The 55,286-nt window shown below is 65.8% G+C and carries 57 protein-coding genes (2 of these 57 running past the window's edge); 42 read left to right on the top strand and 15 right to left on the bottom strand.

All coding sequences use genetic code 11. From position 1 onward, the window contains the following. Positions 1-901 carry the 5' portion of an L-serine ammonia-lyase gene (locus tag H587_RS0108330; RefSeq protein WP_027175884.1) on the bottom strand. It extends 464 nt beyond the left edge of the window, so the window shows 901 of its 1,365 coding nt (coding positions 1-901); it begins with the start codon at positions 899-901; the stop codon falls past the left edge of the window. 217 nt (positions 902-1,118) lie between these two features. Between H587_RS0108330 and H587_RS0108325 the strand changes: the two genes are divergently transcribed. From H587_RS0108325 to H587_RS0108280, 10 genes are all read left to right on the top strand, one after another. After that, complete coding sequence (locus tag H587_RS0108325; protein WP_027175883.1) at positions 1,119-1,847, top strand: amino acid ABC transporter ATP-binding protein; 729 nt, start codon at positions 1,119-1,121, stop codon at positions 1,845-1,847. A 39-nt stretch (positions 1,848-1,886) separates the two neighbouring features. Further along, positions 1,887-2,702: an ABC transporter substrate-binding protein gene (locus tag H587_RS0108320; protein WP_027175882.1), complete on the top strand. Its 816-nt coding sequence runs from the start codon at positions 1,887-1,889 to the stop codon at positions 2,700-2,702. 83 nt (positions 2,703-2,785) lie between these two features. Then, complete coding sequence (locus H587_RS0108315; protein WP_027175881.1) at positions 2,786-3,487, top strand: amino acid ABC transporter permease; 702 nt, start codon at positions 2,786-2,788, stop codon at positions 3,485-3,487. A gap of 12 nt (positions 3,488-3,499) precedes the next feature. Further along, positions 3,500-4,219 (top strand): amino acid ABC transporter permease, encoded by a 720-nt coding sequence (locus tag H587_RS0108310; protein ID WP_027175880.1) that lies wholly within the window; start codon positions 3,500-3,502, stop codon positions 4,217-4,219. A 1-nt stretch (position 4,220) separates the two neighbouring features. Then, positions 4,221-4,877 carry a deoxyribose-phosphate aldolase gene (deoC, locus tag H587_RS0108305; protein ID WP_027175879.1) on the top strand — a complete coding sequence of 219 codons (657 nt, stop codon included), beginning with the start codon at positions 4,221-4,223 and terminating at the stop codon, positions 4,875-4,877. 1 nt (position 4,878) lies between these two features. After that, entirely contained in the window at positions 4,879-5,520 is a 642-nt protein-coding gene (locus H587_RS0108300) for a precorrin-8X methylmutase (protein WP_027175878.1), read from the top strand. A 146-nt stretch (positions 5,521-5,666) separates the two neighbouring features. Beyond that, entirely contained in the window at positions 5,667-5,885 is a 219-nt protein-coding gene (locus tag H587_RS17825) for a 4Fe-4S dicluster domain-containing protein (RefSeq protein ID WP_245560846.1), read from the top strand. Between the two features lie 6 nt (positions 5,886-5,891). Further along, positions 5,892-7,046: a 2-oxoacid:acceptor oxidoreductase subunit alpha gene (locus tag H587_RS0108290; RefSeq protein WP_027175877.1), complete on the top strand. Its 1,155-nt coding sequence runs from the start codon at positions 5,892-5,894 to the stop codon at positions 7,044-7,046. Positions 7,047-7,049: 3 nt separating this feature from the next. Next, positions 7,050-7,889, top strand: coding sequence for a 2-oxoacid:ferredoxin oxidoreductase subunit beta (locus tag H587_RS0108285; protein WP_027175876.1), 840 nt, complete (start codon positions 7,050-7,052; stop codon positions 7,887-7,889). After that, positions 7,886-8,494, top strand: coding sequence for a 2-oxoacid:acceptor oxidoreductase family protein (locus H587_RS0108280; RefSeq protein WP_027175875.1), 609 nt, complete (start codon positions 7,886-7,888; stop codon positions 8,492-8,494). Before H587_RS0108285 ends, H587_RS0108280 begins: the two co-directional genes overlap by 4 nt. Positions 8,495-8,561: 67 nt before the next feature. Here the strand turns inward: H587_RS0108280 and H587_RS0108275 are convergent, their stop codons facing one another. Both H587_RS0108275 and H587_RS17820 read right to left on the bottom strand, forming a co-directional pair. Further along, complete coding sequence (locus tag H587_RS0108275; protein ID WP_027175874.1) at positions 8,562-9,182, bottom strand: FlgO family outer membrane protein; 621 nt, start codon at positions 9,180-9,182, stop codon at positions 8,562-8,564. Further along, positions 9,179-10,063: a purine-nucleoside phosphorylase gene (locus H587_RS17820; protein ID WP_051202551.1), complete on the bottom strand. Its 885-nt coding sequence runs from the start codon at positions 10,061-10,063 to the stop codon at positions 9,179-9,181. The genes H587_RS0108275 and H587_RS17820 overlap by 4 nt, the downstream gene beginning before the upstream one ends. 132 nt (positions 10,064-10,195) lie before the next feature. Between H587_RS17820 and H587_RS0108265 the strand changes: the two genes are divergently transcribed. The 10 genes from H587_RS0108265 to H587_RS0108220 all read left to right on the top strand — a co-directional run bounded on the left by H587_RS0108265 (position 10,196) and on the right by H587_RS0108220 (position 18,879). Beyond that, positions 10,196-10,942: a motility protein A gene (locus tag H587_RS0108265; protein WP_027175873.1), complete on the top strand. Its 747-nt coding sequence runs from the start codon at positions 10,196-10,198 to the stop codon at positions 10,940-10,942. Positions 10,943-10,944: 2 nt separating this feature from the next. Continuing rightward, a complete protein-coding gene (locus H587_RS0108260; RefSeq protein ID WP_027175872.1) occupies positions 10,945-11,691 on the top strand; it encodes an OmpA/MotB family protein in 747 nt (248 codons plus the stop codon). Between the two features lie 37 nt (positions 11,692-11,728). Further along, entirely contained in the window at positions 11,729-12,109 is a 381-nt protein-coding gene (locus H587_RS0108255) for a PilZ domain-containing protein (RefSeq protein WP_027175871.1), read from the top strand. A gap of 15 nt (positions 12,110-12,124) precedes the next feature. Then, positions 12,125-13,543, top strand: a complete 1,419-nt coding sequence (locus tag H587_RS0108250; RefSeq protein WP_027175870.1) for an ATP-binding protein — start codon at positions 12,125-12,127, stop codon at positions 13,541-13,543. A gap of 1 nt (position 13,544) precedes the next feature. Further along, positions 13,545-15,809, top strand: coding sequence for an acetyl-CoA carboxylase (locus H587_RS0108245; protein WP_027175869.1), 2,265 nt, complete (start codon positions 13,545-13,547; stop codon positions 15,807-15,809). 42 nt (positions 15,810-15,851) lie between these two features. Then, positions 15,852-16,502 carry a biotin/lipoyl-containing protein gene (locus H587_RS0108240; protein WP_027175868.1) on the top strand — a complete coding sequence of 217 codons (651 nt, stop codon included), beginning with the start codon at positions 15,852-15,854 and terminating at the stop codon, positions 16,500-16,502. Positions 16,503-16,504: 2 nt separating this feature from the next. After that, entirely contained in the window at positions 16,505-16,849 is a 345-nt protein-coding gene (locus H587_RS0108235; protein ID WP_027175867.1) for a hypothetical protein, read from the top strand. Positions 16,850-16,859: 10 nt separating this feature from the next. Continuing rightward, on the top strand, positions 16,860-17,363 hold the full coding sequence (locus tag H587_RS0108230) for a single-stranded DNA-binding protein (RefSeq protein WP_027175866.1): 504 nt from the start codon (positions 16,860-16,862) through the stop codon (positions 17,361-17,363). A 206-nt stretch (positions 17,364-17,569) separates the two neighbouring features. Next, positions 17,570-18,472 (top strand): hypothetical protein, encoded by a 903-nt coding sequence (locus H587_RS0108225; RefSeq protein ID WP_156904486.1) that lies wholly within the window; start codon positions 17,570-17,572, stop codon positions 18,470-18,472. Between the two features lie 38 nt (positions 18,473-18,510). Then, positions 18,511-18,879, top strand: a complete 369-nt coding sequence (locus tag H587_RS0108220) for a hypothetical protein (protein ID WP_027175864.1) — start codon at positions 18,511-18,513, stop codon at positions 18,877-18,879. A gap of 38 nt (positions 18,880-18,917) precedes the next feature. Here the strand turns inward: H587_RS0108220 and H587_RS0108215 are convergent, their stop codons facing one another. From H587_RS0108215 to H587_RS0108205, 3 genes are read right to left on the bottom strand one after another with little or no spacing between them, the layout of a single operon-like run. Next, the gene (locus tag H587_RS0108215) at positions 18,918-19,298 is read right to left on the bottom strand and encodes a DUF3783 domain-containing protein (protein ID WP_169432762.1); all 381 of its coding nucleotides are present in this window, start codon (positions 19,296-19,298) and stop codon (positions 18,918-18,920) included. A gap of 17 nt (positions 19,299-19,315) precedes the next feature. Continuing rightward, entirely contained in the window at positions 19,316-20,206 is an 891-nt protein-coding gene (locus H587_RS17815; RefSeq protein WP_051202549.1) for a hypothetical protein, read from the bottom strand. A gap of 55 nt (positions 20,207-20,261) precedes the next feature. Next, complete coding sequence (locus tag H587_RS0108205; protein ID WP_027175862.1) at positions 20,262-23,471, bottom strand: DEAD/DEAH box helicase; 3,210 nt, start codon at positions 23,469-23,471, stop codon at positions 20,262-20,264. Positions 23,472-23,620: 149 nt separating this feature from the next. On the opposite strand from H587_RS0108205, the gene H587_RS0108200 reads away from it, so the two are divergent. The 3 genes from H587_RS0108200 to H587_RS0108190 are packed head-to-tail and all read left to right on the top strand — an operon-like array spanning position 23,621 to position 27,790. Further along, a complete protein-coding gene (locus H587_RS0108200; protein WP_051202546.1) occupies positions 23,621-25,300 on the top strand; it encodes a peptide-binding protein in 1,680 nt (559 codons plus the stop codon). Positions 25,301-25,304: 4 nt separating this feature from the next. Beyond that, positions 25,305-27,482 (top strand): RelA/SpoT family protein, encoded by a 2,178-nt coding sequence (locus H587_RS0108195; RefSeq protein WP_027175860.1) that lies wholly within the window; start codon positions 25,305-25,307, stop codon positions 27,480-27,482. Between the two features lie 23 nt (positions 27,483-27,505). Next, entirely contained in the window at positions 27,506-27,790 is a 285-nt protein-coding gene (locus tag H587_RS0108190) for a hypothetical protein (protein ID WP_027175859.1), read from the top strand. A gap of 70 nt (positions 27,791-27,860) precedes the next feature. Here H587_RS0108190 and H587_RS21320 read toward each other — a convergent pair whose 3' ends face one another. Continuing rightward, a complete protein-coding gene (locus tag H587_RS21320) occupies positions 27,861-28,883 on the bottom strand; it encodes an energy-coupling factor ABC transporter ATP-binding protein (RefSeq protein WP_211219496.1) in 1,023 nt (340 codons plus the stop codon). Further along, positions 28,880-29,572, bottom strand: a complete 693-nt coding sequence (locus H587_RS0108180; RefSeq protein ID WP_027175858.1) for an ABC transporter permease — start codon at positions 29,570-29,572, stop codon at positions 28,880-28,882. The genes H587_RS21320 and H587_RS0108180 overlap by 4 nt, the downstream gene beginning before the upstream one ends. 142 nt (positions 29,573-29,714) lie before the next feature. Between H587_RS0108180 and H587_RS0108175 the strand changes: the two genes are divergently transcribed. After that, positions 29,715-30,548 (top strand): ABC transporter substrate-binding protein, encoded by an 834-nt coding sequence (locus H587_RS0108175; RefSeq protein WP_034608868.1) that lies wholly within the window; start codon positions 29,715-29,717, stop codon positions 30,546-30,548. A 96-nt stretch (positions 30,549-30,644) separates the two neighbouring features. Here the strand turns inward: H587_RS0108175 and H587_RS0108170 are convergent, their stop codons facing one another. From H587_RS0108170 to H587_RS0108160, 3 genes are read right to left on the bottom strand one after another with little or no spacing between them, the layout of a single operon-like run. Continuing rightward, positions 30,645-31,109 (bottom strand): TadE/TadG family type IV pilus assembly protein, encoded by a 465-nt coding sequence (locus H587_RS0108170; protein ID WP_027175856.1) that lies wholly within the window; start codon positions 31,107-31,109, stop codon positions 30,645-30,647. Between the two features lie 9 nt (positions 31,110-31,118). Continuing rightward, positions 31,119-32,387 (bottom strand): vWA domain-containing protein, encoded by a 1,269-nt coding sequence (locus H587_RS0108165; RefSeq protein ID WP_051202544.1) that lies wholly within the window; start codon positions 32,385-32,387, stop codon positions 31,119-31,121. Next, positions 32,350-32,754: a TadE/TadG family type IV pilus assembly protein gene (locus tag H587_RS0108160; RefSeq protein WP_027175854.1), complete on the bottom strand. Its 405-nt coding sequence runs from the start codon at positions 32,752-32,754 to the stop codon at positions 32,350-32,352. Before H587_RS0108160 ends, H587_RS0108165 begins: the two co-directional genes overlap by 38 nt. 258 nt (positions 32,755-33,012) lie before the next feature. Here H587_RS0108160 and H587_RS0108155 point away from each other — a divergent pair, with 258 nt between their 5' ends. The 12 genes from H587_RS0108155 (at position 33,013) to H587_RS17785 (ending at position 46,490) form a co-directional block, all read left to right on the top strand. Further along, the gene (locus tag H587_RS0108155; RefSeq protein ID WP_027175853.1) at positions 33,013-34,401 is read left to right on the top strand and encodes a sigma-54-dependent transcriptional regulator; all 1,389 of its coding nucleotides are present in this window, start codon (positions 33,013-33,015) and stop codon (positions 34,399-34,401) included. A gap of 305 nt (positions 34,402-34,706) precedes the next feature. Next, a complete protein-coding gene (locus H587_RS0108150; RefSeq protein WP_034608922.1) occupies positions 34,707-34,886 on the top strand; it encodes a Flp family type IVb pilin in 180 nt (59 codons plus the stop codon). Positions 34,887-35,037: 151 nt separating this feature from the next. Continuing rightward, positions 35,038-35,583, top strand: coding sequence for an A24 family peptidase (locus H587_RS0108145; protein WP_027175851.1), 546 nt, complete (start codon positions 35,038-35,040; stop codon positions 35,581-35,583). Positions 35,584-35,592: 9 nt separating this feature from the next. Then, entirely contained in the window at positions 35,593-36,426 is an 834-nt protein-coding gene (cpaB, locus tag H587_RS0108140) for a Flp pilus assembly protein CpaB (RefSeq protein ID WP_027175850.1), read from the top strand. A gap of 15 nt (positions 36,427-36,441) precedes the next feature. Continuing rightward, complete coding sequence (locus H587_RS0108135; RefSeq protein ID WP_027175849.1) at positions 36,442-37,860, top strand: type II and III secretion system protein family protein; 1,419 nt, start codon at positions 36,442-36,444, stop codon at positions 37,858-37,860. A 12-nt stretch (positions 37,861-37,872) separates the two neighbouring features. Further along, positions 37,873-38,148 (top strand): hypothetical protein, encoded by a 276-nt coding sequence (locus H587_RS17805; protein ID WP_034608866.1) that lies wholly within the window; start codon positions 37,873-37,875, stop codon positions 38,146-38,148. Positions 38,149-38,162: 14 nt separating this feature from the next. Further along, on the top strand, positions 38,163-39,344 hold the full coding sequence (locus H587_RS17800) for a CpaE/TadZ family protein (protein ID WP_051202543.1): 1,182 nt from the start codon (positions 38,163-38,165) through the stop codon (positions 39,342-39,344). Then, complete coding sequence (locus H587_RS17795) at positions 39,341-40,735, top strand: TadA family conjugal transfer-associated ATPase (protein WP_084630539.1); 1,395 nt, start codon at positions 39,341-39,343, stop codon at positions 40,733-40,735. The genes H587_RS17800 and H587_RS17795 overlap by 4 nt, the downstream gene beginning before the upstream one ends. Then, positions 40,732-41,694 carry a type II secretion system F family protein gene (locus H587_RS0108115; protein ID WP_027175848.1) on the top strand — a complete coding sequence of 321 codons (963 nt, stop codon included), beginning with the start codon at positions 40,732-40,734 and terminating at the stop codon, positions 41,692-41,694. Before H587_RS17795 ends, H587_RS0108115 begins: the two co-directional genes overlap by 4 nt. Before the next feature lie 9 nt (positions 41,695-41,703). Next, on the top strand, positions 41,704-42,645 hold the full coding sequence (locus H587_RS0108110) for a type II secretion system F family protein (RefSeq protein ID WP_027175847.1): 942 nt from the start codon (positions 41,704-41,706) through the stop codon (positions 42,643-42,645). Between the two features lie 20 nt (positions 42,646-42,665). After that, positions 42,666-44,117 (top strand): SPOR domain-containing protein, encoded by a 1,452-nt coding sequence (locus H587_RS19615; RefSeq protein WP_051202542.1) that lies wholly within the window; start codon positions 42,666-42,668, stop codon positions 44,115-44,117. A 171-nt stretch (positions 44,118-44,288) separates the two neighbouring features. Next, the gene (locus tag H587_RS17785) at positions 44,289-46,490 is read left to right on the top strand and encodes an ATP-binding response regulator (RefSeq protein ID WP_324350124.1); all 2,202 of its coding nucleotides are present in this window, start codon (positions 44,289-44,291) and stop codon (positions 46,488-46,490) included. Here H587_RS17785 and H587_RS0108095 read toward each other — a convergent pair. Next, complete coding sequence (locus H587_RS0108095) at positions 46,453-47,736, bottom strand: cyclic di-GMP phosphodiesterase (protein ID WP_051202541.1); 1,284 nt, start codon at positions 47,734-47,736, stop codon at positions 46,453-46,455. The two genes, H587_RS17785 and H587_RS0108095, sit on opposite strands and share 38 nt — an antisense overlap. Positions 47,737-47,910: 174 nt before the next feature. Between H587_RS0108095 and H587_RS20555 the strand changes: the two genes are divergently transcribed. The 4 genes from H587_RS20555 to H587_RS0108075 all read left to right on the top strand — a co-directional run bounded on the left by H587_RS20555 (position 47,911) and on the right by H587_RS0108075 (position 51,296). Then, a complete protein-coding gene (locus H587_RS20555) occupies positions 47,911-49,650 on the top strand; it encodes a PAS domain-containing sensor histidine kinase (RefSeq protein ID WP_169432761.1) in 1,740 nt (579 codons plus the stop codon). Next, positions 49,619-50,293 carry a response regulator gene (locus H587_RS0108085; RefSeq protein WP_027175845.1) on the top strand — a complete coding sequence of 225 codons (675 nt, stop codon included), beginning with the start codon at positions 49,619-49,621 and terminating at the stop codon, positions 50,291-50,293. Before H587_RS20555 ends, H587_RS0108085 begins: the two co-directional genes overlap by 32 nt. A 364-nt stretch (positions 50,294-50,657) precedes the next feature. Further along, the gene (locus H587_RS0108080; RefSeq protein WP_027175844.1) at positions 50,658-50,933 is read left to right on the top strand and encodes an HU family DNA-binding protein; all 276 of its coding nucleotides are present in this window, start codon (positions 50,658-50,660) and stop codon (positions 50,931-50,933) included. Positions 50,934-51,044: 111 nt separating this feature from the next. Further along, positions 51,045-51,296 carry a hypothetical protein gene (locus tag H587_RS0108075; protein ID WP_027175843.1) on the top strand — a complete coding sequence of 84 codons (252 nt, stop codon included), beginning with the start codon at positions 51,045-51,047 and terminating at the stop codon, positions 51,294-51,296. A gap of 55 nt (positions 51,297-51,351) precedes the next feature. Here the strand turns inward: H587_RS0108075 and modB are convergent, their stop codons facing one another. From modB to H587_RS0108060, 3 genes are read right to left on the bottom strand one after another with little or no spacing between them, the layout of a single operon-like run. After that, on the bottom strand, positions 51,352-52,050 hold the full coding sequence (modB, locus tag H587_RS0108070) for a molybdate ABC transporter permease subunit (RefSeq protein WP_051202539.1): 699 nt from the start codon (positions 52,048-52,050) through the stop codon (positions 51,352-51,354). Between the two features lie 9 nt (positions 52,051-52,059). Continuing rightward, positions 52,060-52,785 carry a molybdate ABC transporter substrate-binding protein gene (modA, locus tag H587_RS0108065; protein ID WP_027175841.1) on the bottom strand — a complete coding sequence of 242 codons (726 nt, stop codon included), beginning with the start codon at positions 52,783-52,785 and terminating at the stop codon, positions 52,060-52,062. Beyond that, a complete protein-coding gene (locus H587_RS0108060; protein WP_245560843.1) occupies positions 52,782-53,573 on the bottom strand; it encodes an ATP-binding cassette domain-containing protein in 792 nt (263 codons plus the stop codon). The genes modA and H587_RS0108060 overlap by 4 nt, the downstream gene beginning before the upstream one ends. A 508-nt stretch (positions 53,574-54,081) precedes the next feature. On the opposite strand from H587_RS0108060, the gene H587_RS0108055 reads away from it, so the two are divergent. Together H587_RS0108055 and H587_RS0108050 are read left to right on the top strand one after the other, a co-directional pair. Next, positions 54,082-55,065, top strand: coding sequence for a TRAP transporter substrate-binding protein (locus H587_RS0108055; RefSeq protein ID WP_027175839.1), 984 nt, complete (start codon positions 54,082-54,084; stop codon positions 55,063-55,065). A gap of 133 nt (positions 55,066-55,198) precedes the next feature. Next, positions 55,199-55,286, top strand: the start of a protein-coding gene (locus H587_RS0108050; RefSeq protein ID WP_027175838.1) for an isocitrate/isopropylmalate dehydrogenase family protein. The gene runs 989 nt beyond the window's last position; the window shows 88 of its 1,077 coding nt (coding positions 1-88); its start codon is at positions 55,199-55,201; its stop codon lies beyond the right edge, outside the window.

Genomic DNA, 55,286 nt, shown 5'->3' with positions numbered 1-55,286 from the left:
GCAGCAGCGCCAGCACGGCCGGGATGACCCCGGAGGAGCCGGAGGTCGGGGCGGTGGCCACGATGCCTCCGGCCGCGTTCTCCTCGGCGGCCGCGAAGGCGTAAGCGTCCAGGTGCAGGAGGAAGCGCCCGGCCCCGCTTTCGGCGGCCGAGGCCCGGGCCCGCAGGATGTGCGCCTTGCGGGCCAGCCCCAGTCCGGGCAGCTTGCCTGTGGCGGTCAGGCCCCGGCGTACGGCGGCGTCCATGACCTCCATGATCCGGTCCAGGTCGGCCAGGATTTCGGCCTGCCCGCGTCCGGTGAGGGCGGTCTCGTTCATGAGCACCAGTTCGTGCAGCGGCATCCCGGACTCGCTCAAGGCCAACTTCAGGGACCGCATGTCGAAGAACGGGAAGACCGGTTCGCCCCGGCGCTCCTCGGGCTGGCCTTCCCAGTGGATGAAGCCGCCGCCGATGGAGGCGTAGCGTCGCTCCATGAGCACGGCTCCGTGCGTGTCCAGCAGCCGGGGGACCAGGGTGTTGCTGTGGCTGAAGCCGTGTTCGGTGAAATCCGGAATCACGTCCGCCGGGTGGAGGACGAGGCCTCGTCCGCCCAGGTCGATGTGGTGGACGGCTTCGGGAGAGAGGTCCAGGGAGCCGAGAAACTCAGGGGAGCATGTCTCCGGCGCTTGGTCCAGGAGTCCGGCCAGAACGGCCCGATTGGTGCCGTGGCCCGGACCGGTGGCGGCCAGGGAGCCATAAAGGCGCACTTCCAGCCGGGTCGCGCGGGACGTCACCTCTTCGGGCAAGGCTCGGATCGCGGCCAGGAAGTCCCGGGCCGCGCGCATGGGTCCGATGGTGTGGGAGCTGGAAGGCCCCGGACCGATCCGGAAAAGCTCCAGAAGCGACGTGTTGATGGGCGGTATCATGGGGTTCCCCTTGATCGGTCTTCTGCGTGATGGGCGGAGGTCTGTCAACCGGAGAGTGGGGACGCTGGACGGCGTTGCTCCTTGACAAGACGAGTTCGCACAGGTACATGTTTTCCTTCGCGTTTTGCACGCTTTTTCGGTTCCAACAGGTCGAATCCCCTGGCAATTCGGCGAGAATCCCCGTCCTTTCGGGCGGTTTCGGAGTTCCCTGCCCATGTCGATGATCGAGATCCAGAAGCTTCAGAAGTGGTATGGCGGTTTTCATGTCCTGCGCGGCATCGACGAAACCGTGGAAAAAGGCGAGGTGCTCGTCATCTGCGGTCCCAGCGGCTCGGGCAAGAGCACGTTCATCCGCTGTGTGAACCGCCTGGAGGAGTACCAGCAGGGCACCATCCTCTTCGAGGGCAAGGACATCCACGACAAGAGCGTGGACGTGAACGCCCTGCGGGCCGAGATCGGCATCGTCTTCCAGCAGTTCAACCTCTACCCGCACCTGACCGTGCTCAAGAACGTGACCCTGGCCCCGATCAAGGTCCGGGGCATGGCCCGCGACGAGGCCGAAAACGTGGCTCTGGCGCTGCTGGAGCGTGTGGGCATCCACGACCAGGCTCACAAGTACCCGGCGGAACTGTCCGGTGGACAGCAGCAGCGGGTGGCCATCGCCCGGGCCCTGGCCATGAAGCCCAAGGTCATGCTCTTCGACGAGCCCACCAGCGCCCTGGACCCGGAGATGATCAACGAGGTGCTGACGGTCATGAAGGACTTGGCGCGCGAGGGCATGACCATGCTCTGCGTGACCCATGAGATGGGCTTCGCCCGCGAAGTGGCCGACCGGGTCATCTTCATGGACGGCGGCGTGGTGCTGGAGCAGGCCCCGCCGGACGTCTTCTTCTCCAATCCCCGGCATGAACGGGCCCGAGCCTTCCTGAAGGAGATCCTGTAACCCCGCCCAGGCGGGACGCATACCCCAGAGGAGGATTTCATGAAGAAGCTGTCTGTTGTCCTGGTCTTTGTCGCGCTCTTCTCGCTTCTGGCCGGCGCCGCCTTCGCCGGGAAACTGGAGGACATCAAGAGCAAGGGCGTCCTCGTGGCGGGCGTCAAGGACTCCCAGCCGCCCTTCGGCTACGTGGACGAGAACTCCAAGCAGATCGTCGGCTTCGAGATCGACATCTGCAAGTTCCTGGCCGACAAGCTGGGCGCGAAGCTGGAGCTCAAGCCCGTGACCTCGGCCACCCGCATCCCCATGCTCACCCAGGGCTCGGTGGACATCGTGGCCGGCACCATGACCCACAAGATCGAGCGCGAGGCCGAGATCGACTTCTCGATCACCTACTTCCCGGCCGAGCAGAAGCTCCTGGTGAAGAAGGGCGGCGGCGTGAATACCGTGGCTGATCTGGCCGGCAAGAAGGTCGGCTCGGCCAAGGGCTCCACCTCGGAGAAGAACATCCAGAAGGCCCAGCCCAAGTGCCAGGTCATCTCCTTCGACACCTACCCCATGGCCTTCCTGGCCCTCAAGCAGGGCAAGGTCGACGCCGTGACCACCGACGCGCCCATCCTTGCCGGACTCAAGGCCAACGACGACAAGCCCGAGATGTGGGAGATCACCGGCGACTTCATCGCCGACGAGCCTTACGGCCTCGGCCTGCCCGAGAACGATTCGGACTTCCGCGACTTCGTCAACGCCTCGCTCATGGAGATGTGGCGTTCCGGCGAGTACGCCAAGATCTACGACAAGTGGTTCGGCCCCAAGAGCAAGTGCCCCCTGGAGCTGAAGTGGAAGATGGAGATCTGGCCGTAGGCCGGACTCCTTCGAGCGGCTGAGAAACGACGGTGCGCGCCGCGTCGCGGCGCGCACCGTCCTCGCGAAACGGGAACAGCGATTTGAAGTACAATTTCGACTGGAGCGTCGTCCTCACCGGCGAGTACCACCAATGGCTGGTGGACGGCTTCTGGCTGACGCTCAAGATTTCGGCCATCTCCATCGTCCTGGCCATGGCCCTGGGCACCCTGGTCGCCGTGCTGCGCATGACCAAGGTCAAGGCCTGCGTCTGGTTCAGCCTGGCCTTCACCGAGTTCTTCCGCAACACGCCGCTGTTGGTGCAGATCTACTTCTGGTATTTCGGTTCGTTCGTTCTCCTGCCCGAGGCCGTGAACAAGTGGCTCTACAAGCAGGACTTCGAGTTCGCCTCCGGCGTCATCGCGCTCACGGTGTACACGGCGGCCTTCATCGCCGAGGAGATCCGCGCGGGGATCTTCGCCATTCCCAAGAATCAGTTGGAGGCCTCGCGGGCCACCGGCCTGTCCTTCATCCAGGCCTACCGCTACGTGATCCTGCCTCAGGCCTTCCGGATCATCATTCCGCCGCTCATCTCCCAGTTCCTCAACCTGATCAAGAACTCCTCCCTGGTCATGACCATCGGGGTCATGGACCTGACCTACATGGCCCGGCAGATCGAGTCGCACACCTTCCGGGGCTTCGAGGCCTTCACGGCCGCCACGGCGATCTACATCTGCATCTCCCTGGTGGTTTCCCTGACCATCAACGTCTACAACAAGCATTTCCTGCGTCAGATCAAGTACTAGGGGGGAGCCGGGGTGCGCTGGGACGTCGTCTGGAACAATTTCGACTATTTTCTTCGGGGGTCGCTGACCTTCAACTCCCAGACCATGAGCTTCGAGGGCCAGCTCGGCGGCTTGGCCCTGGCCGTGGTCCTGGCGGCCCTGGGCATCCTGGGGGCCTTCTGGCTGGGCCTTGCCGCAGGTCTCATGCGCCTTTCCCGCCGCTTCTGGGTCAAGGCCATCGCCGTGATCTACATCGAGATCGTGCGCGGCACGCCGTTGTTGATGCTCATCTTCTGGTTCTATTTCCTGGCGCCCATCCTTCTGGGCACGGCCGTGCCGGAATTTCAGAGCACGCTCATCGCCTTCATCATCTTCACCGGGGCCTACGTGGGCGAGATCGTGCGCGCCGGCGTCGCGGCCCTGCCCAGGGGACAGATGGAGGCCGCCCGGGGCACGGGGCTGAGCCATTTCCAGGCCATGCGCCTGGTCGTCCTGCCCCAGGCCCTGCGCAACATGATCCCGTCCTTCGTGAACCAGTTTGTGAGCCTGACCAAGGATACCTCGCTGGCCTCCATCATCGGGGTCAACGAACTGACCAACACGGCCACGCAGGTGAACAACCGGACCATGAACGCGCCCTTCGAGATATTCATCACCATCGCGGTGCTTTACTTCCTGGTCTGCTGGGTGCTCACGGCCATCAGCCGCCGCCTGGAGAAGCACCTCGCCCGCTACCAGGCCCGGGGGCGCTAGCGTGACAGCCTTGCGCGCGGAACTGGCCCGCCGCCTGGACCATACCCTGCTCAAACCCCAAGCCACTGCGGCGGAGGTGGAACGGCTCTGCGCCGAGGCTTTGGAGCACGGCTTCTTTTCCGTCTGCGTCGCTCCCTGCCGTCTGCCCCTGGCCACGCGGTCGCTGGTTGGGAGCGCGGTTCTGCCGATCACCGTGGTCGGGTTCCCGCTGGGCTTCCAGTCCACGCCGGTCAAGGTCTTCGAGGCTGCCCGTTCCGTGGAGGAGGGGGCTCGGGAGATCGACATGGTCCTGAACGTCGGGGCCCTCAAGGATGGCGACGAGGTGGCCGTCGCGCGGGACATTGAGGCCGTGGTGCGCTCAGCGGGCGTCCCGGTGAAGGTCATCCTGGAGACCGCGTTGTTGAGTGACGCGGAGAAGATTCAGGCCTGTCGCTTGGCGGCCGGGGCAGGAGCCGCCTTCGTCAAGACCTGCACGGGTTTTTCCGGCGGCGGAGCCACGGAGGCCGACGTGCGTCTGTTGCGCGCGAACGTCCCGGCCCACATGGGGGTCAAGGCCAGCGGCGGCATCCGCACGCGGGCCCAGGCCTTGGCTTTGCTGGCCGCCGGAGCCGATCGCCTGGGGGCTTCGGCCTCGGTGACCATCGTCATGGAGGGCTGAGATGAGCGGCGTCGAGGACATCCGCGCCCCCGGGGACATCGAGCGGCGCTCCTTCGAGATCATCGATTCCGAGGTGTCCGAGCCGCGCCCGTTCCAGGGCGTGGAGTGGCAGGTGGCCCGCCGCATGATCCACACCACGGCGGACTTCGAAATCCTGTCCCTGTTGCGTTTTCACCCCCAGGCCTGTGAAGCTGGCCTGGCCGCCCTGGCCTCCGGCTGCCTCCTGATCACGGACACGGACATGGCCCGCTGCGGCATTCCCAAGCGGCGCATGGAGCCCCTGGGGTGTACCGTGCGTTGCCTCATGGCCGACGCCGAGACGGCCGTCCTAGCCCGGGACCGGGGTACGACCAAGGCCCGCGCGGCGGTGGATCTGGCCGTGGAGCGTTTGGCCCCGGCCGTCTGGGTCATCGGCAACGCGCCCACGGCCTTGCTGCGCCTGCTGGAGCATATCGATTCCGGGCGGGCCCGTCCGGCCCTGGTGGTGGGCATGCCCGTCGGCTTCGTCAACGCGGCAGAATCCAAGGAACTGCTCCTGGCCCAGGAGCGCGTTCCCTACGTGACCCTGCGCGGTCGCAAGGGGGGCTCGGCCCTGGCCGCCAGCGTGATCAACGCCCTGGCTGAAGCCGTTTTGCGGGGCTGAGCAGGCCGGAGCACCGCCTTTTCCTCCCTGTTTCCCTTGCCTTGCCTCTGAAAAGAAGGCAAAGTGCCGCGCAAACCTCTTCGTCGCGCCGGTCTTTGGCGCGGCGGTCAGTCGCGGTCGGAGCCATGGCGAAAAAAACGAAAGGCGTGAGCAAGGTGACCATCTATCCGGACTGGTGCAAGGGTTGCGGCATCTGCGCGGCCTTCTGTCCCGCCGGGGTCATCGAAATGGACGGTCAGGGCAAGGCCCGGGTGGCGCGTGAGCAGGACTGCATCCATTGCGGCTTCTGCGAACTGCACTGTCCGGATTTCGCCGTGGTGGTCACGGACAAGAAGCCGGGCGCCCGCCGCCGGGACAAGGAGTAGAACGCCATGTCCGCAAACGGCAAGAAGAAGGGGCGCAAGGCCCTGTTCGCCCAGGGCAACGAGGCCGTTGTCGAGGGTGCGCTCATCGCCGGGTGCTCGTTCTACGCGGGCTATCCCATCACTCCCTCCTCGGAGATCATGGAGCTCATGGCCCAGAAGCTGCCGGCGCGGCCCGAAGGCGTGTTCATCCAGATGGAGGACGAGATCGGCGGCCTGGGCGCGGTCATCGGCGCGTCCCTGGCCGGGCGCAAGGCCATGACCGCCACCTCGGGGCCGGGCTTCTCGCTCATGCAGGAGCATATCGGCTACGCCTGCATGGTGGAGGCTCCGCTGGTCCTGGTCAACGTCATGCGCGGCGGCCCCTCCACCGGCCTGCCCACCAGCCCGGCCCAGGGCGACGTGCAGCAGGCCCGCTGGGGCACCCACGGCGACCATCCGATCATCGTGCTTTCGGCCTCGGACGTGCAGGAGTGCCTGGAGATGACGGTCACGGCCTTCAACATGGCCGAGAAGTACCGCACCCCGGTGATCCTGCTCCTGGACGAGATCACCGCCCACACCCGGGAGAAGATCTTCGTGCCCCCGGCCGAGGAGTTCGAGATCGTCAACCGGACCACCCCGACCATGCCGCCGGAGTGGTACAAGCCCTATGAGGAGACCGTGCGCGGAGTGCCGCCCATGCCGCCCCTGGGCTCGGGGTACCGTTTCCACGTCACCGGTCTGAGCCATGACAGCAATGGTTTCCCCACCTCGCGGCCGGATGAGGTCGTGGCGCTCATGGAGCGGATGCACCGCAAGATCGACCAGTTCCTCTACCAGGTTCAGATCGTGCGCGAGTTCGAGTGCGCGGACTGCGAGGTCTGCGTGGTGGCCTACGGCAGCGTGGCCCGTTCGGCCGAACTGGCCGTGACCCAGGCGAGAGGGCAGGGCCTCAAGGCCGGTCTGCTCAAGCTCGGGACGCTTTTCCCCTTCCCGCGCCGGGCCCTGGAGAAGATTCTCGGCCACAGCCGGGCCGTCATCGTGCCCGAGATGAACATGGGCCAGATCTCGCGCGAGGTGAAACGGGTCAACAACGGGCGGGCACTGGTGCGCACCGTGAACCGGGTGGACGGCCAGATCATCACTCCCGACGAGATCCTCAAGGCCATCAAGAAGGTGTGAGCCATGTCCGAGTTCACCGGCAACGAGATCATCCATCAATATTTGCGGCACAACAAGAAATTCCCGCATGTGCTCTGTCCGGGCTGCGGGCACGGCATCGTGCTCGGTTCGCTCATCCGCTCGGTGCATTCCCTGGCTCTGGCCAAGGACGACGTGGTCCTGGTCGCGGGCATCGGCTGCTCCGGGCGGTTGGCCGTGTACGTGGACTTCAACACCGTGCACACCACCCATGGCCGGGCCTTGACCTTCGCCACGGGCATCAAGATGGCCAACCCGAAGCTCAAGGTCATCTGCATCATGGGCGACGGCGACGCCCTGTCCATCGGCGGCAATCATCTCATCCACGCCGCGCGCCGCAACATCGGGATCACCGCGCTCATCCTGAACAACAACATCTACGGCATGACCGGCGGCCAGTGTTCGCCGACCACGCCCGAGGGCTCCTGGTCCATGACCTCGCCCTTCGGCCAGATGGAGAAGAGCTTCGACATCGTGGAGCTGGGCGCGGCGGCCGGGGCCAACTTCGTGGCCCGGGGCACGGTCTTCCACATCCACAACCTGGACCGGATGGTGAGCAAGGCCATCGAGCGGCCGGGCTTCAACCTGGTGGAGATCGTTTCGCCCTGCCACACCCAGTTCGGCCGCAAGAACAAATACAAGTCGCCCGTGGACATGTACCGTTGGATCAAGAAGAACGCCACGCCGCTGGAGCGCTACAACGAGCTGCCCGAGGAGCAGCGCGCGGGCCGGCTGCCCCTGGGCGTGTTCGTGGAGCGCGACGCCCCCGGCCTGGAGGAGCGCTACCAGGCGCTCAAGGAGAAGCTCATGGAGGGCGCGTCATGAAGCCTCTTCCCGTTTTGGACCGTTTCGAGATCCGCCTGTCCGGCCTGGGCGGCCAGGGTGTCATCACGCTGGGCCGCGTGCTCGGCGCGGGCCTGGCCCTGGGACACGGCTACTACGTGACTCAGACTCAGAGCTACGGCCCCGAGGCCCGGGGCGGCTCCAGCCGCTGCGACCTCGTGGTCAGCTCCAAGCCCATCAGCTACCCCAAGGCCCAGGAGCTGGACGTGCTCGTGGCCCTCTCGCAGGACGCCTGCAACTCCTACTACCGCAACCTCAAGCCCGGCGGCCTGCTGATCCTGGAGCCGGAGCTGGTCAAGCAGCCGCCCACGAACATGTTCCTCGGGCTGCCGTTCACGCGCCTGGCGCGGGACAAGGTCGGCGTGGCCCAGGCCATGAACACCGTGGTCCTCGGGGCCCTGACCTTCCTCCTGCCCTTCGCCCAGCAGCGGGTCATGAAGAAGAGCCTGGAGGAGTCCCTGCCGGAGAAGATCCGGGCCGTGAACGCCAAGGCGTTCTCCCTGGGATTCAAGGAGGCCCGGCGGGTCTTTGGCGAGGACGCCGCCGAATGGAAGGCCAAACCGTCGCAGGATGAAGAGGCCGAATAGTCCCTGGAAAAGGCAAAACCGGCCGCCGGAGCATGCTCCGGCGGCCGGTTTTTTGTTTCGCGGCGGGTCAGAAGGCGTTCTTGACCGAGGGGGTGAAGCCGCCCTGTTTGAGCTGCGGCAGCAGCTCACGGGTGCTCTTGTTCACCGGCAGGGTCCAGTCGTAGGCCGCCAACTCGGTGTCGTCGTCCACGGTCACCACCCGGGCATGCACGAGGATCACGTCTCCGGCCAGCACGTAGCTTCCCGCCAGGACGCTCGGGCGGGGCGGGTTTTTTTCCTCCTCGACCGCGGTGGCGTTTTGAGAGACGACCTGGCGGCCTGCGGGAGCCGGGGCCTTGGCGCTGATCCTGTGGCCGGTCTGGGCTAGGCGCGCGGCCACCTGTCCGGCCACCACGCGGCCGAAGGGGGCCTTGTCCGAGGGGTCGGCGTCGTTGGCGAAGCGCTCCATGGAGATGGGCGAACCGGCCGGTAGGGAGCCCCGCAGGGTGGCGTGGAGCTTGTCGGCGGCCTTGTAGTTCAGCTCGATGATCGAGGAATCGTCCTCCTCATAGAGCCGCCGCGTGGTGGGGTCGGTGCCGAGCAGGCTGTTCTTGGTGTCCCGGAAATCCTGCTTCGTCTCCCGCCAGGTGCATCCGGCGGCCGGCGTGGCCAGGACCAGCGCCAGGGTCCATGCGGCCCAACGTTTCATGCCTTTCCCCTCCCCGTGCTCCGTTTCTCCGCCACTGGCGGTGTCTTCGATCCATCGGCCGTTTCGCGAATTTCTTTAATGATCCCGGCGAGCAGTCGCCCAAGATCGGCGGATGCCGCCCGGGCCTGGGCCAGAACCTGTTCGTGGCTCGTGGGCGCCATGCAGTCCGGCAGATTCTTGTTCGTCAGGCAGGCGATGCCCAGGACGCGCATGCCCATTTGTCGGGCGGCGATCGCCTCCACGACCGTGGACATGCCCACGGCGTCCGCGCCCAGGGCCCGGAAGGCCCGGGTCTCGGCCGGGGTTTCCAGGCTCGGCCCGAGCACCTGGAGGTACACGCCCTGTTCCAGGCGCAGCCCCAGGCGTCGGGCCTGGGCCAGGGCCAGGGCCCGCAACTCCGGAGCGTAGGCCGCGCTCATGTCCGGGAAGCGCTCCCCGAAGCGCGGCTCGTGCGGCCCGCACAAGGGGTTGCGGCCCGTGAAATTGATGTGGTCCGAGAGGCACATGAGCGAGCCGGTTTCGAACAGAGGGTTGAGGGCTCCGGCGGCGTTGGTCAGGATGAGCGTGCGTACGCCCAGTTCCCGGAGCAGACGCACGCCCAGACAGACCTGGGCGGCATCGTAGCCTTCGTAGAGATGGACTCGGCCCGAAAGCACGACCAGGGGGCGGCCCTCAAGCTCTCCCCAGAGCAGACGACCCGAGTGGCCGGGCACCGTGGAGCAGGGAAAGCCGGGGATTTCGGAGTAGGGCAGGCCGGCGTCTTCGCGGAAGTCCTTCAGGACATGGCCCAGACCGCTGCCCAGCAGGAGGCCGATACTGCCCGCTTGAATTTCTCCCATCTTTTCGTGTAGGTATTGAGAAGCATGCAGTACAGTGTCCATAATGCGCACGCGGGACTCCTTGTCGGGGGGGTGGGTTGGCGGCGTCCGGCCGAGGCTGGACCGGGGCCGCGAAAGTGCGTATACGGCTCACAAGCGGCCAGGAAACACCTTCAATAAAGGGTAGGCTCCGTTATGGATTTCGCAACCCTCCTCGGCCTCCTTTTCGGTCTCTCCCTGGTCATCGGCGCCATCTACATGGGTGGCGACATGATGATCTTCTTCGATCTTCCCAGCGCCATGATCGTGCTCGGCGGCTCGTTGGCCTCCATCTGCATCGCCTTTCCCTTCGAGGAGGTCATACAGGCCTTCTACGCGGGCTTCAAGATTTTCGCCACCAAACGCGTCCAGGCGCGCGACGTGGTCAACATCATGGTCAAGGTCGCCGAGATCAGCCGCCGCGAGGGACTGCTGGCCCTGGAGAACGTGCAGACCGAGAACATGGTGCTCAAGAAGTCCTGCCAGCTCATCGCGGACAACGCCGACCCCGACCTCATCCGCACCACTCTGGCCATCGAGATCGGCTCCATGAAACGCCGCCACAAGGTGGCCCAGGACGTGTTCACCCGCCTGGGGGGCTTGGCCCCGGCCTTCGGCATGATCGGAACCCTCATCGGTCTGATCCAGATGCTCACGCGTCTGGACGACCCCAAGTCCATCGGTCCGGCCATGGCCGTGGCCATCATCACGACATTCTACGGTTCGTTGCTCTCCACGATCCTTTTCCTGCCCATCTCCATCAAGCTCAAGGCCCGCACCCTGCAGGAACAGCTGCACCTGGAGATCATCTTCGAGGGGGCCAAGTCCATTCTGGAGAACAACAACCCTAGGCTGGTCTACGAGAAACTCTCCTCGTTCCTCGCTCCCAAGGAGCGTGAGTAGCCATGGCCGACGACGAACGGGCACTGCTCGCGGGCACGGACATCGAGCCCGAAGAGGAAAGCAGGGAATGGCTCACGACCTTCGCGGACGTGACCATGCTTCTGCTGACCTTCTTCGTGCTTCTGTTCTCCATGTCCACTCCGGACAAGGCCAAGATTTCCGATACGTTCTCCTCCGTGACCAAGGCCCTCAAGGGCAAGATGGAGAAGGTCTCCACCAGCCGGGTGACCCGCGACGAGGCCGGGGTGCTCATCGACCAGGCCCTCATGCGTCGCCAGATCATCGAGTCCCAGCGCAAGGTCTTCGCCGAGGTCAAGACGCTCCAAACCACCAAGGGCGTGGAGGGCCTCGTCAGCGCCAACTTCGAGAACGGGATCGTCACGTTGCGCCTGTCCGGCGACGTGCTGTTCGCTCCGGGCCAGGTTCAGCTGACGCCCCAGGGGCTGCGGGCGCTCACCGAACTCAAGGATTTCCTTTTCCGCCACCCGGACCAGACGGTGAACATCAAGGGCTACACCGACGACGTGAAGCCATCCGGGGTGCGCTATGCCGACAACTGGGAGGTTTCCTCCCTGCGCGCGGTGAACGTTCTGCGCGCGCTCATGCAGATGGGGGTGGAGCCCAAGCGCCTGACGGCCACGGGTTTGGCGGATCTTGATCCGCTCTATCCCAACAACACGGAAGAAAACCGGGCCCGCAACCGCCGGGTGGAGATCGTGCTTGAAAAACGCATGATCGGGGCACAATAGGCGAGTGTGACGGCGAGTTTCGGATCAGGGGGGATCGATGGATTTCGACGTGCGTTTGCCCAATGACGATGACCAGCTCCGCAAGGCGTTTCGGACCCGCGTGCCGGGGTTGTTGGTCCGCATCGCGGGGAGCGGCAAGGAATACCAGGTCAAGGATCTTTCGGCCAGCGGCTTCGCCATCCTGGAGGAAGCCAAGGTCTTCAAGGAGGGACAGCCCTTCGAGTTCGATCTTTTGCTGGCCCGCAAGCTCTTCCTCTCCCAGGTCAAGGGGCGGGTCATGCGCATCCTGGACAACGGCATCGTGGGCTGCAACTTCCAGGATCTGGACCGTCGCCAGGAGATGAAGCTGGACAAGCTCGTGCTCGAGGTCCAGAAGCGCCTCATCGAGCTGCGCAAGGCCAAGAAAGAGGAACTGTGAGGGCCGACGCCGTCCGTGGCTGAATCCAAGAGCCGCATCCTCATCGCCAACCGCGGTGAGATCGCCGTGCGCATCCTGCGGGCCTGCCGCTGGCTGGGGCACGAGTTCGTTTGCGTGGTCACGGAGGCCGACCGCGATTCCGGCCATGCCGCTTTGGCTCTGGCCGAGGGAGGGGAGCGGTCCCTCTACCGCATCAGCTCCTACCACGACGCCAACGAAATCCTGGCCGTTGCCGACGCCGCGGAGTGCGCGGCCGTTCACCCCGGCTACGGTTTCTTCGCCGAGGACTTTCGTTTCGCCCGCCGGGTGACCCTGCGCGACCGGCCCATGCGCTTCATCGGGCCATCCTGGTGGCTCATCCGCGACCTGGGCGACAAGATCAACACCAAGCGTCTGGCGCGCAGGCTCGGCGTGCCCACCATCCCGGGTTCCGACCGACCGGTCTACGACGAGATGGAGGCCGAGGAGATCGCGGCCGGGTTGTTCGCCTTCCAAGCCAAGCAGGGCGTGGCCAACGGCCAGATCCTGGTCAAGGCCTCGGCCGGCGGCGGAGGCATGGGCATCGAGGAAGTGGGCGATCCGGCGCAGTTCCGCCGGGCTTTTCGCCGCGTGAGGAGCTACGCCCTGCGGCATTTCCAGGACGAGGGCGTGCTCATCGAACAGCGCATCCAGGATTTCAACCACATCGAGGTCCAGATTCTGGGCGAACGGCAGGGCGGGGACATCGTTCACTTCGGCACCCGCAACTGCTCCATCCAGAGTCCGGGCCGCCAGAAGCGGGTGGAGGTGGCCCCGGGCTTCGCCCCTGGCGAGATCGACTACGCCTTCGACGCGGCCAGAGTGCTGGAAGAGGTGGTCGCGCATTCGCTGGCCATGGCCCGCGAGGTGGCTTACGACTCCGTGGGCACCTGGGAATGGATCGTCACGCCCCGGGGGGAGCCGTTTCTCATGGAGGTGAACACACGCATCCAGGTGGAGAACGGCGTGTCCACCGCCATCTCCCGGTTGCGGGGCGAGCCCGCGCCGGACCTCGTCGGGGAGCAGATCCGCTTGGCTCTGGGCGAGTCCCTGGGCTACGGCCAGGAGGACATCTCCTTCGAGGGCGTGGGCATCGAGTACCGCATCGTGGCCGAGAAGCCCGAGAACCGCTTCGCGCCGCAGTCCGGGCGCATCGAGCGCTTCGTCGTGCCCGAGCACCCCTGGCTGACCGTGCATACGCATCTTCCCCGTGATCGGGCCTACGAGGTGCCCACGGATTTCGACCCGAACTTGGCCCTGGGCATCGTCTGGGGCAGGAATCTGGCCGAGGCCCGGCAACGCGGCGAGCGTTTCCTGTCCGAGGTGACGCTCGAGGGCCTGACCACTGCCGGGGAGTCCTGGTGCGGCAATTTGAACTACCTGCGCCGCAAGACGGCGGACATCCTTAGGTTCTGACATGGATACGGAAAAGCGTGTCGCGGCGTTGCGGGACCGCCTGACGTATGTGCGGGACATCTTCGGGGACCGCGAGAACGATACCATCCGGATGCTCCGTTCCAAGCTGGCCGAGTTTCTGGAGGCCGAGCCGAATCTGCCGCGCGAGGAGCAGTGGGCCCGGCTGTCGCAACTGGAGGAGTTGTTCGACCTCTTGGAGCATCGCCTGGACGCCGAGTTGAGCCCCATGGACCGGGTGCGCATCGTGCGCCACCCCCAGCGCTTCTGTCTCAAGGACGTGCTGGAGAACGTCTACGACAACTATTCCGAGATCGGCGGCCAGGGAGAACACAGCATCGACCCGGCCATGCTCATCGCCCGAGCCACGTTTCTGCGCCGGGTGGGCCGCAAGGTCATCGACCAGCCGGTCATGGTCATCGGTCACGAGAAGGGCCACGGCGAGGAGTTCCGCAACGGCGGCTCAGCCAAACCCTGGGGCAACGCCAAGGCCCTGCAGGCCATGAGGGTCGCCGAGACCGAGAACATCCCGATCCACGCCTGGGTCTTCACGCCCGGTGCCTATCCGCTGGAGGACTACCCCGGCGCGGCCCAGCAGATCGCGCGCAACCTCTATGAGATGGCCGGGCTGCGCGTGCCGGTCGTGGCCGTGATCTCCGAGGGCGGCTCCGGCGGAGCCGAGGCCATCGCCCTGGCCGACAAACGGCTCATGCTCTCGCACGGCTACTATTCGGTCATCTCCCCCGAGGGCGCGGCGGCCATCGAAGGCGGCCTGCGACCGGGACAGCGGGCCGGCGCGGAACTCGTGGCCCAATGCGCCAGCCAGCTCAAGATCACGGCCCGCGACAACGCGTCGATGGGGTTCGTGGACCGGGTGATTCAGGAGCCGCCCCTGGGCGCGCGGCCCGACCATGCCGAGTTTTTTCGCCGTCTGCGGCGTGAGCTGATCCATGCCACAAACGAGGTGGTCTCCCAGGTCTCGGGCATGAAGTTCGTGCGCGCCCTGGCCCTTCGTCGCCGGGCCGACGAGGCCTCCGACGGACGGGAGGAAAGCGTCTACATGCGCTGGGATATGGGAAGCCGGGCCAAGGATCGTCTCGTATGGAGACGCGCGGTTCGCTTCCGCCAGATGAGCCGCTGGGCCTACCGCGATCCGCGCTCTTCGGTCCGCCGGGCCTACGCCGCTCTGCAGGATATAGTCTGGGCGGGTCTGACCCTGTTTCGCCACGACTTCTTGGGACGGCGCAAGCGCCGGGTCATGGAGGTCATGGAGGACATCGCCGCCGAAGCCCATGTGCTCAAGCGCCGTCTGCTCCGGCCCTTCCGGGGCTCCGGCGGGGACGGCGAGGAACTGACCGAGGCCGCGCCCGAAGTGCGGGAGATGCTCACCTGCCTGTCTCGGCCCGGGGAGGACGCCTGTCGCTCCGAAACGCTCTGGGACTGGGTCAGCCCACGCAGCCGGGAGGACCGGACCGTGACCTGTCCCAACGCGCGCACCCACGGCTGTCCGGACCTCTGGGCCCCGGACCTGTTCGACGAGTTCGCCGGGGTCTGCTCCACCTGCGGGCACCATTTCCCCATGGAGCACCAGTGGGTTCTGCACAACATCCTGGATTTCAAGAGCGCCTATGAGTTCAACGCCGAGCTGGAGGCCGCCAACCCCCTGGGCTACGAAGGGCTGGACCTCAAGCTGGCCCAGGCCCGCAAGGCCACGCGGTTGAAAAGTTCCTGCATCACCTTCGAGACGACTCTGGAGGGGCTGAACCTTGTGGTGGCGGCCCTGGTGGGTTCTTTCCGTGGCGGCAGCGTGGGCGCCGCCGAGGGCGAGAAGTTCATCCGCGCCGCCGAGCGCGCCCGACGGATGCACCTGCCGTTTCTGGCCTACGTCCACGGCACGGCGGGCATCCGCATCCAGGAAGGGGTGGCCGGGGTCATCCAGATGCCCCGCTGCACCATCGCCGTGCGCCGCTACATCGAGGCGGGGGGACTCTACCTCGTGCTCTACGACACCAATTCCTACGCCGGGCCGGTGGCCAGCTTTCTGGGGTGTTCGCCCTACCAGTTCTCGGTGCGCTCGGCCAACGTCGGTTTCGCCGGGCCCGGGGTCATCGCCGAGACCACCGGCATGCCCGTGCCGCCGCACTACCACAGTTGTTGGAAAGCGCTCTCGCGCGGACATATTCAGGGCATCTGGGATCGCCGGGATCTGCGCAAGAATCTCCACCGCGCGCTCTTGACCATGGGTGGGCGAAATCTCTATTATCGATAGTTGGCCGCCCGGCGGCGGACTTTCGCAAAGGACAGGACGACAGTGCTCGACATCAAACAGCTATTGGACGACATCAAGGCTTCCCCGTACGAGGTCATCGAGATCAAGTCGCCGCATACCGGCGTCGTGGAGTTCGCGGGCCTCAAGCCCGGCGACAAGGTGACCGGAGTGTCCGGGGCCTTCAAGGAGAAACCCGGCACCCTGTTGGCCCACCTGACCCGGGAGCGCAACCGCAAGCCGATCAACGCGCCCGAGCGCGGCGAGGTCATGGAGGTGCGCGCGGAGCTGGAAGGGAAGTTCGTGGAGGCCGGAACCACGCTCCTTGCCCTGCGCCACTACCTCTCCAAGAAAGAGGTCATCGAACTCATCCTGAAGAAGGCCCTGCACCTCTTCGTGGCCCCGGAACGGGCCAAGTACTATTTCATCCCCGAGGTGGACCAGAAGCTCAAGGTCTCGGGCAAGCGCTCGGTGAAGGTGCGCGAGGGCATGGACCTGCTCATCGTTTCGCGCATGAAGCGCGAAACCCCGCTGCCCTACAGCGGACCCGAGGGCCTCATCTACGCGGTGTATTTCCACCGGGGCGACAACGTGGACGCGGGCCAGCCGCTCATCGGCATTTGTCCCGAGGATCAGCTGACCTTGATCCAGGACATGGTCACCAAAGTGCAAAGCGATTGGGACGAACCGGAATAGGAATGGGCAGGTATCTGCAAGTGCGTGTTTCGGTCTCTACCGTGGACGAGGACGCCGTGACCCGGGCCTGGCCCACTTTGGCCAAGCTGGCCTGGGCCGACGGCCTGCCGCCCGAGGGGCGGAAGGGCGTGCTGGAGTTGACCGCAGCCCTGGCCGACCGCCTGGCGCTGGGCATGTTGCCCGCCGTGGCGGCCAAGGCCTTGGAAAAGGCCGCGCGCCGGGTCGAGGCGCTTCGTCTGGAGCTGGAAGATGCCCTGGCCGGGCGCAAGCCCGCCGAGGCCGACCAGAAGACCTACGCCTTGGAAGACGCTCTGGACGAGGCCGAGGATCTGGTTCGTAAACTGTGAAGGAGACGCTATGGCTGCCAGCATGAACAAAGTCATTCTCATCGGCCGTCTCGGCCAGGATCCCAAGTTGTCCTACACCCAGTCCGGGCAGGCCGTGGCCAATCTGCGCCTGGCCACGGACGAAGGCTACAAGGACAAGAGCGGCCAGTGGGTGGACAAGGCCGAGTGGCACAATGTTGTGGCGTGGGGCTCCCAGGCCGAGTACGTCTCCAACTATCTCGGCAAGGGCGCCCTGGCCCTGGTGGAGGGCCGCCTCCAGACACGCAAGTGGCAGGACAAGGACGGCCAGGACCGCTACACCACCGAGATCGTGGCCAACCGCATCCAGGGCCTGGAGCGGCGCGGCGGCGAGGACCGGCCCCAGGGCGCGCCCCAGGATCGAGCCCCGCAGGAACGTCGCGGCGGTGGCCAGCAGGGCCGCCCGGCCCAGCGGCAGCAGGCCTCGGAGCCCGAGGAGGATCTGGGCCCGGCCTTCCCTTCGGAGGCCAGCGGCATGGACGACGTGCCGTTCTAGATTGCAGGCCTCCAGGTGTACAGCATCCAAGCGAGGGCGCTCCGGCGCCCTCTTTTTTTGCCCTGTTTCCGGGCTATCCGCATGCCTTGACGCCGCCGAGGTCTCATGAAACATTCTATATGCACGGGAGAAATGTTTTTCGGCGATCGCGTGGAGCAGGAAGCGAGGTGCGCATGCGGGGGCTTGATCGGAAACGCGGCGGAGGCATGGCTTTTTTCCTTATGCTGGTGGTCTCCCTGGTGGGCTGCGCCAAGGTCGACTCCAAGCCTTTTCTGGACTTTCAGCAGGCGGTCTCCGCCGTGGGGACGGGCATGGAGGACGCCTCGTCAACGTTGATGGCGAAGCAGCGGGAAGAGATGATCGCGGCCTGCGCCGCCGCGCGGCCCGCCGATGTGAAACGTGAATTTTATCTTGTGTTCGGCCCGGAACCTTACGGCGCCAAGGTGGAGTCTCCCAACTATCACGCCGCCCTGGTGCGGATGCGGGCGGAGTTCGCGGAAGTGAACGACGCCTTGGAGCGCTATGCGGAGGCTCTGCTCCGCCTGTCGGAATTCGAAGGGATGAGCGATGCCGATCAGCAGACGGTGTCCACGGAACTCAACGGCACGTTGAACAAATTGTCGGGCCGGTTGTTCGACGCGCCGGGTGGCGGCAAGGTCGCCATCGTCTCCACGCTGGCCGTGCCCGCGTTCAACGCCTACCTCCAGAGTCGGCAGAGGGCCGACCTCAAGTCGGCCATCCGAGGCAACCAGGCCAATGTCGCCGTTTATGCGGACATGGCAGTCGGCATCATTCGCGTCCATCTGCTCCAGGACATCAAGACCCGCTACCGCGAGGAGTTCAGAAAGATTTTCTCGAGGTTCGCCCTGGCGGATTCCGAAGCGCGTCGACTGGAAGCGGAGCGCATCATTTCCCTGGACGAGAGCACACTTCAGGCGCTGGCCCTCCATGAGGCCCTGGAGCGGACCTTTCGCGCCTTGCCCGCAGCTCATGCTGACTTGGCCCTGGCGTTGGACGGCAGGGACGTGTCCCTGGTCGGTATCCTGGAATTCTGGAACCGGGTGTCCGCCTTGCGGAAACGTTATGAGGAACTGAAGGACGCGCACTAGCGGAATTGGGACGCCGAAGCAGGAGAGAGAGGACGGAGATGGGGATTCACGACGATTTTCTGAAGAAGTGCGAAGCGTTGATCCAGGAGTTGGACTCGGCCGCCGGGGAACTGGAGTCCCGGTATCTGGACTGCATCGCCCTGGGGCGTCAGCAGGAACCGGACTGTGTGCTCCTTTCGCGGCAGATAGACGGAGTGAAACGCTGCATCCGCAGATGGCAAACGATCCATGCCGTGGCGATGACCGCCGCCTTGCAAGGGCTCAAGGTCGATGTGGAGGCTGCGGCGGCGCGGGCCGAAGATGACCTGCGATCGCTCAAGGCGTCGCGGGAATGGGCTGGAAATGCCGTCAAATTCTTAGGAATGATTGACGAAATGATCGGCATGGCCGCCAAGATCGTGATCTGAGGAAACGGGGGGAACTGTGGGGCGCTTGGCGTCTTGTTTCATCTGTCGCGTTGGGCGAAGGCCTGGCGTTCACGTTCCAACTCGGTGAGCAGGGCGCGCAGGGGCCAAGACTCGGACGTGGGCGTGAGACAGGCCCAGAGCTGGGACGGCAGGCCGAGAGCCTTCCAGGCGGCCATGAAGGCATGCAGTTCCTTCTCCAGCAGACCGGAGAGGATCACGGCCCGGGGCAGGTTCGAGACCCGGCCTCGGCCGGTGCCGCCGGGCAGGGCCAAAAGCTCTGCCAGGGCGATCCCGGCCGTTTCTTCGTTGGCGAATATCGCGGGCGTGTCGCGGAATCCCTGGTTCTCCATCATGGCCAGCAGGATTTCCTGCTCGGCGGGCGCGTAGCCGCAGGCCAACACCCCGCGAGGCCCGTGCATGTGGCGCGTGGTTTCCTTTACTGCTCGGAATCCGTCGGACATACCGGCCTCTTGATCTCCCAGAAACGATTGTAGATCAGGCTCAGGAGCACGGCGAACACTGCCGCGGTCACGCCCAGGGCCGCATTGAGATAGGGCGGCGCGGTCAGGGCCAGGCGGATGAGCAGGGTGGCCACGGCGAAGCCGGAGTTGCGGAACACGGCCCGGAAGTGCGGCAGGTAGCGCTGGGCGATGAGCACGATGAGGATGTCGCTGAAGATGAGCACCGTGTAGAAGGCCGAGAAGAAGTCGAACTGGTGTTCGCCGCTCAGGCCCAGACGGAGATTCTCGGCCCCCATGACCAGGAAGCAGCCCAGGAGGACCAGGGCGATGAGCTTCTTGGCCGTGGCGAAGGCGTAGCGCGAAGCCCCGTCCATGATCGCCGGGCGGGCGCTCTGCTGAATGTGGTGGTAGTAGCCGAGGATGGCGAAAATGACCAGGGCGCCCGCGCCGTCGGCCAGAAGCCGCAGCACGGGTTCGCTGAGCTCGGTGATGATGACGGGTTCCTGGAACTGGGCCAGGTGCTTGAAGGCGCTGCGCAGAAGGATCAGGGCCAGAATCTCGATCTGCTTGCCCACGGCCTTGGACACCGAGCAGGGCAGGGTGAAGATGAGGCTGACCACCTCCATGACCAGGACGAGGGTGAAGGCCACGTTCACCGCCAGGAAGTGGCTTGTTCCCAGGGCGCGGCTCGGTCCCGGCGGGAGCAGGCCGCGACGGGACAGCTCCACTCCGACCAGGGTCAGGAGAAAGACGGCCACCAGGAAGAGGGCTGCGGCGCGTTGAGTGGCCTTGGCCTCCCAGAACTGGTGCAAGGCGTCGAAGAGGTCGCGCAGGGCCTCCACGGAACGGACGAGCGGATTCTGCATGGCCGGAGGATAGCCGGGATCGACTGGAAAGAAAACAGCGCGGCGGGAACGCCGCCTAAATTTCGAAGAGCATCTCCAGGTCGTCGCGCGTCAGGGTCTTGAAGGCCGATTGGCCGGGAATGATGGCCTCGGCCACGTCCTTCTTCTGCTCCTGGAGCTTGAGGATCTTCTCTTCCACCGTGTTCTGGCAGATCATCTTGTAGGCGAAGACCTGGCGCTTCTGGCCGATGCGGTGGGTGCGGTCCGTGGCCTGGTTCTCCACGGCCGGGTTCCACCATGGATCGTAGTGGATCACGTAATCCGCGGCCGTGAGGTTGAGGCCCGTGCCGCCCGCTTTGAGCGAGATGAGGAAGATCGGGATGCTCGGATCCTCGTTGAAGCGGTCCACCTGCTCGAAACGGTCCTTGCTGGAGCCGTCCAGGTAGGCGAAGGGCAGTTCCTTGATCTGGAGCCAGGAGCGGATGATGTGCAGCATCTGTACGAACTGCGAGAAGACCAGAACCTTGTGCCCGCCTTCCACGATGTCCGTGACGAGGTCCTTGAAGGCGTCGAACTTGCCCGAGGGCAGGTTGGTGTCCAGGCCGGGCATGTCCAGCTTGAGCAGGCGCGGGTGACAGCATATCTGTCTGAGCTTGAGCAGGGCGTCGAGGATGGACATCTGGCTCTTGGCCATGCCCTTCTCCTCCACGTCCCGCATGACCTGGTCGCGCAGGCGCTTGGCCAGGGCGTTGTACAGGTCGCGCTGCTCGTCCACCAGGTCGCAGTAGTGCGTGGTCTCGATCTTGGGCGGCAGATCCTTGGCGACCTCGGCCTTGGTCCGGCGCAGGATGAACGGCTTGACCCGGGTCTTGAGGTACTCCAAGGTCTCCTCGTCGCCGTCCTTGATGGGCTTGACGATGCCGCGCTGGAAGGAGTGCTGCGAGCCCAGGAAGCCGGGCATGAGGAACTCGAACAGGCTCCAGAGTTCGAAAAGATTGTTCTCGATGGGGGTGCCCGAGAGGCAGAGGCGCATCTCCGCCTCCAGGCGGCGTACCGAACGGGCCGTGATCGTGTTCGGATTCTTGATGTTCTGGGCCTCGTCCAGGATGACCGTGGAGTAGCGGTACTTGAGCAGTTCGTCCAGATCGCGGCGCAACAGGGCGTAGGTGGTGATGATCAGGTCGGACTCGCCGATCTGCAGGAAGAGGTCGTCGCGCTTGGCCCCGTAGATGGTCAGTCGGCGCAATTTCGGCACGAACTTGGCCGCCTCGCGCTCCCAGTTGGGCAGCACCGAGGTGGGCACGATGATCAGGTTGGGGCCCTTGATGCCCTTCTCCACGAGCATCTGCACGAAGGACAGGGTCTGGATGGTTTTGCCCAGGCCCATCTCGTCGGCCAGGATGCCGCCGAACCCGTATTCATGCAGGAAATTCAGGTAACTCAGGCCGTGGATTTGGTAGGGCCGCAAGGTGGCGGTCAGGCCCTTGGGCGGTTCGATGAAGCGAATCTGCTGGAAGTTGTTGATCTTCTCCCGCAGCTTGACGAAGTAGCCGTCGGTCTTGGTCTCGGGCAGGTCTTCGAGAATTTTTTCCAGCACGGGGACTTCGAACTGCTGGAACTGCTTCTGGGGCGGCTTCTCGGGATCGAAGCCCAGAGCCCGGAGCTTGTGCCCGAGCTTGCGCAGCCACGCCTCGGGCAGGCTCGTGTAGGAACCGTCCTTGAGCTGCACGTAGCGCTTGCCCTGGGTCCAGGCCTTCCAGATGAGGTCGATGGGCACCTTCTGGTCATCATACTGCACGGCCAAGTCCAGGTTGAACCACTTGTTCTCCTCGTCGCTCTCCAACTCGGCCACGATTTCGGGCTTGGCCAGCCGGACCTTGTAGCGCGTGAGGTTCTTCTCGCCGTAGACCCGGTAGGCCTCCACCAGGCGGGGATAGTGGTCCAGAAGGAAGGTGATGGCCTCTTCCTGCTCCATGAACCAAACCGCGTTGCTGCGGGGCTGGAAACCCACGCCCTGCAGTTCGCTGAAGAGCAGGGCTTCTTCGTCCTGGCTGCGGCGCAGGAGATAGGAACGGCCCTCGAAACGGTAGCTGCCGGTCTGGAGGTCCGGGTTGGGGCCGGGCAACGTGACCTCGCCCACCTCGGTGTCGTAGACGTTCTGGATGGTCAGGGTCAGCAGGCTGCCCTCCTCGTCCAGGTAGAGCTTGGGATTGAAGGTGGCCGGGGCGAAGATGGGCCCCATGCGCTCGAGGAAGTCCTCCTGTCCATGGAGGTCCGAGGCCGGAATGGCGGTCCAGACGCGGTCCAGGAACTCGGAAATGTCGGCGTGGGGGATGATGGGCTTCTGCTCCACCATCTGCTGCACGAGTTCCGGGTCCAGGCCGGTCTGCACCGGGAAGAAACCGCCATGATAATAGACCCAGAGAGGCAGGCGGCCGTAGAAATAGACCTCGGTTTCGCCGTTGATGGAGAAGGGCGGCTTGCCCTCGCGGGAGAGCAGGATGTCGAAGTGCAGGCCGTCCTCGGACAGGGCCGGGGACAGCTTGAGCTGCATGGTCTTGTTCTCGATGCGCAGCGGCTGATCGGTCTCGCGCAGGAAGAGATAGTACTCGTTCTTGATCGCCCGGAAGAACCAGGAATGCAGGCCGGCCGGCAACTCCACCTTGTGGCCGCGATAGTCCAGGTAGTGGCCGATCATTTCGGCCACGCGCGGCAGGTGGGGCGAGACCTCGCACCAGTCCGGGTTCTGGACCACCTGGTCCACGGTCACGGGGGTCTGCACGTTGGAGATGCCGCCCTTGTTCTGGCGGCCCCGGAACAGGGCCACCTGCAGGCGGCCGGGCTCGGGATAGAAGCGGAAGATGAAGTAGTGCTTGCCCGGTTCGGGCTCCAGCTCGGTGGAGAAGAAGGAGCGGAAGGTCTGGCGCCAGTCCGTGCGCGGCCTGGGGGCCTCCTCTTCGGAGTCCGTGTCCAGGGATTTGAGGAGCTTCAGCGCCGTGGCGCTGATGTGACGGCAGACGCCGGAGAAGGAATCCGGGCAGTTGCAGAAGTAGTTCAGCGTGTGCTCTTCAAGGTTCAGGCCCAGTTCGGCGGCATAGACCTGGAAGTCGTCTCCCTGGATCTGCCCGTCCACGTCCCAGTACTGGGCGCGCTTCTTGAGGTCGATCTTCTGCACTCCGCCGGAGTCCAGTATCGTGTGCGCGCCGTCCAGAATGTACTCCGGGACCGTGTCGCGGACGAATTTCTGGAGGATCTTTTTGACGACAGCTTCTTCGCTGTGGGCCATGAACCTCGGAACTCCTTGGTCGGGACGCATTTCTTCGCGCTGCGGCCGAGCACTGAAATCTAACCCGAAATCCCCGCACAGATCAAGGGGAGGCTTGGCTTTTACGCATCCCTGGGTCATACTGGACCCGCGCGGCAAAGCCTGAGCATATGAACGTTTTCCCCGCGCTTGGCAAGGGGTCTCTCTTGATAAAAGTCGCATTCCTGCTTGTTGCGCTGCTCGCCCTGCTGCCGGGGTGCGACCGCCCCTCTCCCGGCCGGGAGAGCGCCGAGCCTGCGCCGCCGTCCCGGGATTACGGCCCGCCGGTGGACGGAGGTCGTCTGCTCCAGGCGACCCTGGCCGAGCCCATGAACCTCATCCCCGCGCTGTCCACGGACTCGGCCTCCCACGCCGTGGCCGAGCATCTCTACGTGGCGCCGCTCAAATACGACAAGGACATCAAGCTCGTGCCCTGGGCCGCCGAGTCCTACGAGGTGCTCGAGGACGGCCGCCTGCTGCGCTTCCGCCTGCGGCCGGGCATCCGCTGGTGGGACGGGGTGGAACTCACGGCCAAGGACGTGGAATTCACCTACAAGCTCATGATCGACCCCAAGACGCCCACGGCCTACGCCGAGGACTACCTGGCCGTGAAGTCGTTCACCGTCACGGGGCGTTACTCCTTCGAGGTCCGCTACGACAAGCCCTTCGCCAGGGCCCTGGTGACCTGGGCCTTGTCCATCCTTCCGGAGCACGCCCTTGCCGGGCAGGATCTCATGAACACCAAGTATTCCCGCGAACCCTTGGGGTGCGGGGCCTATAAAATCAAGGAATGGCTGCCCGGCAGCCGTTTGGTGCTCACGGCCAACGCGGAGTACTTCGAGGGACGGCCGCATCTCGACGAACTGGTCCTGCGGGTCATCCCGGATCAGGCCACGCAGTTTCTGGAGCTGAAGGCCGGGAATCTGGACGAGATGGGGCTCTCGCCCTATCAGTATCTTTTCGAGACCAACGGGCCGGAGTGGAAGGAGAGATTCCGCAAGTATGAATACCTCTCCTTCGGCTACACCTACCTCGGCTACAACCTGGACAGCCCGTTGTTCTCTGACGTCCGCGTGCGTCGGGCCCTGGACTTCGCCATCGACAAGGAAGAGATCGTCAAGGGTGTGCTGGCGGGCCTGGGTGTTCCGGCGGTGGGTCCGTACAAGCCCGGCACCTGGGTCTACAACGAGTCCCTCAAACCACGGGCGCACGACCCGGGCCGGGCCAGGGCCTTGCTGGCCGAGGCCGGCTGGCGCGACACCGACGGCGATGGTCTCCTGGACAAGGGCGGCCGGCCCTTCGCCTTCACCATCCTGACCAATCAGGGCAATACCCAGCGCATCCAGGCCGCGACCATCATTCAGCGCCGCCTGCGCGACGTGGGGGTCGAGGCCCGCATCCGTACCGTGGAGTGGGCCGCCTTCATCAAGGAGTTCGTGAACAAGGGACGTTTCGACGCGCTGGTCCTGGGCTGGAACATCACGCAAGATCCTGATATTTACGATGTCTGGCACTCCTCCAAAGCCGAACCAGGTGGATTGAATTTCGTGCATTACCGGAACCCTGAGCTGGACGAACTGCTCGAGGAGGGGCGGCGGACGCTGGACCAGAATCGCCGCAAGCGGATCTACGGCCGCGTCCAGGAGATTCTGCACGAGGACCAGCCGTATTGCTTCCTGTATGTGCCCATGTCCCTGCCCATTCTCCAGGCCCGGATCCAGGGGGTCGCCCCGGCTCCGGCGGGCATCGACTACAACTTCTACCAGTGGTGGATACCACGCGAACTCCAGCGCCCGGTCCTGGAGCGGTGAGGCCATGATCCGCATCAACGAAATCACGGACAAGGTGTCCGCCTACATCGACAAGCCGGACCTGACCCTGATCCAGAAGGCGTACGTCTATGCGGCCCAGGCCCACGAGGGCCAGACCCGCCTTTCCGGCGAGCCCTACCTGGCCCATCCCCTGGCCGTGGCCAACGTCCTGGCCGACATGAACATGGACGAGCCCACGGTGGCAGCCGGACTTCTCCATGACACGGTGGAGGACACCAGCGTCACCCTGGACGAGATCGAGGAGCTTTTCGGCGAGGAAGTGGCCGACATCGTCGACGGCGTGACCAAGATCAGCCAGATGCAGTTCGAGTCCAAGGCCGTGGCCCAGGCCGAGAACATCCGCAAGATGATCTTGGCCATGGCCGAGGACATCCGGGTGGTCATGGTCAAGCTGGCCGACCGCCTGCACAACATGCGCACCCTGGGCTTCCACCAGGACACGGTGAAGCAGCGGCTCATCGCCCAGGAGACCCTGGACATCTATGCGCCCCTGGCCAACCGCCTGGGCCTGCACCGGACCAAGATCGAGCTGGAGGATCTCTGCCTCAAGTACCTCAAGCCCGACGTCTTCGAGCAGATCAACGAGGGGGTGCGCCAGCACCACACGCTGGGCCAGGACTACATCGACAAGGTCATCGGGCTCATCCGGAACATGCTCAAGGAGAACGGGATCAAGGCCCGGGTGGTGGGGCGGACCAAGCACGCCTACAGCACCTACCAGAAGATGCTCCAGCAGAACCTGAGTCTGGATCAGGTCTACGATCTCATCGCCTTCCGGGTCATCGTGGACTCGCTCAAGGACTGCTATGCCGTGCTCGGCCTGGTGCACTCCATCTGGAAGCCCGTGACCGGGCGCTTCAAGGACTACATCTCGATCCCCAAGGCCAACATGTATCAGAGCCTGCATACCACGGTGATCGGGCCCGACGGGGAGCGCATCGAGATCCAGATCCGCACGGAGGAGATGCATCGGGTGGCCGAATACGGCGTGGCCGCCCACTGGCAGTACAAGGAAAAGCACCGCAAAGGCGGCGGGGCGGGCAGCTCGCGCGACGCCGAGCGTTTCACCTGGCTGCGCCAGATCCTGGACTGGCAGCGGGAGCTTTCCGACCCCCGTGAATTCATGGCCTCCCTGCGTTTCGATCTGTTCCAGGACGAGGTCTATATCTTCACCCCCCGGGGAGACATCAAGGAACTGCCCGAGGGCGCCACCCCCGTGGATTTCGCCTACTCCATCCACTCCCAGGTTGGCGACCGTTGCGCCGGGGCCAAGGTCAACGGCAGGCTCGTGCCCCTGTCCACGCCGCTCAAGAATGGCGACCGCGTGGAGATCATCACCGACCCCCACCGCACGCCCAGCCGCGACTGGCTCAAGTTCGTCAAGACCGCCCGGGCCCGTACGCGGGTCAAGCAGTACATCCGTACCGAGGAGCGGGCCCGCAGCATCGACTTGGCCAAGGAACTCCTGGAGAAGGAGGGTCGCAAGGTCGGCATCAACATGGCCAAGGCCATGAAGGAAGGCCTTCTGCTCAAGTTGGCGGAGGAGTTCTCCTGCGGCTCGGTGGACGAACTGCTCTCCCAGGTGGGCTATTCGCGGATCACGCCCAACAAGGTCGTCAAGCGACTGGTGGCCTCGCTCCAGCCCGAGAAGGCGGATGAGCCCCGGCCCCAGGAGCGTCCCACCGGACCCGCGGTCGAGGAGGCCAAGGCCAAGGGCAAGAGCGAGGGGCTCAAGATCAGCGGCGTGGACAATGTGCTCGTGCGTTTCGCCAGCTGCTGCAACCCGTTGCCCGGCGAGCCCATCGTGGGCTACATCACCCGCGGCCGGGGCGTGACCATCCACACCACCACCTGTCCGAACGTCAAGGGCTTCGAGTCCGAGCGCCTGCTTTCAGTCTCCTGGGACGGCAAGCAGGAGGACACGCCCTATCCGGCCCGGGTGCGCATCAAGTGCACCAACCGCAAGGGAGTGCTCGGCCAGGTGGCCGTGATGCTCGCCGAGGACAACATCAACATCGATTCCGGCACGTTCGAGTCCAGCGTGGACGGCACGTCGGTGCTGGAATTCACCGTGGAGGTCACGAGTCTGGACCAGCTCTACCACGCCCTGGCGCGTCTCAAGAACCTGGACGTGGTCAACGAGGCGGTGCGGGTTTCGTAGTCTGAAAAAACAAGGAGCATGCGATGGCCAAGGACAAAGGGCTGGAAAAATTGAGCCGCGAGGAACTGTTGGAGAACCTGGAAGGCGGTTTGTTCGATCTGCTGACTTCCGAGGAGGAATACGCGGATCTGGCCGAGATGACGATGGCCCTGGGCATCCGCCATTTCCTCAATGCCCGTTTCGGGGAGACGCCCCGCGAGGAGCTGACGCCGCTCTTCGACGACGCCGAGCAGTTGCTGGCCGAACTGGTGGCCCATGCTGGAGAGATGGGATTGGTGGATTTGGACGCCGAGGACGAGGGAGAATAGACTTTTCCGCCCGACAGGGGCCAAGGCCCGTCCGGTGCGCTGGGCGGGCCTTTTTTCATGTCCGGCACGGTCAGTCCGCAGTGCGGGGGACGTCCAGGAAACGCACCGCTTGGCGTGTGAATCCCAGGAGAACCGGCATTCCAGGCAGAAAAACCCGCTCGCAGTCCGGTAGGCGGGTGAACAGCCGCAGTTCCCCGGCCCGACAGAGGGCCAGCAAGCCGTCCCGGTCGCGGGACAGCTCCTCCACCATGGCCGGGAGCAGGGAGTCGAACCGTCCGGCCCCGGCGTCGTCCGGGGGGAGCAGGGTGATGTCCCCGGGTTCCACGGCCGCCGGGGCGTCCATGGCGGGCGCCGCCGGGGCGCGCAGGCGGGCGTCCGGCCCCAGGTCCAGACGCGATCCCTCCGGCTCCGCCAGCCACGGGCCGCGCAGGATGTTCATCCGACCATAGCCCGTCACTCGGCCGTGGTGCAGGTGGAGCACGCTGTCGGCCATCTCGGCGAGCCATGCCATGTCGTGGCTCACCAGCACCAGGGTCGTGCCCCACTCCTCGCGGGCGCGCAGCGCGGCTTGGTTGATGCGGGTCACGCTCTCGGCGTCCAGATTGGCCGTGGGCTCGTCCAGAAGCAGGGCCCTGGGGCGGAGGATGAGGCGGGCGGCCAGGGCCACCCGCTGGGCCTCGCCGCCGGAAAGTTCGCGCCAGGAGCGGCGGGCGAAACCGGGAGCCAGCCCCACCCATTCCAGGGCCTCGGCCACGCGGCGTTCCAGGTCGCCGGACTCCCGGCGGGCCCGCAGGCCGTAGGCCACGTTTTCCAGAACCGAACGTCGCAGGAGATAGGGTTCCTGATCCAAAAGGGTGACGCGGCGGCGCAGTTCCCGCTCCCGCCCGGCGCTGTCCGCTCCGTCCACCAGCAGGCGGCCGCTTGCGGGACGTTCCAGCAGGGCCAGCAGCCGCAGCAGGGTGCTCTTGCCAGAGCCGTTGTGCCCGGCGAGACCGAACACGGAGTGCTCCGGGATGTCCAGGGCCTCCACGCGCAGAACCTCGGTCCCGGCATAGCGCACCACGACGTTTTCCAGGCGGAACAGCGTGTTCACGCCATCCTCCGGCGGAGGAGGACCAGCAGCAGGTTCACCACCAGGGCGATGGCCAGGAGCACGATGCCCAGGGCGATGCCCTCGGCGAACTGGCCCTTGCCGGTCTCCAGGGCGATGGCCGTGGTGATGGTCCGCGTGTGCCATTTGATGTTGCCGCCGACCATCATGGCGATGCCCACCTCCGAGGCCACCCGCCCGAAGGCCATGGCCAGGGCCAGGATGACGGCGAAGCGGGCCTCGCGCAGGGTGGTCAGGGCCAGCCGCAGGGGGCCCGCTCCCAGGGTCAGGGCCGTGAGGCGCAGACGTCGATCCAGCCCTTCGACGCCGGCCGCCGTGTGGGCGATGACGATGGGCAGGGCCAGCAGGGCCAGGCCGGCGGCCATGCCCGGCACGGTGAAGAGCATCTGCCATTCGCCCAATGGGCCGCGTCGGGTGAGGAAGGCGTAGACGATGAGGCCGATGACCACGGTGGGAAAGGAGAGAGCCGTGTCCACGGCCAGACGCAGGGCGCGGCGGCCCCGGAATTCGAAATGGCCCAGGCAGAACCCGGCCGGAGCGCCCAGGGCCAGGGCCGCGATCATGGCCAGGACCGAGCTCTGCAGAGTGGCCGTTACGGCCGAGAAGGTGACCTCGTCGCCGGAAAGGAGGAGGTCCAGGGCCCGGACAAGGCCCTCCAGAATGAAATCCATTCGTTCTTGTTTCCGAAAGGGTTCCGTTATGTCAATATGGGCAGAATCAACTTGCCATTTTTCATATGCTTGCCTAAACAGATATATGTCACGAATGCAACAAGAAACGTGTTGGCCAGTCCGCAACCTGAAGGAGGAGAAAATGCTTCGATCCTGGAAGAAAACTATCGCGACCCTGGTCGCCCTGTCCGCCCTGGTCTGCGCCGTTCCCGCCCTGGCGGGCGACGTCCTGCGTATGGCCACCACCACCAGCACCCAGGACACCGGCTTGCTGGACGCCCTGGGCCCGGCCTTCCAGAAGGACACGGGCATCGAACTTCAGTGGACGGCCGTGGGCACGGGCAAGGCCCTCAAACTCGGCGAGGACTGCAACGTGGACGTGCTCATGGTCCACGCGCCCCAGTCCGAAAAGGAATTCCTGGACAAGGGCTTCGGCATGGACCGCAAGGAGATCTTTTATAACGACTTCGTGATCGTTGGCCCGCTGAAGGATCCGGCCAAGGCCAAGGGCAAGACCGTCGCCGAGGCCCTCAAGGCAGTGTCCGCGGCCAAGGCTTCCTTCGTGAGCCGCGGTGACGATTCGGGTACGCACAAGGCCGAGCTCAAGCTTTGGAAGGCGGCTGAGCTGCCCGTGCCGGACAAGGAGTCCTGGTACATCTCCGCCGGGCAGGGCATGCTGGCCACCCTGGCCATGGCCGCCGAGCGCGGGGCCTACACCCTGGTGGATCGGGGCACATGGTACAAGTACGAAGCCGACCAGAAGGGCAAGGCGCCTCTGACGATCCTGGTGGAGGGCGACAAGCCGCTGCTCAATCAGTACAGCGTCATGCCGGTGAACCCGGCGCACTGCCCCGGGGTGCGCGCGGATCTGGCCAAGAAGTTCAGCGACTGGATCACCTCGGCCAAGGCCCAGAAGTTTGTGGGCGAGTTCAAGGTTGCGGGTAAGCCCCTGTTCACTCCCAATGCCAAGAAGTAGCGCCGCCGTTTGATTGAAGATGGGAAAGCCGGGTTTGGCCCGGCTTTCTTTTTTCCCCCGGAGGAGACCCGAGGGCGGGGAGGGCGCGGGGAGAAATCAGGGGCAGGGTTTCCAGGGCTCGTTGACCTTGCGGTCCGCGCCGGTGAGCTGGACCGTTTCCGGCAGTGCGTCGCCGATGAAGGGCGTGATGGGCTTGTAGAGGAAGGACACGCCGACCTCCACCACGCCGCAGGGCTGGCCCGCGCTGCCGCTGACTCCGGGGCCGCTGGTGTCCAGGCCGGGCCAGCTCCTGACCGAGACCGTGGAACCCGCGCTTGGGAGTGTGCTCAGCAGGACGTTGGTCTGTTCCACGATCTGGGCCAGACGGGTGCCCTCGTCCTCGCCCTGGCCGGTGGCCGCGAAGCGTGCGCCCATCTCGGCCGACTTCTGGACCGTGAGCCAGGAGAGGAAGAGGTTGCCGCTCTCCAGCAGGCCGAAGACCATGAGCAGCAAGGCCGGGAGGATGAGGGCCATCTCCACGGCGGCCACGCCGCGGGAAAAGCTGGAACGCCTGCGTCGCATGACCGCCTCCTAGTTCAGCAGCCGCCAGCCGAGCTGCTTGCCGATGAGCTTGAAGACCTCGGGGATGTCCTCGGCCGAGGGCGCGTCGAAGTAGTGGTCGGTGGTGCCGGGCTTGCTGGAGGCGATCTGCTTCATGAGCTGGATGTCCGTGGTGTCCGAGACGCCGAAGCGGATGGAGAAGATTTCGATGCCCGCATCCTTGGCCTTTTGGGCTTCGGCGAGCATGGCCTGGTTCAGGCCGCCGCCGTTCTCGCAGTGGCAGTTGGTGACCTTCATGCCGTAGTAGGCGTTGGTCCAGTAGTTGTTGGGCGTGTAAGACATGGCGTAGCTGCCGCCGCAGGTGCCGTCCTCGGTGTCGCCATCGGTGAGCACGATCATGATCTTGCGGATCTTATCGTCGGCGCTGCCCTGCGTGTAGGGAGCCTCGGGCGTGAGAACCTCGCGGCCCCACCTGATGCCTTCGGAGATGACCGTGCCCGAGCCCGCGCCCAGGGCGTCCATCTGGGTGATGGCCGCGATGATCTCGTCCTTGTCCGTGGTCAGCGAGTGCACCGGAGGAATGCTGGTGCAGGTGTCCAGGTTGATCTGGCTCCGGGTGTAATACGGCAGGGCGTAGTAGAGGGGCATGAAGTCGGGGTGGATGCCCACGTTGAGCGAACCGTCGGCGTTCAGACAGCCCGAGGGATAGCCCTCGGCGTCCAGAACTTTGACCTTGCCCCGGAATGGCACCAGGCCGACGCGGGTGTTCGGGGCCGCGCCGTCGGGGATGATCAGGTCCACCAGGTCGGCGCCGGCCTCGCGCACGCGGCTGATGGGTGTGCCCTTCATGCTGCCCGTGTTGTCGATGACCAGGGCCACTTCCAGATTGTTGAATCCGGCGCAGGCCTGGGCCGCCACGCTGCCGGAATTCACTCCCAGCACGCCCAGCAAGAGCGTGTTCACCTGGGCCGTGGCCGTGACGCAGAGGCTGCGGACCTCGGAACCGGCGGCCACGTTCTGGATCTGGGCCTCGGCGTAGTTGGTGTGAACCATGTCGATGGCCGCGGGCTTGGCGATGTCCTTGGTCAGGTCCGGGTCGTAGGGCAGTTGCAGGGCTCCGGCCAGGGCCCCGGCGTCCACGGCGGCCTGGAGCCTGGTCTGGGCCAGATAGAGGTTGCCCAGGTCCAGAGCCAGCCCGGCCGCGCCCAACAGAATGGGAATGAGCACGGCCACGAGGACATGGACCGCGCCGCGCTGGCGCCTACGGCAGCGGCATGGTCGTGCGGGCAAGCAGGACATAGGGTTGGCCGCTGTTGAAGGTTTCGACCATGGACTGGGAACCGAGCATGCTTTGGTAGTCATAATCGACCTCGACGGTGACGGTCTTCTGCTCGCTGTTGACGGTCACGTTGGTGTTCAGGTTGGCGGCCGGGAGTTGCGCGGCGGTCAGGGACTGCACCAGGAATTCCACGTTGGTCGTGCTGCCTTCGCGGAGCACCAGCCGGGCGGCCTCGCGGCTGGCTTCGGAGATGATGGAATAGGTGCGGATCGCGTTGGCGCCCTCCAGGATCAGGAAAAACAGGGCGGCCAGCACGGGCAGGATGAGCGCGAACTCCACCGCCGCCATCCCCCGCTGTCCGCGCCCTCGTGCATGTCGCTTGCGCATGGCATCCTCGCTTGATCCGTTTCGGTTCCGTTCCATAGTCTCTCAAAAGCAACCCCCGTACCAAGGGGCATGAGAATTTCGCTGGCGGTGTATTTTTTTACTTATCATATTGAAGTATAAAATAATTTTTTCTATGCAAATTTCCTTGCACTGCGGATTGCAGCCCTGTGTGTGATGTGGCGATCTATTTTTTGTGGATTTCCAGACCGGGAGAGGCTAGGGTCATGAGGGGTGGCCGATGCCGCCCAGGGGGAAGCCATGACGGCCAGGATTCTGGTGGTGGACGACGACGCGGCCTTCCGGGGGATGCTCGTGGAGGCCTTGCGGGACAAGGAATTCGAGGTGGATGTCGCGGGTTCTGCCGAGGAGGGCATCCGTCTCGCCGAGGCTGGGGATTTCGACCTCGTGCTCCAGGACGTCATGCTTCCCGGCATGTCCGGCATCGAGGCTCTTCCGCACCTCAAGCGGGCCGCGCCCCTGGCCGACATCGTGGTCATGACCGCCTTTTCCAGCAGGGATTCCGCCGTGGAGGCCCTCAAGCGCGGGGCCTACGACTACTTCACCAAGCCGTTCAGCCTGGCCGAGATGGAGGTGGTCATCCGCCGGGCTTTGGAGAAACGCCGCCTCCAGGGCCAGGTCCAGGCCTTGCGTACGACCTTGGAGCGCGAGGGGCCCCTGTCACGGATCATCGGCCAGGGCCAAGCCATGTCGCGGGTCAAGGACATGCTCCAGCGGGTGGCCGGTCTGGATGCCGACGTGCTCATCACCGGCGAGTCCGGTACGGGCAAGGAACTCGTCGCCGACACCATCCACGCCCTGAGCCCCAGGGCGGCCGGTCCCTTCGTCAAGCTGAACTGCGCGGCCATCCCGGAAAACCTTCTGGAGAGCGAACTCTTCGGCCACGAGAAGGGGGCCTTCACCGGGGCCACCGCCGCCCGGCGCGGCCGCTTCGAAATGGCCCAGGGCGGCAGCATCCTCCTGGACGAGATCGGGGACATGCCCCTGCACCTTCAACCCAAGCTCCTGCGCGCCGTGGAACAGAAGCAGGTGGAGCGCGTGGGCGGCTCGCGGCCCGTGACCTTCGACGTGCGGATCATCGCGGCCACCAACCAGGATCTGCGGGACCGCGTGGAGGCCAAGGAGTTCCGGGCGGACCTCTACTATCGGTTGAACGTGGCCGCCATCCATCTGCCGCCCCTGCGTGAACGCAAGGAGGATCTGGCCTTGCTGGCCGATTTCTTCCTCGACCGGATCGGCCGCCGACTGGGGGGGGAGCCGCTGTCCCTGGCTCCCGACGCCCTGCGGCTCCTCCAGGCCCAGGACTGGCCGGGCAACGTCCGCCAACTGGCCAATACGTTGGAGCGCACGGCCATCTTCGCGGCTTCCGGCCGGATCACGGCGGCGGATTTGTCGCTGGCGCTGCAGCGGCGGGCCGAGCCGATTCCCGAAATCGTCCCACCCGAAATCGGCCTGCCGCTCAAGCGCGCTGTGAACGAGTATGAAAAGGGCCTCATCGTGCAAGCCTTGCGCCGCGCCGGGGGCGTCCAGACCGAGGCCGCCCGGCTGCTGGGAATCACGGCCAAGAACCTGTGGAACAAACTCCAGAAGCACGGCCTGGACCCGATAGCCTGCCTGCGGGTTCAGTGATCCATGAATAGTGGACTGGCGAAAAGATAGGTTTATTCAGTGTGTTATTCTATCATTCACGCTTCGCATGAAAACCGTGTGATCCACGAATCGTAGATTCCTCCTCTTCGCCAGGGCTTACTTCGCGAGGCCCGTGGCGGCTGTCTCATTTCTTCATCACAATGATTTAAAAGAATAAAATATCTCGCCTGTGCTAGCGAGACACGTCCTGGCACGGCCATTGCTCATATGGGACATCGGCCGCGCCTCCATCCCGGCGGCGCGGGTCGGAATCGGAAACCACCAAGAAGGGGAGAACGATCATGATGACCAGACTGATGCAGCTGTTCAAGGACGAGGAAGGCGTGACCGCTCTGGAATACGGCCTCATCGCCGCCCTCATCGCGGCCGTGATCATCACCGCGGTGACCACCCTGGGCACCAAGGTCAGCGGCACCTTCGACACCATCGCCGGAAAGATGCCCACCACCAGCACCGGCAGCTGATCCCGCACGACCAGACCCCGCGCCCGGCGCGGGAAACGACGGATGGGCGGGGCTCGCGGAACTTTTCCTGAAAGGACCGCGGGCCCCGCGCCCCCCGGGGGGAAAACGGGGGAACCGGCCGTCGGGCATAGCGGATCAGGAGGGGAGAGACATGGATCTGCTCATCGGCGCAATCGTCTGCGTCATGCTGTCCGTGGCCGTGGTCACGGACCTCTGGGACCAGAAGATTCCGAATCTGCTCACGCTTCCCGCGATGTTCGCCGGCCTGGCCTATCACGGGCTGGCCCGGGGCCTGGACGGCTTGGCCTTCAGCGCCGCCGGCCTGGCCCTGGGCTTGGCCGTGATGCTCGTGCCGTTCCTCCTGCGCCTCATGGGCGGGGGCGACGTGAAGCTCATGGCCGCCGTGGGCGCGTGGCTCGGCGCGGCCGATGTCTTCAGCGCCTTTCTTTTCACTTGCCTGGCGGGAGGGCTCTACGCCCTGTTCATGCTCCTGCGCTTGGGGCTGCTGCCCCGCGTCCTGCGCAACATCCGCGACGCCTTCCTGGTCCTGCTGGCCACCCGCAAGCTGGAATATGCGCCGGTTCCCGCGCCCGTCGGCAGGCCTCTGCCGCGCTTGTGCTACGGGCTGGCCATCGCCGCCGGCACCGTGTTCACTCTGGTCTACACGGCCTGGGAACGCGGAACCCTCGGCCTCTAGGAGGTTGTCGTGAGCAGAACCGTCCGCTCCCTGCTGCAGATGGTCCTGGCCCTTGTCCTGGCCCTGACCGCCGGTCTGCTTGTCTTCCGGTGGCTCTCCGCCCGCGCTCCGGCCGCGCCCGTGGCCCAGGTCACGGTGCGGACCGTGCAGGTTGTTGTCGCCGCCACCGACATGCCGAAGGGCGCCCGGATCGAGCCCGGCATGCTTCGGCTGGCTCCCTTCGTCGAGGGCAGCGAACCGTCCCAGTCCTTCCGTGCGCAGGAGTCTCTGGTGGGCCGCGTGTTGGCGCAGTCCGTGGGCAAGGGAGAGGCCGTGACCGCTCCGCGTCTGGCTCCCGAGGACGTGAAGGTGGGCGGCATCAGCGCCATGCTCGGCCCGGGCCGCAGGGCCATGGCCGTGAAGGGCAACAAGGTCATGGGACTGGCCGGGTTCATCCGCCCCGGCAATCTGGTGGACGTGCTCGTGACCCTGCCTGTCGGCGAGCGGGAGGAGAAAGTGACCAAGCTCGTGCTGGAGAAGGTTCCGGTCCTGGCCACGGGCACGGAGCTGGAGCCTTCCGGCGACGGTGAAAAGCCGTCCTCCGTGGACGTCTACACCCTGGACCTGACTCCCGAGGAGAGCGAAAAGCTGGCCCTGGCCGCCACACAGGGCACGCTCAACTTCGCCCTGAGGAACGAAGCCGACCAGGAAACCGTGCTGACCAACGGTGCGGATACGGCCGCCACCCTGGCCTCCCTGCGTCCCGTCCAGGTTCGGCCCAAGGCCGCCGCCCAGGCCGCACCGCGCCCCGCCGTGGAGGTCGAAGTGATCCGCGGCGGAACTCGCGACCGGGTGCGCTTCTAGCGCGGAGGAACGGCCATGAACGCGCGTCGATCCTTTTTCACCGCAGCCCTGGTTCTGGCCCTGTGCTGGACCCAGGCCGCCCATGCCGGGCCGGGATTCCGCATCCTGGCCACCGAGGCCCCCCAGGCCGTTCAGCTCGTGGCGGGCAAGTCCCTGATCCTGAACAGCGACTCGGACATCGCCCGCATCTCCCTGGCCGCGCCGGAACAGGCCGAGCTGGTGCTCATCTCGCCACGGCAGATCTACATCACCGGCAAGAAGACCGGGACCACCAACCTGACCCTCTGGGGCCCGGGAGATCGGGTGAACGCGGTTTACGACCTGGAGGTCGTGCCGGACGTGACCCAGCTCAAGCACATGCTGCACACCGTCCTGCCGAGCGAGGCGGGCATCCGCGTCCTATCCTCGGGCGAATCCGTGACTCTTTCCGGCAGCGTGTCCAGCGCCACGAATCTGGCCACGGCCCTGTCCCTGGCCGAGGCCTCCGCGCCGGGCAAGGTGGTCAACCTCCTGCGCGTGGGCGGGGTCCAGCAGGTCATGCTCGAGGTGCGTGTGGCCGAGATGAGCCGCAGCGTCATGAAGCGTCTGGGGTTCAACTTCCGGTTCATGTCCGGCGACGAGATTCTTTACAGCTTCTTGAACCGTCTGACCTACCTGGACGAGGAAGGGGCGCTCACCCTTTCCAACAACGTGGGCATAGCGGGCACCACCAGCGTGGGCAGCGCGGGCAACAGCCTGAGCTACTTCGTGGACGCCCTCAAGGCCAACGGCCTGATCAAGATTCTGGCCGAGCCGAACCTGATTTGCCTTTCGGGTCAGACCGCCGAGTTCCTGGCCGGCGGCGAGGTGCCCATCCCCGTGCCCCAGGGTCTGGGTACCGTGGGCATCGAGTACAAGCCCTTCGGCGTGGGCCTCAAGTTCACGCCCACCGTGCTTGACTCCGGCACCATCAACATCAAGGTGGAGCCGCAGGTTTCGGATCTGGACTACTCCCGGGCCGTGACCGTGAACTCTTTCAATGTCCCGTCCATCACCAGCCGCCGTGCCTCGACCACGGTGGAGCTGGGCAACGGCCAGAGCTTCGCCATCGCCGGGCTCATCAAGGACTCCCTGCGCGAGAACATGAACAAGTTCCCGGTGCTGGGCGACGTGCCCGTGCTGGGCTCCCTGTTCCGCAGCAGCGACTTTCAGAAGAACGAGTCCGAGCTGATCATCATCATCACCCCACATCTCGTGAAGCCTCTGGACGTGGCCAAGCAGAGCCTGCCCACCGACGGCTTCCGCGAACCCGACGACTACGAGTTCTATATGCTCGGCTTGGTCGAGGGACGGGGAAGCGGGTCCGGCGTCGCCGGTTCCGCTCCCAAGGCGAAGAGCCCGTCCGGTCGGGCCGAAGGTTTCGACGGCGAATTCGGGCATATGCTGCCCAGGTAAGGAGGAGGGAAGATGACCAGGCTGCTGACCGCCATCGCCATCATCGGTTTCCTGGCCTGCGCCGGGTGCGCCGCCGACGAGTTCAAGGAGCCCCTGGGGGCCTCGGTGCGCCAGGCCGTGGCGGCCCAGAAACTGGCCGCAGCCCCGGCCGGTGACGCCCCCGTGGTCGGCCTGGACGGCGTCTATGCCCAAGGCGTCATGGACAACTACCGCAAGCCGCCCACGTCCTCCTCCGAGACGCAGAAGACGCTCCAACTGAACTTCGGCGACTCGGGTGACAAGAAGTAGGCTGGGAGGGAACCATGACCGTCGACACCATCTCCGTCACCCTGGCCGTGCATGATCCAGAGGCCAAGCGTATCTTCCAGCAGGCGGCCCGGGAGTGCCCGGGGGTCCACCTCAACGGGAAGGAGCCGGGGCCCGTGGACCTGCTCGTGTTCGAGCCTGGGGCGGAACCCGGAGCGGAGCTGGACCGCCTGGAGCGGGCCCGCCGCGGCGGTCGCGTGGGCGAGGTCTTCCTGGTTGGCCGCGAACCATCGCCGGAGTTGCTCATCCGGGCCATCCGCGCCGGGGTCACGGAATTTCTGCCCCTGCCCGCGACGGCGCGCGACTTGGCCGAGGCTCTGGCCCGCAGCCGCGAGCGTCGCGGCGGCGGCCGCGAACAGGCCCGGGACACGGGCCGCACCCTGGCCGTCATCGGGGCCAAGCCCGGAGTGGGGGCCAGCACCGTGGCCGTGAACCTGGCCCTGGAGACGAACCGGAGCCGTCCCGGCCGCGTGGGCCTGCTGGATCTGCGTGAGCCCCAGGGCGAGACGCCGTATTTTCTGGACCTCGAATGCGCCTACACCTGGGAGGAGGTGGTCAACAATCTTGCCCGCCTGGACGGCACCTTCCTGGACAGCATCATCACCCGGCACTCCACGGGACTGGGGGTGCTGCCCGCTCCGGCGGACGGCCGCGCCAAGCTGGACGGTTCGGCCCGCGAGCATCTGTTGGCCGAGATGTCCCGGCTCTTCGACCTGTTGGTCCTGGACGCGGGAGTGGCCGGAGAACAGGCCATCGACCTGATGCGGCGCGTGGACGGGGCCGTGCTCGTGCTCAATCCGACCCTGCCGTGTTTGGCCCGGGCTCGCGCCTTCCTGGAGGAGCTGCGCCGCCAGGGTTTGGCGGACAAGGTCCGGCTCGCCATGAATCGCCATCTGGCCGAGTCCGAGATCGACCCGGTCGAGGCCGCCGAGGTCCTGGGGCATGCCCTGGACTGGCTCCTGCCTGACGACGCCCGTTCCGCGCTCTCGGCCCTGAACCAGGGCCGGGCCGTGACCGAGGCCGCGCCCAAGTCGCGGCTGGCCCGGACCTTGCGCCGCATGGCCGCGGACCTGGGCGGATTCGCCGAGGCTCCGGCCGCCCGTCCGGGATTCCTTGGGCTGCTGCGCCGTCTGCGCTCCGGCGGCAAGACCGCATCCCAGGGGCTGGGGGTCGCATGAATCTCGCCGCGCGTCTGTCACGGGGCTCCAATGGGTCGCGTCCGGCCCCCGCGCCCCTGGTTGCGCCCAGGGCGGCCGCTCCCGAGCCAGTGGCCGCCACCCAGGCCGACCAATACTACGAGATCAAGACCCAACTGCATACGCGGCTCATCGACCTGCTGGACCTGACCCTGCTCGGGGCCCTGCCCGAGACCGAGATGCGGGCCGAGATCGTGCGCGCCGTGGAGACCCTCCTGCGCGAGGACTTCCGGGGAGCGCCGCTGAACCAGGCCGAACGCAGGGCCCTGATCCTGGAGATGCAGGACGAGGTTTTGGGCCTGGGGCCGTTGGAGCCCTTCATCAAGGACCCCACGGTCAACGACATCCTGGTGAACACCTACCGCCGCATTTACGTGGAGCGCTCGGGCAAGCTGGTCCTGACCAACGCCCGCTTCAAGGACGACACCCATCTGCGCAAGATCATCGAACGCATCGTCTCCCGAGTGGGGCGGCGCATCGACGAGTCTTCGCCCATGGTGGACGCCCGGCTGCTGGACGGCTCGCGCGTGAACGCCGTGATTCCGCCCCTGGCCGTGGACGGACCCAGCCTGTCCATCCGCAAGTTCGCCAAGGACCCCCTGGAGGTGGACGACCTCATCGGCTTCGGGGCCCTGACCCCGGAGATCGCCAGGGTGCTTGAGGGCGTCGTGCGCGGACGGCTGAACATCATCATTTCCGGCGGCACGGGCTCCGGCAAGACCACGCTCCTGAACGTGCTTTCGCGCTTCATCCCCCACGACGAGCGTATCGTGACCATCGAGGATGCGGCCGAGCTCCAGCTCAAGCAGGACCATGTGGTCCGGCTGGAGACCCGCCCGGCCAACATCGAGGGCAAGGGGGAAGTGACCCAGCGCGAGTTGGTCAAGAACTGTCTGCGCATGCGCCCGGACCGGATCATCGTCGGCGAGGTCCGCTCCCACGAAGCCCTGGACATGCTCCAGGCCATGAACACCGGCCACGACGGCTCGCTGACCACGATCCACGCCAACAGCCCGCGCGACGCGCTCATGCGCCTGGAAACCATGGTGGCCATGGCCGGGCTCTCCATCTCCGACCGTTCGCTCAAGCGCTACATCGCCTCGGCCGTGGACGTGATCATCCAGAACTCCCGGCTCATGGACGGGTCGCGCAAGCTGCTTTCCTTCCAGGAGATCACCGGAATGGAGGGCGACACCGTCACCATGCAGGAGATTTTCGCCTTCGAGCAGACCGGCGTGGGCCAGAACGGCCGGGTCCAGGGCCGCTTCCTGGCCCGGGGCATCCGCCCCAAATTCGCCGCCAAGCTGGAGGCCCAGGGCATCGTCTTCGAGCCCGGCCTGTTCGCCCAGTACGCCGAGGAGGTGAGGGCATGATCGCGGCTCTCGTCGGCGGCGGCGTCACCGCTCTGGTGTTCATCGCCCTGGCCGTGGCTTTTTTCGTTTCCCGGGCCGTGTCCGCGCGCGGTGAGCGCCAGGTGCGCCGCCGCCTGACCGGCATCTCCGGGGGCCAAGTCGAAGCGCGCGACGTGCTGCGGCGGGAGACCCTGAGCGAGCTTCCCTGGTTCCACCGGCTGCTTTCCCGCGTGGACTGGAGCGCGGACCTGCGTCGCCTCCTACGTCAAGCCGGGGCCCCCGGCACTCCGGGTGTCTACATCCTGGCCGGGCTGCTTTGTTGGGTGGCTGGACTCTACGCCGTGTATCTGGCCTCGGGCCTGCTCCTCCTGGCCGTGCCCGCCGGGCTGCCCCTGGCCTTCCTGCCCCTGTTCTGGCTGCGCCACCGCCGGAGCGGCCGCATGGCCGCCTTCCAGCGCCAGTTGCCCGAGGCCCTGGATCTCATCGCCCGGGCCTTGCGCGCGGGGCACACCTTCGAGGGCGGTCTGCGCATGGTGGTGGACGAGTTCGAGGACCCCATCGGCCCGGAGTTCGGCCAGACCCTGGACGAGATCAACTTCGGGGCCGACATGGACGAGGCCCTGCGCGCCCTGTTGGCCCGGGTGGACTGTCCGGACCTGAAGTTCTTCGTCGTCTCGGTGAACATCCAGCGCGAAACCGGCGGCAACCTGGCCGAGATCATCGGCAACATCGCCCATCTCGTGCGTGAACGTTTCAAGCTCCTGGGCCGGGTGCGCGTGCTCTCGGCCGAGGGCCGCCTCTCGGCCATGATCCTTTTGGCCTTGCCCTTCGGCATCGCCCTGGTCATCAATTTCCTCAATCCGGCCTATCTCGCGGATCTCTTCGACAAGCCTCTGGGCCGCCTGCTCACGGCCGTGGCGCTCATGTCCATGGGCACCGGCACGCTCATCATCCGGCGCATGATCCGGATCAAGGTCTAGGGGAAAGCCGTGGACGCCGCCCTGATCCCGTTGCTCGTGGCCGCGCTGGCCGCCTCGGCCGTGCTCTTGCTGAGCCTGGGCGTGTTCGGCCGGGCCTCAGGCGGCGGCCAGTCCCGGCGGCTGCGGCGCGGCCTGGGGCTCCCGGACGGCGGTGGGCGGAGCGCGACGGCCGGGCTGCGGCGCGGCCTGACGCGCGTGGTCGGGGAGTTGGGCCGGAGCCTGGGGCCCAAGGACGAGGCCGAGTTGTCCAGGAACCGTCTGGCCCTGGTCCAGGCTGGACTGCGCGGCCCCAACGCGGCCCTGGTCTTCCAGGGCGTGAAGGCCGCCCTGACCGTGATTCCGGCCGCGCTCTTCCTGCTTGCGGCCTTTTCGGGCGGGCTCACGCTTTCCCTGCCGGGGGCCATGCTCGGGGCCGTGGCCCTGGCGAGCGTCGGCTGCTTCGCCCCGAACTACTGGCTCCACACCCGGACCACCGCGCGCAAGATCGCCTTCACCGATGAGTTGCCGGACGCCCTGGATCTCCTGGTGGTCTGCGTGGAGTCGGGCATGGGCCTGGATCAGGCCATCCATCGGGTCAGCGAGGAGTTGGTCCTTTCCGGGCCCACGGTGAGCCGTGAGTTGGGCCAGATCACCCTGGAGCTGCGCGCGGGCAAGCAGCGCCAGGAGGCACTGCGCTCCCTGGCGCGGCGCGTGGGCATCGAGGACGTGAACAGTCTCTGCACGCTGCTCATCCAGGCCGATGTCTTCGGCATCAGTGTGGCCAAGACCCTGCGGGTCTATTCCGACACCTTGCGCACCAAGCGCTACCAGCGGGCCGAGGAGAAGGCCGCCAAGCTGCCGGTGATGCTGCTCCTGCCGCTCATTTTCTGCATCCTGCCCGCGCTGTTCGTGGCCATCATGGGCCCGGCCGGGCTCAAGCTCATGGATGTCTTCACCCGGCTCGGTCAGTGAGCCGGAAAAGGGGAATCGCCATGCGTACCGTCGCTCTGTTGCTTCTGCTGGGACTTCTGGCTGGATGTTCGGCCGCCACCGCCACCCAGGGCGGCGGAGTCCGGGACATGCTGGCGGCCAAGGATGAGACCACGCCGCTCACGGCCGAGCAGGAGGCCCGCCAGGGCGACGTCAACGCCGAGCGGGGCAAGCCCGACCTGGCCTTGATCTCTTATGACCGGGCCTTGGCCAAGGAACCGGAGAACCTGGACTACCGGGCCAAGAAGGGCGCCATGCTGGCCCTGGGGAACATGGACGAGGCCGCGCTCAAGGAGTTCCAGGCGGTCCTGACCAAGAACCCGGACCATGCCGGAGCCAACGAGGGCGCGGGATTGCTGTATCTTGAAGCCGGACTGGACCGCGAGGCCGAGGCCCTGCTGCGCAAGGCCGTGGATCGCGATTTCTCGGCCTGGCGCGCACGCAATGCCCTGGGCGTGCTCCGGGGGCATCGGGGCGAGTACGCCGAGGCGGTGCGCGACTATGAGGCCGCCCTGGCCGTGCATCCGGGCAGCGCCGAGGTGCGCAACAACCTGGGCCTGGCCTGGCTCATGCAAGGCGACGCCCAGAAGGCCCTGGGGCATCTGCGCGCGGCCGTGAAGACCGGGGGCGCGGACGCCCGCACCTACAACAACCTCGGCCTGGCCCTGGCCCGCCTAGGCCGGGAGCAGGAGGCCCTGGAGGCATTCCGTTACGGCGGCGACGAGGCCAAGGCCATGAACAACCTTGGCTACGTTCTGCTTCTGCAGGGTGATGCCGCCCGGGCTGCCGAGTACTTCCAGCGGGCCATCGAGGCCGCGCCGTCCTACTACGTGACGGCCGTGGAAAACCTCAAGCGGGCGCGCATGGCCGGTCAGTTCCGGGAGACCGCGCCGGTTTCCGCCCCGCCCCCGGCGATCCGCCCCGCCGCGACGATGGCCAAGCCCGTGCCCGCGTCCTATCAGGCTCCGGCGGCCGTCTCATCACAGGTTCCGGCCCGGCCGCGCGTCGCGGTCCCGCTCAAGGAGTCCGGCCTGCCCGCCGACAGCGGCGCCGGGCTGGGCGAGACCGTGCGCTCGTCCGTGCCCGTGCCCACGGCCGGAGACGTGTTGCCCCGGACCCAGGGTGAGCGGCCGGAGCAGCCTCGACCCGAAGTCCACGAGACCGCGCCGCAAGCGGCCGCGCCCTGGGGGGTGCATGTCGGCTCCTGGAAGGAGGAGGCCGACGCGCGACGCTATGTGGAACGGTTGCGCGGCCAGGGCATCGCGGCCGACGTTTGCCGGGCGGACATCCCCGAGCGGGGCGTCTGGTATCGGGTTCTGGCGGGCAGCTACGCCAGCGCCCACGAAGCCGCCGAAGCCCGGCCGGAATTGCTCCTGGCCCTGCATCTGGATCACGCCGCCCTGTATCGCCGGGAACATGTGCTGGGCGCGGCCCCTGTCCTGGCCGGACTCTGACACGTCTCTCCCCCCCCGGCCCGCCCCTGGCGCGCGGTACGTCCCCCCGGCCGCGCGCGTTCCGGGGGCGGGCCGGATCTTCCCACGCTTCCATTTTTCCCGGCGATGCCCTATTCTCGGCCTGAATCCCGCCCCGGCGGGGGGCCGACCATCGAACAAAGGAGCGCCGCCTTGTCCGTTGACGGGCAGACCGTCTACCGCGTGCTGGCCCTGGACGACGAGCCGGGCATGCTCACCCTCTACCGCGACATCCTCTGTGTGGAGGCCGAGGAGGCCTCCGTGCTGGAAGCCCTGTTTTCCCGGCCCGGCGAGACGCCGGACGCGGGGCAGGATCGGCCGCGCTTCGAGGTCACGCTCTGCTCCCGGGCCGAAGAGGCCGTGGCCCGGGCCGGGGAGGCTCAGGCCGAGGGCAGGCCGTTCGCCGTGGCCCTCATGGACGTGCGCCTGGCCGAGGGGCCGGACGGCGTCTGGGCCGCCGAGCGCCTGCGCGGCATGGACCAGAACGTGGAAATCGTCATGGTCACGGCCTACGCCGACGTGACCTTGCGCGAACTGAATTTGCGCATTCCCCCGCCCGAGAAGCTCCTCTTCCTGCACAAGCCCTTCCGGGCCCAGGAATTGCGCCAGCTGGCCATCTCCCTGTGCAGCAAGTGGCACACCGAGAACAAGCTGCGCGAATTGAATGAAACGCTGCTCCAGCGGGTCGAGGAACGCACCCGGGAGTTGAACGGGGCCAACGAGCAATTGCGCCGGGACATCGCCGAGCGGGCCGAGGTCATGGCCCGGTTGCGCATGAGCGAAGAGCGCTACCGCGTGCTCTTCGAGGAGGACATCACCGGCAATTTCGTGGCTGGACCCGACGGCGCCATTCTCGATTGCAACGAGTCCTTCGCCCATCTTTTCGGCTACGCCTCGGCGCGTGAGGCGAGGGGCTTCGACTTCAGCTCCCTGGAGTTCGAGCGCGGCGACGCCGCCTCGCTGCTGGACTTGGCCTGCTCGGGTCGCAGGCTGCGCAACTTGGAACTCGTCTATCGGGGGCGCGGCCGGGAACCGGTCTTTCTCATCGGCAGCTTCGACGGGGTTCTGGGGAGTGACGGTGAACTACGCGAAATCAGAGGCTATTTTTACGACATCACCGAGCGTCGCGCCCTGGAAAATCAACTGCGTCTGGCCCAGAAGATGGAGGCCTTGGGGACGCTGGCCGGGGGCATCGCCCACGATTTCAACAACATCCTTGGCGTGATGATGGGCTACGCCGAGATCGTACTCAGCCGCGCGGGCAACGATCCAGGTTTGGAGAGGCGGGTGGGCGAGATTTTGTCGGCGGGCAGCCGGGCCCGGGATTTGGTGGACCAGATCCTCAACTTCAGCCGCCAGGGTCCACAGGAGCGACAGAGCCTGAAGCTCGGCCCCCTGATCAAGGAGGCCCTCAAGCTCCTGCGCTCCAGCCTGCCCGCCAACGTCGCCATCCGGACGGACCTGCGAGCCCGCGAAGATCTGGTTCTGGCCGATCCCACCCAGGTGCATCAGATTCTGCTCAATCTCTGCGCAAACGCGGCCCATGCCATGCGCCAAGGAGGCGGAATCCTGACCGTGGCCCTGGCCGACGCCGACGAGCCGGGAGGGCCGGTCCCGGCGGAAGGGCTCGGCGACGCCCGTTTCTTCCTGCGGCTCTCGGTGAGCGACACCGGCCACGGCATGCCGCCCGAGGTGCAGGAGCGCATCTTCGATCCCTTCTTCACCACCAAGAAGCCTGGAGAGGGCACGGGCATGGGGCTGGCCGTGGTCCATGGCATCGTCAAACGCCATGACGGCGCGGTGAGCGTGACGAGTGAGCCCGGGCAGGGGACCGCTTTCCACGTCTTTCTGCCCCGCGCCGCAACCCTGGAGCGCCCCGAGGCGGCCGAGGAGCCCGTGCTCCTGCCGGTCAAGGGCCGGGTTCTCTTCGTGGACGACGAGAAGCCCCTGGTGGACATCGGCCGGGAGATGCTCGAGGGCTTCGGCTTCGAGGTGGTGGCCCGGACGAGCAGCGTGGAGGCCCTGGAGGCGTTCCGCTACCGGCCCGACGACTTCGATCTGGTGCTCAGCGACCAGACCATGCCGAACATGACCGGCGTGGAACTGGCCAGGGAGATCCTGCGCATTCGGCCGGATATTCCCATCGTGCTCTGCACCGGCTTCAGCGAGGGGCTTTCCTACGAACACCTTCGGTCCCTGGGCATCGCGGATTGCATCATGAAACCCATGCTCAAGCGGCAGCTGGTGGAATGCGTGAGCCGACTGCTGAGCCGAGGCGGCGAGAAGAGCGGGAGCGGGGGAAAGCGGCGCGGCGGGATCAACGTCCGGGGCCGTCGGGCTCCACGTAGTACGTGATGCGGGTGCGCGGGCTCAGGTAGTCGAAGATTTCCTGGGGCAGATGCTTGAGTCGGATGCTTTTCTCCACCCTGAGGTCGGGCTCCTCGGCCAGGTCGATGATCAGGGCTTCCTTCTTCGGAATCTGCGGATCATAGAGCACGAGGCTCGGGCAAAGCTGGTTCTCCGGGTTCACGGCCATGACCATGCCGATGGCTCCGTTGGAGAGTTGGACCACCGTGCCCGGCGGGTAGACGCCCAGACAGCGGATGAACAGGGCCAGCATGTCCTTGTCCAGCAGGTGTTTCTGCTGGGTGAACATGTAGGATAGGGCCAGGTAGGGCGTGAAGGAGTCCTCGGGGTCGGGCTGGTTGCAGTGGTTGTCGTAGATGTCGGCGATGGCCACGATACGGGCCCCCGGATCAATGGACGCCCCGGACAGGCCGCTCGGGTAGCCCGAGCCGTCCATGCGCTCGTGGTGCTGCCGCACCACGTCCAGCCCCTCGCGGGGAAATTCCGGGATGGCCTCCAGCATTTCCTGGCCGTATTGGGGATGGCGCTCCAGCAGTTCCCGTTCCGGCTTGGTCAGGGAGCCGCGTTTGCGCAGCACACGTTTTTCGATCCTGGTCTTGCCGATGTCGTGGAACAGGGCGCCCATGCCCAGGCTGGTCAGTTCCCGAGCGGAGCAACCCGCGTCGCGCCCGGTCATCATTGAGAGCACGGCCACGTTCAGGGCGTGGGAGTAAGTGCGCTCCCCTTGGGGTAGGATATTCATGAGCTGGAGGGTGGATTCCGTGTCGCGCAGGAAATGATCCGCCATGCGTTCCACGAAGGCCAGGGCGTCCTGCACGGACTGGGAGTTGCCCCGGGACAGTCCCTGGATGATCTGGGCGATGTCCTTGAGGGAGGCGGCGTAACGCTCCTCGCACTCGGCGATGCGCAGCTTCTTCTGACGCAGGCGCTCGATGCGTTCGTTTTTCACCCGCCAGAGGGCGTCCGCGGCCGGATTTTTCCCGGGATCGGCCGCCGCTGGGGCTTGGGGCGCGGCTTCGGCCGGTCCCGGCAGACAGTCGCTTTTCTCCGGGACGCAGATCACCTCGGTCACGCCCAGGCTGCGCAGAACCTCCAGTTCGGCCAGCGTCCTGATCTTGAAGCTGGAAAAGAGGAAGGGATGGTTGAACCAGTTGACCTTTTCCAGGCGAACGAAGACCCCGGGGCGGAGTTGGTCCACCGAGACCTTGTATTCGGGCATGTTCAGGTCGCTCATGGCTCGTGGGGGGAGGGGGTCGGGCTCCTCTCTCCAACTCCGGACTATGCGGACAATCCCTGGGAAATGCAAGACGAACCTGGGGTGGCGGAATGGTTGTCAACGGCTTTGTCCCATTGCTATATGGCCGTCGAGTGGTCCTCGGCCAGTGATCGGGCGTTCATGGAGCAGGGCATGAAGAGAAGACTTCCGCTACGCGCGGCCGTAACCGCCTCCAGCGCGCTTTTCCTCCTCTGGGGGGGCTGCGCGGCGTGGTTGCTCTGGGAACGGCCGGGAGACTGGTGGTGGGTGATGGCCGCCGCGCTTCTTGCGGGCATGGGTTTGGCCGTCGTGGCCCTGCGCGGCGTGAGCCGCTTCGCGATTGCCTGCCGGGAGACCGAGGAACGCATGCGGCTGTTCCAGAAGGCCGTGGAGGATTCCAGCGACGGCATGGCCATCCGCGATGCGGCCTTTCGTCCGGTGTACGCCAATCGAGCGCACGCACGCATCCTGGGCGTCGACAACCAGGAATTCATGGCCCACGGCCTGTTGCGGGCGTGCAGTCCGGCAACGGCGTCGTTTCTGCGCGATGTGATCTTCGCCACCCTTGAAAGGGAAGGGCAGTGGCGGGGTGAGGTCGTTTTCGAACGTCGGGACGGCTCCTCGGTGACCCTTTGGGCCGCTGTCGACTCCCTGCATGACGCAGAGGGCCGCGTCACGCACTACGTCGGCGTGTTCCACGACGTCACCGAGCACCAGCGCGCCCGCGACGCCCTGCGCCGAAGCGAGACCCGGCTGCGTATGGTTCTGGACGCCACCTCCGACGGCGTCTTCGACCACGACCTGGAGACCGGCGAGACCTATTTCAGCGACAGCTATTACCGGCTCCTGGGCTTCGAGCCGGGTCAGGTGGACGCGGCCCAGGTGTTTTGGGGCAGTCTCATCCATTTCGAGGACAAGGCCCAGGTTCTGGAGGCCTTGCGCGACCATCTGGAGGGCCGGGTTCCTGCCTACAGGGCGGAATTCCGCATCCGCGACAGCCGGGGGCGTTGGCGCTGGGTGTTGTCGCGCGGCAGCGTGATGGAGCGGGATTCCGACGGCCGTCCCCTGCGCATCGTGGGCACCCATTCGGACATCACGGAGATCAAGCTGGCCCAGATGGCCCTGGAGTCGATCCAGGAGGATCTGGAGCGGCGGGTGAGCGAGCGGACCAGTGAACTGCGCGAGGCCAACGCCCGGATTCGCACCCTCACGCGCCAGATGCTGGAGGTGCAGGAATCCGAGCGCCGCCGCATCGCCCGCGATCTGCACGACAACGTGGCCCAGAACCTGACCTCGCTCAAGATACTGCTGGAAACCTTGCTGGCCGGGCCGAGGCTGGTCAGCCCCGAGGCCCGGGAACGTGCTTCCCTGATCAGTCGGACGCTGCAGGACACGGTGGGCGCGGTCCGCGAGATCGCCTACGATTTGCGGCCTCCGTCCCTGGACCAACTCGGCATGGTGCGGGCCGTGGCCCAGTACTGCGAGGACTTCAGCGGCGTAACGGGCGTCGCTGTTGACTTCTCCTCGGCCGGGATGGAGAATATGGAACTGGAAAGCGGTGTCGAGGTCAACCTTTTCCGCATCATCCAGGAAGGACTGACCAACGTGGGCAAGCATTCGGGCGCGGCAAGCGCCCGGGTGCGCATCGTATCCTCCCATCCGCACATTCTGTTGCGCGTGGAGGACGACGGCGTGGGCTTCGACCCGGAGACGGTCCTGGCCGCGGCCGAGGGTGAGAACCGCATGGGGCTGCGCGGCATGGCCGAGCGGGCCCACATCCTGGGGGGGCGTCTGCGGATCCTGTCCAGTCCGGGCAAGGGGGCGCGGTTGGTGGTGGAGATTCCATGCGCCAGGAGGGCAGATGGAGACACGGAAGAGGATTCTCATCGTTGACGATCATCCCCTGTTCCGCGAAGGGCTCAAGACCATAATCGGCCGTGACGCCCGTTTCGAGGTGATCGGCGAGGCGGGAAGCGCCGGCGAGGGACTGGAACTGGCCCGCGCGCTTCGCCCCGACATCATGCTCGTGGACATCTCCATGCCCGACAAGAGCGGCCTGTGCGTCATCCGCGAACTGCGGCCGCACTTGAGCCAGACGCGTTTTCTGGTCATCAGCATGCATTCCAAGGCCGACTACATCGTGGAGGCCTTCCAGGCCGGGGCCATGGGCTACATGATCAAGGAGTCGGCCACCGAGAGCCTGCTTTCCGGCCTGGAGACACTGAGCCGGGGAGACGTCTTCCTGGACGGGGCGTTGTCGCGCGAGGTGGTGGCCAAGCTGCTGACCCGTGAGGGTGAGTCGCGGGCGGCGGTGGAGCCTTACCAGACCCTCACGACTCGTGAACAGGAAGTGTTGCGCCTGCTTGCGGAGGGACTTTCGGCCAAGGACGTGGCCAAGCACCTTTTCGTCAGCCCCAAGACCGTGGAGAACCATCGCACCAACCTGATGCGCAAGCTGGGTCTCCAGAATACCGTGGAACTCATCCGTTACGCCGCCCGCATCGGTCTCATCGATCTGGACGCCTGGTCCAGCTGATTTCCTCCCGGGGCTCCCCAAGCCCGCGATCCGGGAGATTTCCCCAGGTGAATTGGGAACTCTCCCCATCGACAATACTCCCGTTTTCACCGTAGTTCTAAGACAAACGGGTTTCGGCCGCGCGAACCTCCGCGTCACCAGGGTTTCCGGCCGATACCTCGGCAAGGACGCATGGAACGGGGTCCGCGCGTAAAACCCTTTTTCGCGGGAACCGAACCGGAGCCTGACCGGCGAGCCCGGGCAGGCGCGAAGAGGACGCCACGTTTCCCGGCATGGGAAGGCGGGAGCGTGAGCGCAGGGGAGAGCGGCCCGTGGCCGGTTTCCTCATGGGAACGGGACGACATCTAGGAAAGGAGAAGGAAACATGACGAAGGCTGATCTGGTCGCGAAGCTGAAAACCAAGGCTGGTCTCAGTTCCAAGGCCGCCGCCGAACGGGCCCTGAACGGCATCATCGGCATCATGTTCAAGGCCCTGTCCAAGGGCGACAAGATCAAGCTGGCCGGCTTCGGCACCTTCGCCGTGAAGAAGCAGGCCGCGCGGACCGGCCGCAACCCGCAGACGGGCAAGCCCATCAAGATCGCCGCCCGCAAGGTGGTCAAGTTCACGGTCGGCAAAAAACTGAAGAAGGCCGTGAATTAGTTGCCCGAGCCCCTTTTTTGAGGTAAGGCTGACACCCGAAGGGCCGTCCTTCGGGTGCGCGAGGCGGGCCCTTTGGGCCCGCCCTCCTTTTGGGCGGTGGAGGAGCACTTCATGCACCGCATCGAAGCCATCCAGAAGCTGCTGGGGATCAAGGACGTCGTCTATGAACTGCTCGACTGGGTCGAGCACGTCACGGACGAGGAATTCGAGGCGTACTGCTCCCTGGCCGAGCCGCTGCCCGAGGATCTCCTGCGGAAGATCGAGAGCTTTCACCACCTTTCCTGTGACTTCAACGGGCATTGCACCGACGTGCTCCAACGCCTGAGTCTGCTCTGCGGCGCCCACGGAGCCTGCTCAGAGTAGCCGGTTGCGCGCCCCGGCCCCCCCGGGGAACGTCGTTTCCTTTTCTCCTACATGCTCAACGGCCGCTTTCGCTCCGTCCACCTCCCGCCCGCCGTACGAGCCAGAGCATGGCCAGTGAACAACCGCCGAGCAGGGCGGTCAGGGCCAGGGCACGGTCGTAGTCCCCGGTGAAGACCGCGTTGTAGATTTCCAGCGAGACCGTGTTGGTCTTGCCCACGATGTTGCCGCCGAGCATGAGCGTCACCCCGACCTCGCCCAGGGAACGGCCGAAGGCCAGGAAGACGGCCACGAGCACGCTGCCCTTGATGTTCGGCAGAACCACCCGGAAGAAGGTCGTCAGCGGCGATTTGCCGAGCACGTAAGCCGCGTCCACGAGCTGGAGTGTTTCGGCGCGGATGGCCGTCTGGACCGGCTTGACGGCCAGCGGCAGCCCGGCCACGAAAGAGGCCAGGGCCACGCCCCAGAAACTGAAGATGAGCTCCAGGCCGAAGATGGACTGGAGCGCCTGGCCGACGGGGCTGCGGCGTCCCAGGGCCAGGAGCAGCAGGAAGCCCGTGGCGATGGGTGGGAAGACCAGCGGCAGGGAGACCAGAAAGTCCAACGCGGCGGTGAGCCGGTTGCGCCTTCGGGCCAGCAGCCAGCCCAGGATCACGCCGGAGACGGCGAAGAGCGGCAGGCTGACGAGAGCCACCCGCAGACTGAGCCAGATCGGCCCGAGGGCGTCCTCGCCGGCCAGCGCGCTCCAGATCGCCATGTCCCGTCGCTAGAGACCGTGCTTCACCGCGATGTCCCGGGCCGCCTGGGTGCCGAGGAAGGCCATGAAGCGTTCCAGCGCCTTGGCGTGCGGGGCCTGGGCCAGGGGCTTGGCCACGATGAGGATCGGCTTGTAGGCGGCCTCGTTCACGGTCAGGATGCGTTCCACCTTGTCTTTGATGGCCAGGGCGTCGGTGAGGTTGATGAAGCCCGCGTCCACCTCGCCGCTGAGCACGTAGGCCGAAACCTGGGGCACGGTGGCCACGACGATGAGCTTGTCCTTGAGTGCGTCGCGCAGTTTGGCCGAGTCCATGTACTCGTCGGCGGCGCGACCGTAGATCGCCTTCTGGGCGTCGGGCATGGCCACGCGCTTGACCGCCGGGTTGGTCAGATCCTCCAGGCTCGCCATGGGCGCGCCCTTGGCCACGGCCAGCACGAGGCGGCCCTTGCCGATGGCCGTCTCCCCGGTGAAGGCCAAGTCCGTGCCGTCGAGATAGCGCTTGTCCCCGGCCACGATGTCGATCTTACCGCTCTCCCGGGCCATGCCGGTGATTTGGCCCATGTTGCCGTAAAGCCGCTCGACTTTGATGCCGGATTCTTTTTCGAAGGCCGCGCTCAGATCCTCGACCATTTTCTTGTACCCGGCCCCGGCTGCCAGGGTCAGGGTTTCGGCGGCGAAGGCCTGCCCGCAGGCCAGGGCGAAACAGAGGGACAGCAGAATGAGCAATCGTTTCATGGGCGGCTCCTTGTTGTCGCGGATGAGGTAAGGAGAGGGACTGAGGACGGAGGATCAAGCCGGGCGCGCAGACGGTCCTGGTCGCGTCGCAACAACCCGGTCTGACGTTCGAGCCAGGACGGATCGGAACGGCCCGCCCGCAGGGCCAGGATCGCGTCGCCCACGGCCAGGGCGTCGGCCAGGTCGTGGGTCACGTAGAGCACGGGGATGTCCCAGGCGTCCTTGAGACGCAGGAGCTCCGCCCGCAGGGCGAAGCGGTTTTCCATGTCCAGGGCCGAGAAGGGCTCGTCCAAAAGCAGAAGCCGGGGGCGACGGGCGATGGCCTGGCAGAGGGCCGCCCGCTGGCGTTCGCCGCCGGAGAGGGCGGCGGGCTTGCGGGAGCGTAGCGGGGCGATGCCGAAGGTCTCCAACAGGCCGTCCACGTCGCAGGCCGGATGGGCCGCGAAGGTCACGTTCTCGCGCACGGTCATGTGCGGGAAGAGACCGTATTCCTGAAAGAGCAGGCCCGCCGAACGGCGCTGCGGCGGCAGGCGGCGGCGCGCGGCCGTGTCCAGCCAGCATTCCCCGTCCACCAGGATGCGGCCTTCGTCCGGCTGCTCCAGCCCGGCGATGCAGCGCAGCAGCCGCGTCTTGCCCGCCCCCGAGGGGCCGACCACGGCCAGCAGGCGTCCGGCCGGGCAGCGGAGATCCAGGTCGATGGAGAAATGTTCCAGGCGCTTGACCAGACGGGCGGACAGGCCCCTGTGGTCGCGTGTCGACGCGCGTGTTTTTTCGTCGCCCATCAGCATGACAGGACCTTGAAGCGTCTGTCCCTGAACAGTCGGGTTCCGAAGCCGACGGCAGGCGGCGTGCGTGCGATCTTAGCGACGTGACCGGAGCCGCCCGCACGTCGTGACATCGCCATGCCGGCCGCGATCCTGGCAGGCGGTGGAGTGGATGGATTTGGAGGCAGATGGACGGTGCGCATGTCGAATTCCGGGCGCCGATTGGCCCAAGCCCGTCGCGGGCTCGGACGCGGGAGGCCGTATGACATCTGGCACGGCGTCGTGTGGAAGTCCAACGCGACACGAAATGGTGGTTTTCAGTGACTGTCGGATGTTGCCGCGGCGGGAAAAAAGAAACATTAAACATATGATGTCTGCTGGCATATATATTGACGTCGGAGGTCTTACGACGTAGGGTTCACCGAACCGTGTATCATGCTCGGGAAGACAGCCCTGGCCCGCGTCGGGACGTGACGCGGCGGCGGGGCGGCGACAATGGAAGAGGCAACCATCAGCGGAGAGGAGATGTCCCATGAGAAAAATGATTGTCGTGTTGGCGTCGTTGGCCTTTCTTGGCTTGGCTTTTTCCGGCGGCGCCGAGGCCGCTGACTCGTATCGCCTGAAACTGGGCCATACGGGCGCTCCCTCGCACCATTACCAGACCATCTGCACCCTGTTCGCGAAGAAGGTGGCGGAGCGGACCGGCGGCAAGGTGCAGATCGACGTGTTTCCCGCGGACCAGCTCGGCAAGCAGCTGGAGTCCGTGGAGGGCGTCATGGTCGGAACCCACGACATGGTGCTGGCGTCGGACACGGTCCTTTCCAACTGGGTGCCGAACATGGGCATCCTGAACCTGCCGTTCCTGTTCAATGACCTGAGCGACGTGCGCAAGGTGCTCGATGGCCCCATCGGCGCTCGCTTGGCCAAGGAGTTGGAGCCGCACGGAGCCGTGGTCATCGGCTGGTGGGAAAACGGCATGCGGCACGTCACCAACAACAAGCGGCCCATCAAGACCCCGGACGACCTCAAGGGCATGAAGATCCGCGTGCCCGAAGGCGAGGTCTTCGTTGAGACCTTCAAGGCCCTGGGGGCCGGTCCCACGGTCGTCTCCTTCGGCGAGCTCTACTCCGCCCTTCAGCTGGGCACGGTGGACGGACAGGAAAACCCGCCCGCGCACATCCTGACGCAGAAGTTCTATGAGGTGCAGAAGTACGCCTCCCGGACCGGGCACATCCACATGGCCTCGCCGTTGATCATGAACAAGGCGTTGCTGGACGGCATGCCCCAGGAATACCGGACGGCCATTCTTGAAACCGCCCGTGAACTCGGCCCGGTCCATACGAAGATGGTCGAGGAGCTTGAGGCCGAGCAGTGGAAGGAAGTGAAGGCGCATGGGATGGAGGTCATCGACGTGGACAAGAAGCCCTTCCGCGAGAAGGTCAAGCCCGTGATCGCCGCGTATAAGAAGAAGCTGGACGCATCCATCATCGAAGATATCGAGAAGACCCTGCAGTAGAAGTGAGCGCCGCCCTTGGCGGCGTCAGGGGGGCGTCCGGGGAGCGTCATCGTTCCCCGGACGCCGGTCGCGTCGTGTCGGCGCGGCATGGAAGACTGTCATTCAGCCCGGAGCAAAACAAGGGGATTCAGAGATGCATTACGAGATCGCGATCATTCCCGGAGATGGCGTCGGTGCGGAAATTTCGGATGAGGCCGAGAAGATTTTGAAGGCGGCGGCCG

The sequence above is a fragment of the Desulfovibrio aminophilus DSM 12254 genome, from assembly GCF_000422565.1.
In the GTDB taxonomy this organism is placed as follows: Bacteria; Desulfobacterota; Desulfovibrionia; order Desulfovibrionales; family Desulfovibrionaceae; genus Aminidesulfovibrio; species Aminidesulfovibrio aminophilus.
The sequence above is the reverse complement of the archived record's forward strand: the minus strand, read 5'-3'. Positions and strand labels throughout refer to the sequence as shown.

What these genes read in the sequence shown, in the direction of transcription:
- H587_RS0108325 (WP_027175883.1), top strand. Translation starts at nt 1,119, where the DNA reads ATGTCGATGATCGAGATCCAGAAGCTTCAGAAGTGGTATGGCGGTTTT.
- H587_RS0108320 (WP_027175882.1), top strand. Translation starts at nt 1,887, where the DNA reads ATGAAGAAGCTGTCTGTTGTCCTGGTCTTTGTCGCGCTCTTCTCGCTT.
- H587_RS0108300 (WP_027175878.1), top strand. Translation starts at nt 4,879, where the DNA reads ATGAGCGGCGTCGAGGACATCCGCGCCCCCGGGGACATCGAGCGGCGC.
- H587_RS0108290 (WP_027175877.1), top strand. Translation starts at nt 5,892, where the DNA reads ATGTCCGCAAACGGCAAGAAGAAGGGGCGCAAGGCCCTGTTCGCCCAG.
- H587_RS0108285 (WP_027175876.1), top strand. Translation starts at nt 7,050, where the DNA reads ATGTCCGAGTTCACCGGCAACGAGATCATCCATCAATATTTGCGGCAC.
- H587_RS0108280 (WP_027175875.1), top strand. Translation starts at nt 7,886, where the DNA reads ATGAAGCCTCTTCCCGTTTTGGACCGTTTCGAGATCCGCCTGTCCGGC.
- H587_RS0108275 (WP_027175874.1), bottom strand. Translation starts at nt 9,182, where the DNA reads ATGAAACGTTGGGCCGCATGGACCCTGGCGCTGGTCCTGGCCACGCCG.
- H587_RS17820 (WP_051202551.1), bottom strand. Translation starts at nt 10,063, where the DNA reads ATGGACACTGTACTGCATGCTTCTCAATACCTACACGAAAAGATGGGA.
- H587_RS0108265 (WP_027175873.1), top strand. Translation starts at nt 10,196, where the DNA reads ATGGATTTCGCAACCCTCCTCGGCCTCCTTTTCGGTCTCTCCCTGGTC.
- H587_RS0108260 (WP_027175872.1), top strand. Translation starts at nt 10,945, where the DNA reads ATGGCCGACGACGAACGGGCACTGCTCGCGGGCACGGACATCGAGCCC.
- H587_RS0108255 (WP_027175871.1), top strand. Translation starts at nt 11,729, where the DNA reads ATGGATTTCGACGTGCGTTTGCCCAATGACGATGACCAGCTCCGCAAG.
- H587_RS0108245 (WP_027175869.1), top strand. Translation starts at nt 13,545, where the DNA reads ATGGATACGGAAAAGCGTGTCGCGGCGTTGCGGGACCGCCTGACGTAT.
- H587_RS0108235 (WP_027175867.1), top strand. Translation starts at nt 16,505, where the DNA reads ATGGGCAGGTATCTGCAAGTGCGTGTTTCGGTCTCTACCGTGGACGAG.
- H587_RS0108230 (WP_027175866.1), top strand. Translation starts at nt 16,860, where the DNA reads ATGGCTGCCAGCATGAACAAAGTCATTCTCATCGGCCGTCTCGGCCAG.
- H587_RS0108225 (WP_156904486.1), top strand. Translation starts at nt 17,570, where the DNA reads ATGGCTTTTTTCCTTATGCTGGTGGTCTCCCTGGTGGGCTGCGCCAAG.
- H587_RS0108220 (WP_027175864.1), top strand. Translation starts at nt 18,511, where the DNA reads ATGGGGATTCACGACGATTTTCTGAAGAAGTGCGAAGCGTTGATCCAG.
- H587_RS0108215 (WP_169432762.1), bottom strand. Translation starts at nt 19,298, where the DNA reads ATGCACGGGCCTCGCGGGGTGTTGGCCTGCGGCTACGCGCCCGCCGAG.
- H587_RS17815 (WP_051202549.1), bottom strand. Translation starts at nt 20,206, where the DNA reads ATGCAGAATCCGCTCGTCCGTTCCGTGGAGGCCCTGCGCGACCTCTTC.
- H587_RS0108205 (WP_027175862.1), bottom strand. Translation starts at nt 23,471, where the DNA reads ATGGCCCACAGCGAAGAAGCTGTCGTCAAAAAGATCCTCCAGAAATTC.
- H587_RS0108200 (WP_051202546.1), top strand. Translation starts at nt 23,621, where the DNA reads ATGAACGTTTTCCCCGCGCTTGGCAAGGGGTCTCTCTTGATAAAAGTC.
- H587_RS0108195 (WP_027175860.1), top strand. Translation starts at nt 25,305, where the DNA reads ATGATCCGCATCAACGAAATCACGGACAAGGTGTCCGCCTACATCGAC.
- H587_RS0108190 (WP_027175859.1), top strand. Translation starts at nt 27,506, where the DNA reads ATGGCCAAGGACAAAGGGCTGGAAAAATTGAGCCGCGAGGAACTGTTG.
- H587_RS0108180 (WP_027175858.1), bottom strand. Translation starts at nt 29,572, where the DNA reads ATGGATTTCATTCTGGAGGGCCTTGTCCGGGCCCTGGACCTCCTCCTT.
- H587_RS0108175 (WP_034608868.1), top strand. Translation starts at nt 29,715, where the DNA reads ATGCTTCGATCCTGGAAGAAAACTATCGCGACCCTGGTCGCCCTGTCC.
- H587_RS0108170 (WP_027175856.1), bottom strand. Translation starts at nt 31,109, where the DNA reads ATGCGACGCAGGCGTTCCAGCTTTTCCCGCGGCGTGGCCGCCGTGGAG.
- H587_RS0108165 (WP_051202544.1), bottom strand. Translation starts at nt 32,387, where the DNA reads ATGTCCTGCTTGCCCGCACGACCATGCCGCTGCCGTAGGCGCCAGCGC.
- H587_RS0108160 (WP_027175854.1), bottom strand. Translation starts at nt 32,754, where the DNA reads ATGCGCAAGCGACATGCACGAGGGCGCGGACAGCGGGGGATGGCGGCG.
- H587_RS0108155 (WP_027175853.1), top strand. Translation starts at nt 33,013, where the DNA reads ATGACGGCCAGGATTCTGGTGGTGGACGACGACGCGGCCTTCCGGGGG.
- H587_RS0108150 (WP_034608922.1), top strand. Translation starts at nt 34,707, where the DNA reads ATGACCAGACTGATGCAGCTGTTCAAGGACGAGGAAGGCGTGACCGCT.
- H587_RS0108145 (WP_027175851.1), top strand. Translation starts at nt 35,038, where the DNA reads ATGGATCTGCTCATCGGCGCAATCGTCTGCGTCATGCTGTCCGTGGCC.
- H587_RS0108135 (WP_027175849.1), top strand. Translation starts at nt 36,442, where the DNA reads ATGAACGCGCGTCGATCCTTTTTCACCGCAGCCCTGGTTCTGGCCCTG.
- H587_RS17805 (WP_034608866.1), top strand. Translation starts at nt 37,873, where the DNA reads ATGACCAGGCTGCTGACCGCCATCGCCATCATCGGTTTCCTGGCCTGC.
- H587_RS17800 (WP_051202543.1), top strand. Translation starts at nt 38,163, where the DNA reads ATGACCGTCGACACCATCTCCGTCACCCTGGCCGTGCATGATCCAGAG.
- H587_RS17795 (WP_084630539.1), top strand. Translation starts at nt 39,341, where the DNA reads ATGAATCTCGCCGCGCGTCTGTCACGGGGCTCCAATGGGTCGCGTCCG.
- H587_RS0108115 (WP_027175848.1), top strand. Translation starts at nt 40,732, where the DNA reads ATGATCGCGGCTCTCGTCGGCGGCGGCGTCACCGCTCTGGTGTTCATC.
- H587_RS19615 (WP_051202542.1), top strand. Translation starts at nt 42,666, where the DNA reads ATGCGTACCGTCGCTCTGTTGCTTCTGCTGGGACTTCTGGCTGGATGT.
- H587_RS0108095 (WP_051202541.1), bottom strand. Translation starts at nt 47,736, where the DNA reads ATGAGCGACCTGAACATGCCCGAATACAAGGTCTCGGTGGACCAACTC.
- H587_RS20555 (WP_169432761.1), top strand. Translation starts at nt 47,911, where the DNA reads ATGAAGAGAAGACTTCCGCTACGCGCGGCCGTAACCGCCTCCAGCGCG.
- H587_RS0108085 (WP_027175845.1), top strand. Translation starts at nt 49,619, where the DNA reads ATGGAGACACGGAAGAGGATTCTCATCGTTGACGATCATCCCCTGTTC.
- H587_RS0108080 (WP_027175844.1), top strand. Translation starts at nt 50,658, where the DNA reads ATGACGAAGGCTGATCTGGTCGCGAAGCTGAAAACCAAGGCTGGTCTC.
- H587_RS0108075 (WP_027175843.1), top strand. Translation starts at nt 51,045, where the DNA reads ATGCACCGCATCGAAGCCATCCAGAAGCTGCTGGGGATCAAGGACGTC.
- modB (WP_051202539.1), bottom strand. Translation starts at nt 52,050, where the DNA reads ATGGCGATCTGGAGCGCGCTGGCCGGCGAGGACGCCCTCGGGCCGATC.
- modA (WP_027175841.1), bottom strand. Translation starts at nt 52,785, where the DNA reads ATGAAACGATTGCTCATTCTGCTGTCCCTCTGTTTCGCCCTGGCCTGC.
- H587_RS0108060 (WP_245560843.1), bottom strand. Translation starts at nt 53,573, where the DNA reads ATGCTGATGGGCGACGAAAAAACACGCGCGTCGACACGCGACCACAGG.
- H587_RS0108055 (WP_027175839.1), top strand. Translation starts at nt 54,082, where the DNA reads ATGAGAAAAATGATTGTCGTGTTGGCGTCGTTGGCCTTTCTTGGCTTG.